Annotated in this window: 52 protein-coding genes and 2 tRNA genes (1 of these 54 running past the window's edge); 27 read left to right on the top strand and 27 right to left on the bottom strand. The window is 43.5% G+C overall.

Translation table 11 applies throughout. The annotated features are described in order from the left end of the window. The 6 genes from dnaJ to D0X99_RS08585 all read right to left on the bottom strand — a co-directional run. Positions 1-1,103: the 5' portion of a molecular chaperone DnaJ gene (dnaJ, locus tag D0X99_RS08610; protein WP_119477266.1), read on the bottom strand. Its footprint begins 7 nt before the window's first position; the window shows 1,103 of its 1,110 coding nt (coding positions 1-1,103); it begins with the start codon at positions 1,101-1,103; its stop codon lies off the left edge, out of view. A 6-nt stretch (positions 1,104-1,109) separates the two neighbouring features. Further along, positions 1,110-1,649 (bottom strand): nucleotide exchange factor GrpE, encoded by a 540-nt coding sequence (locus D0X99_RS08605; protein WP_119477265.1) that lies wholly within the window; start codon positions 1,647-1,649, stop codon positions 1,110-1,112. Positions 1,650-1,723: 74 nt separating this feature from the next. Continuing rightward, on the bottom strand, positions 1,724-2,719 hold the full coding sequence (gene obgE, locus D0X99_RS08600) for a GTPase ObgE (protein WP_119477264.1): 996 nt from the start codon (positions 2,717-2,719) through the stop codon (positions 1,724-1,726). A gap of 76 nt (positions 2,720-2,795) precedes the next feature. Continuing rightward, positions 2,796-3,368, bottom strand: a complete 573-nt coding sequence (locus tag D0X99_RS08595) for an adenylate kinase (protein WP_119477263.1) — start codon at positions 3,366-3,368, stop codon at positions 2,796-2,798. A 15-nt stretch (positions 3,369-3,383) separates the two neighbouring features. Continuing rightward, complete coding sequence (hpt, locus tag D0X99_RS08590; protein ID WP_119477262.1) at positions 3,384-3,923, bottom strand: hypoxanthine phosphoribosyltransferase; 540 nt, start codon at positions 3,921-3,923, stop codon at positions 3,384-3,386. Between the two features lie 8 nt (positions 3,924-3,931). Continuing rightward, positions 3,932-4,840 carry an aminopeptidase gene (locus D0X99_RS08585; RefSeq protein ID WP_119477261.1) on the bottom strand — a complete coding sequence of 303 codons (909 nt, stop codon included), beginning with the start codon at positions 4,838-4,840 and terminating at the stop codon, positions 3,932-3,934. 172 nt (positions 4,841-5,012) lie between these two features. Here D0X99_RS08585 and D0X99_RS08580 point away from each other — a divergent pair, with 172 nt between their 5' ends. The 3 genes from D0X99_RS08580 (at position 5,013) to upp (ending at position 8,412) form a co-directional block, all read left to right on the top strand. Next, positions 5,013-6,290 carry an OmpA family protein gene (locus D0X99_RS08580; protein WP_119477260.1) on the top strand — a complete coding sequence of 426 codons (1,278 nt, stop codon included), beginning with the start codon at positions 5,013-5,015 and terminating at the stop codon, positions 6,288-6,290. A gap of 129 nt (positions 6,291-6,419) precedes the next feature. Beyond that, positions 6,420-7,718 (top strand): OmpA family protein, encoded by a 1,299-nt coding sequence (locus tag D0X99_RS08575; RefSeq protein WP_119477259.1) that lies wholly within the window; start codon positions 6,420-6,422, stop codon positions 7,716-7,718. Positions 7,719-7,770: 52 nt separating this feature from the next. Continuing rightward, positions 7,771-8,412 carry a uracil phosphoribosyltransferase gene (gene upp, locus D0X99_RS08570; protein ID WP_119477258.1) on the top strand — a complete coding sequence of 214 codons (642 nt, stop codon included), beginning with the start codon at positions 7,771-7,773 and terminating at the stop codon, positions 8,410-8,412. Between the two features lie 570 nt (positions 8,413-8,982). On the opposite strand, the gene sdaAA is transcribed toward upp, so the two are convergent. Next, complete coding sequence (sdaAA, locus tag D0X99_RS08560) at positions 8,983-9,891, bottom strand: L-serine ammonia-lyase, iron-sulfur-dependent, subunit alpha (RefSeq protein WP_119477256.1); 909 nt, start codon at positions 9,889-9,891, stop codon at positions 8,983-8,985. Between the two features lie 151 nt (positions 9,892-10,042). Between sdaAA and D0X99_RS08555 the strand changes: the two genes are divergently transcribed. Next, on the top strand, positions 10,043-10,771 hold the full coding sequence (locus tag D0X99_RS08555; protein WP_119477255.1) for a hypothetical protein: 729 nt from the start codon (positions 10,043-10,045) through the stop codon (positions 10,769-10,771). Positions 10,772-10,826: 55 nt separating this feature from the next. Then, a complete protein-coding gene (gene lipA / locus D0X99_RS08550) occupies positions 10,827-11,705 on the top strand; it encodes a lipoyl synthase (protein WP_119477254.1) in 879 nt (292 codons plus the stop codon). A 51-nt stretch (positions 11,706-11,756) separates the two neighbouring features. Here lipA and gcvP read toward each other — a convergent pair whose 3' ends face one another. Then, the gene (gene gcvP / locus D0X99_RS08545; RefSeq protein ID WP_119477253.1) at positions 11,757-14,651 is read right to left on the bottom strand and encodes an aminomethyl-transferring glycine dehydrogenase; all 2,895 of its coding nucleotides are present in this window, start codon (positions 14,649-14,651) and stop codon (positions 11,757-11,759) included. 191 nt (positions 14,652-14,842) lie between these two features. Here gcvP and D0X99_RS08540 point away from each other — a divergent pair, with 191 nt between their 5' ends. Next, positions 14,843-16,339, top strand: coding sequence for a M28 family peptidase (locus D0X99_RS08540; RefSeq protein WP_119477252.1), 1,497 nt, complete (start codon positions 14,843-14,845; stop codon positions 16,337-16,339). Positions 16,340-16,387: 48 nt separating this feature from the next. Here D0X99_RS08540 and D0X99_RS08535 read toward each other — a convergent pair whose 3' ends face one another. Beyond that, positions 16,388-17,746: a DEAD/DEAH box helicase gene (locus D0X99_RS08535; RefSeq protein WP_119477251.1), complete on the bottom strand. Its 1,359-nt coding sequence runs from the start codon at positions 17,744-17,746 to the stop codon at positions 16,388-16,390. A gap of 47 nt (positions 17,747-17,793) precedes the next feature. On the opposite strand from D0X99_RS08535, the gene D0X99_RS08530 reads away from it, so the two are divergent. From D0X99_RS08530 to D0X99_RS08510, 5 genes are all read left to right on the top strand, one after another. After that, complete coding sequence (locus D0X99_RS08530; protein ID WP_119477250.1) at positions 17,794-19,137, top strand: dihydroorotase; 1,344 nt, start codon at positions 17,794-17,796, stop codon at positions 19,135-19,137. Between the two features lie 76 nt (positions 19,138-19,213). After that, positions 19,214-19,289: transfer RNA gene (locus D0X99_RS08525), tRNA-His, on the top strand. Between the two features lie 342 nt (positions 19,290-19,631). Then, positions 19,632-21,548 carry an amylo-alpha-1,6-glucosidase gene (locus D0X99_RS08520; protein ID WP_119477249.1) on the top strand — a complete coding sequence of 639 codons (1,917 nt, stop codon included), beginning with the start codon at positions 19,632-19,634 and terminating at the stop codon, positions 21,546-21,548. 11 nt (positions 21,549-21,559) lie between these two features. Next, positions 21,560-22,849, top strand: coding sequence for a glycosyltransferase family 4 protein (locus D0X99_RS08515; protein ID WP_119477248.1), 1,290 nt, complete (start codon positions 21,560-21,562; stop codon positions 22,847-22,849). Beyond that, positions 22,846-24,069 (top strand): glycoside hydrolase family 57 protein, encoded by a 1,224-nt coding sequence (locus D0X99_RS08510; RefSeq protein WP_119477247.1) that lies wholly within the window; start codon positions 22,846-22,848, stop codon positions 24,067-24,069. The genes D0X99_RS08515 and D0X99_RS08510 overlap by 4 nt, the downstream gene beginning before the upstream one ends. 64 nt (positions 24,070-24,133) lie before the next feature. Here D0X99_RS08510 and D0X99_RS08505 read toward each other — a convergent pair whose 3' ends face one another. The 5 genes from D0X99_RS08505 to D0X99_RS08485 all read right to left on the bottom strand — a co-directional run bounded on the left by D0X99_RS08505 (position 24,134) and on the right by D0X99_RS08485 (position 29,560). Further along, on the bottom strand, positions 24,134-26,017 hold the full coding sequence (locus tag D0X99_RS08505) for an outer membrane protein assembly factor BamB family protein (protein ID WP_147392209.1): 1,884 nt from the start codon (positions 26,015-26,017) through the stop codon (positions 24,134-24,136). A gap of 123 nt (positions 26,018-26,140) precedes the next feature. After that, on the bottom strand, positions 26,141-26,962 hold the full coding sequence (panB, locus tag D0X99_RS08500) for a 3-methyl-2-oxobutanoate hydroxymethyltransferase (protein ID WP_119477245.1): 822 nt from the start codon (positions 26,960-26,962) through the stop codon (positions 26,141-26,143). A 3-nt stretch (positions 26,963-26,965) separates the two neighbouring features. Then, on the bottom strand, positions 26,966-27,457 hold the full coding sequence (locus tag D0X99_RS08495; RefSeq protein WP_119477244.1) for a phosphoribosyltransferase family protein: 492 nt from the start codon (positions 27,455-27,457) through the stop codon (positions 26,966-26,968). Between the two features lie 52 nt (positions 27,458-27,509). After that, the gene (gene rsgA, locus D0X99_RS08490; protein WP_119477243.1) at positions 27,510-28,433 is read right to left on the bottom strand and encodes a ribosome small subunit-dependent GTPase A; all 924 of its coding nucleotides are present in this window, start codon (positions 28,431-28,433) and stop codon (positions 27,510-27,512) included. Next, entirely contained in the window at positions 28,430-29,560 is a 1,131-nt protein-coding gene (locus D0X99_RS08485; RefSeq protein ID WP_233553681.1) for a 3-deoxy-D-manno-octulosonic acid transferase, read from the bottom strand. The genes rsgA and D0X99_RS08485 overlap by 4 nt, the downstream gene beginning before the upstream one ends. Before the next feature lie 300 nt (positions 29,561-29,860). Between D0X99_RS08485 and D0X99_RS08480 the strand changes: the two genes are divergently transcribed. Genes D0X99_RS08480 through D0X99_RS08470 form a run of 3 tightly spaced genes read left to right on the top strand, consistent with a single transcriptional unit; the run spans position 29,861 to position 31,717 of the window. Further along, the gene (locus D0X99_RS08480; protein ID WP_119477241.1) at positions 29,861-30,346 is read left to right on the top strand and encodes a low molecular weight protein-tyrosine-phosphatase; all 486 of its coding nucleotides are present in this window, start codon (positions 29,861-29,863) and stop codon (positions 30,344-30,346) included. After that, positions 30,339-31,211, top strand: coding sequence for a fructosamine kinase family protein (locus D0X99_RS08475; protein WP_119477240.1), 873 nt, complete (start codon positions 30,339-30,341; stop codon positions 31,209-31,211). The genes D0X99_RS08480 and D0X99_RS08475 overlap by 8 nt, the downstream gene beginning before the upstream one ends. Further along, on the top strand, positions 31,211-31,717 hold the full coding sequence (locus D0X99_RS08470; protein WP_119477239.1) for a GNAT family N-acetyltransferase: 507 nt from the start codon (positions 31,211-31,213) through the stop codon (positions 31,715-31,717). Before D0X99_RS08475 ends, D0X99_RS08470 begins: the two co-directional genes overlap by 1 nt. Here the strand turns inward: D0X99_RS08470 and D0X99_RS08465 are convergent. Together D0X99_RS08465 and D0X99_RS08460 are read right to left on the bottom strand one after the other, a co-directional pair. After that, positions 31,714-32,817, bottom strand: coding sequence for a Gfo/Idh/MocA family protein (locus D0X99_RS08465; protein ID WP_119477342.1), 1,104 nt, complete (start codon positions 32,815-32,817; stop codon positions 31,714-31,716). The genes D0X99_RS08470 and D0X99_RS08465 overlap by 4 nt on opposite strands. A gap of 88 nt (positions 32,818-32,905) precedes the next feature. Then, positions 32,906-34,174, bottom strand: coding sequence for an aspartate kinase (locus tag D0X99_RS08460; RefSeq protein ID WP_119477238.1), 1,269 nt, complete (start codon positions 34,172-34,174; stop codon positions 32,906-32,908). A 56-nt stretch (positions 34,175-34,230) separates the two neighbouring features. On the opposite strand from D0X99_RS08460, the gene fbp reads away from it, so the two are divergent. The 3 genes from fbp (at position 34,231) to D0X99_RS08445 (ending at position 37,851) form a co-directional block, all read left to right on the top strand. Further along, entirely contained in the window at positions 34,231-35,277 is a 1,047-nt protein-coding gene (fbp, locus tag D0X99_RS08455; protein WP_119477237.1) for a class 1 fructose-bisphosphatase, read from the top strand. A 63-nt stretch (positions 35,278-35,340) separates the two neighbouring features. After that, complete coding sequence (locus D0X99_RS08450) at positions 35,341-36,501, top strand: PQQ-dependent sugar dehydrogenase (RefSeq protein ID WP_119477236.1); 1,161 nt, start codon at positions 35,341-35,343, stop codon at positions 36,499-36,501. Between the two features lie 186 nt (positions 36,502-36,687). Then, positions 36,688-37,851, top strand: a complete 1,164-nt coding sequence (locus D0X99_RS08445) for a PQQ-dependent sugar dehydrogenase (protein WP_233553680.1) — start codon at positions 36,688-36,690, stop codon at positions 37,849-37,851. A 59-nt stretch (positions 37,852-37,910) separates the two neighbouring features. Here the strand turns inward: D0X99_RS08445 and D0X99_RS08440 are convergent, their stop codons facing one another. The 3 genes from D0X99_RS08440 to D0X99_RS08430 all read right to left on the bottom strand — a co-directional run bounded on the left by D0X99_RS08440 (position 37,911) and on the right by D0X99_RS08430 (position 41,205). Continuing rightward, positions 37,911-38,969 carry an NAD(P)H-dependent glycerol-3-phosphate dehydrogenase gene (locus tag D0X99_RS08440; RefSeq protein ID WP_119477235.1) on the bottom strand — a complete coding sequence of 353 codons (1,059 nt, stop codon included), beginning with the start codon at positions 38,967-38,969 and terminating at the stop codon, positions 37,911-37,913. Then, the gene (locus tag D0X99_RS08435; protein WP_119477234.1) at positions 38,947-40,644 is read right to left on the bottom strand and encodes a 1-acyl-sn-glycerol-3-phosphate acyltransferase; all 1,698 of its coding nucleotides are present in this window, start codon (positions 40,642-40,644) and stop codon (positions 38,947-38,949) included. The genes D0X99_RS08440 and D0X99_RS08435 overlap by 23 nt, the downstream gene beginning before the upstream one ends. A gap of 81 nt (positions 40,645-40,725) precedes the next feature. Next, positions 40,726-41,205, bottom strand: a complete 480-nt coding sequence (locus D0X99_RS08430) for a DUF4199 domain-containing protein (protein ID WP_119477340.1) — start codon at positions 41,203-41,205, stop codon at positions 40,726-40,728. Positions 41,206-41,362: 157 nt separating this feature from the next. Here D0X99_RS08430 and D0X99_RS08425 point away from each other — a divergent pair, with 157 nt between their 5' ends. Continuing rightward, positions 41,363-42,337, top strand: a complete 975-nt coding sequence (locus D0X99_RS08425) for a polyprenyl synthetase family protein (RefSeq protein WP_119477233.1) — start codon at positions 41,363-41,365, stop codon at positions 42,335-42,337. A 110-nt stretch (positions 42,338-42,447) separates the two neighbouring features. On the opposite strand, the gene D0X99_RS08420 is transcribed toward D0X99_RS08425, so the two are convergent. After that, entirely contained in the window at positions 42,448-43,008 is a 561-nt protein-coding gene (locus tag D0X99_RS08420) for a C40 family peptidase (protein WP_147392208.1), read from the bottom strand. Between the two features lie 260 nt (positions 43,009-43,268). Here D0X99_RS08420 and D0X99_RS08415 point away from each other — a divergent pair, with 260 nt between their 5' ends. Then, positions 43,269-44,192 (top strand): SGNH/GDSL hydrolase family protein, encoded by a 924-nt coding sequence (locus tag D0X99_RS08415; RefSeq protein WP_199708041.1) that lies wholly within the window; start codon positions 43,269-43,271, stop codon positions 44,190-44,192. A 100-nt stretch (positions 44,193-44,292) separates the two neighbouring features. Here D0X99_RS08415 and thrC read toward each other — a convergent pair whose 3' ends face one another. The 3 genes from thrC to thrA are packed head-to-tail and all read right to left on the bottom strand — an operon-like array spanning position 44,293 to position 48,984. Next, the gene (gene thrC, locus D0X99_RS08410) at positions 44,293-45,594 is read right to left on the bottom strand and encodes a threonine synthase (RefSeq protein WP_119477230.1); all 1,302 of its coding nucleotides are present in this window, start codon (positions 45,592-45,594) and stop codon (positions 44,293-44,295) included. Between the two features lie 4 nt (positions 45,595-45,598). Then, positions 45,599-46,534 (bottom strand): homoserine kinase, encoded by a 936-nt coding sequence (locus tag D0X99_RS08405; RefSeq protein WP_119477229.1) that lies wholly within the window; start codon positions 46,532-46,534, stop codon positions 45,599-45,601. After that, positions 46,534-48,984: a bifunctional aspartate kinase/homoserine dehydrogenase I gene (gene thrA, locus D0X99_RS08400; protein WP_119477228.1), complete on the bottom strand. Its 2,451-nt coding sequence runs from the start codon at positions 48,982-48,984 to the stop codon at positions 46,534-46,536. Before thrA ends, D0X99_RS08405 begins: the two co-directional genes overlap by 1 nt. 504 nt (positions 48,985-49,488) lie before the next feature. Here thrA and D0X99_RS08395 point away from each other — a divergent pair. Continuing rightward, the gene (locus D0X99_RS08395; RefSeq protein ID WP_119477227.1) at positions 49,489-49,911 is read left to right on the top strand and encodes an META domain-containing protein; all 423 of its coding nucleotides are present in this window, start codon (positions 49,489-49,491) and stop codon (positions 49,909-49,911) included. Positions 49,912-49,918: 7 nt separating this feature from the next. On the opposite strand, the gene D0X99_RS08390 is transcribed toward D0X99_RS08395, so the two are convergent. From D0X99_RS08390 to D0X99_RS08380, 3 genes are read right to left on the bottom strand one after another with little or no spacing between them, the layout of a single operon-like run. Further along, positions 49,919-50,374 (bottom strand): hypothetical protein, encoded by a 456-nt coding sequence (locus D0X99_RS08390; protein WP_119477226.1) that lies wholly within the window; start codon positions 50,372-50,374, stop codon positions 49,919-49,921. A gap of 5 nt (positions 50,375-50,379) precedes the next feature. Next, the gene (locus D0X99_RS08385) at positions 50,380-50,841 is read right to left on the bottom strand and encodes a nuclear transport factor 2 family protein (RefSeq protein ID WP_119477339.1); all 462 of its coding nucleotides are present in this window, start codon (positions 50,839-50,841) and stop codon (positions 50,380-50,382) included. A 10-nt stretch (positions 50,842-50,851) separates the two neighbouring features. Further along, positions 50,852-51,529: an SDR family NAD(P)-dependent oxidoreductase gene (locus D0X99_RS08380; protein WP_119477225.1), complete on the bottom strand. Its 678-nt coding sequence runs from the start codon at positions 51,527-51,529 to the stop codon at positions 50,852-50,854. Between the two features lie 59 nt (positions 51,530-51,588). On the opposite strand from D0X99_RS08380, the gene D0X99_RS08375 reads away from it, so the two are divergent. Both D0X99_RS08375 and D0X99_RS08370 read left to right on the top strand, forming a co-directional pair. Continuing rightward, entirely contained in the window at positions 51,589-52,482 is an 894-nt protein-coding gene (locus tag D0X99_RS08375; RefSeq protein ID WP_119477224.1) for a mechanosensitive ion channel family protein, read from the top strand. Beyond that, a complete protein-coding gene (locus D0X99_RS08370; protein ID WP_119477223.1) occupies positions 52,463-52,801 on the top strand; it encodes an MGMT family protein in 339 nt (112 codons plus the stop codon). The genes D0X99_RS08375 and D0X99_RS08370 overlap by 20 nt, the downstream gene beginning before the upstream one ends. Here D0X99_RS08370 and D0X99_RS08365 read toward each other — a convergent pair. Further along, positions 52,798-54,243, bottom strand: coding sequence for a sodium:solute symporter (locus tag D0X99_RS08365; RefSeq protein ID WP_119477222.1), 1,446 nt, complete (start codon positions 54,241-54,243; stop codon positions 52,798-52,800). The two genes, D0X99_RS08370 and D0X99_RS08365, sit on opposite strands and share 4 nt — an antisense overlap. Before the next feature lie 52 nt (positions 54,244-54,295). Between D0X99_RS08365 and D0X99_RS08360 the strand changes: the two genes are divergently transcribed. From D0X99_RS08360 to D0X99_RS08340, 5 genes are all read left to right on the top strand, one after another. Then, a complete protein-coding gene (locus D0X99_RS08360; protein WP_119477221.1) occupies positions 54,296-54,589 on the top strand; it encodes an ATP-dependent Clp protease adaptor ClpS in 294 nt (97 codons plus the stop codon). 11 nt (positions 54,590-54,600) lie between these two features. Further along, a complete protein-coding gene (gene recR / locus D0X99_RS08355) occupies positions 54,601-55,209 on the top strand; it encodes a recombination mediator RecR (RefSeq protein WP_119477220.1) in 609 nt (202 codons plus the stop codon). A gap of 49 nt (positions 55,210-55,258) precedes the next feature. Further along, positions 55,259-55,332: transfer RNA gene (locus tag D0X99_RS08350), tRNA-Ala, on the top strand. Positions 55,333-55,386: 54 nt separating this feature from the next. Then, positions 55,387-55,485, top strand: coding sequence for a GIY-YIG nuclease family protein (locus tag D0X99_RS20755; protein WP_119477219.1), 99 nt, complete (start codon positions 55,387-55,389; stop codon positions 55,483-55,485). Between the two features lie 604 nt (positions 55,486-56,089). Further along, positions 56,090-57,607: a PKD domain-containing protein gene (locus D0X99_RS08340; RefSeq protein ID WP_158587691.1), complete on the top strand. Its 1,518-nt coding sequence runs from the start codon at positions 56,090-56,092 to the stop codon at positions 57,605-57,607. The last annotated feature ends 64 nt before the right edge of the window (positions 57,608-57,671 follow it).

The raw sequence follows: 57,671 nt of genomic DNA, 5'->3' as shown, positions 1-57,671 counted from the left end.
AACTCCTTCATTTTGTCGAAGAAAGATTTGTCCTGTTTTCCGGGATCAGGCTTGAAATTTTCTGAACTTCTCAAACCTTCAAGGACATTTCTTTCCTCTCTTGAAAGCTGCACAGGTGTCCAAACATTCACCATAATCAATTGGTCACCACGGGTATAACCGTTAATATCTTTGATCCCTTTTCCTTTAAGACGAAGCATTTTCCCGCTCTGGGTTCCAGGATCGATTTTAATTTTCACCTTTCCATCGATTGTAGGCACTTCCAAGGAAGCTCCCAAAGCCGCATCAATGAATGAAACATGTAAATCATAAATTACATTGTTTCCTTCTCGCTGGAGAACATTATCCTCAGCTTCCTCAATCACAATCAAAAGGTCTCCGGGGATACCACCGGGGATTTCGTTCCCTTTTCCGGACATACTCAACTGCATTCCTTCTCCCACACCTCCGGGAATATTGATGGAAATGACCTCCTCTTTGATGATCAATCCACGTGAATCTGCATCTGCAGGCTTTTTGTCAACGATCTGTCCACTTCCCCCGCACACTGCGCAGGTACTTGCTGAGACCATCTGGCCAAGCATAGTATTGACTACTTTTTTCACCTGACCGGAACCTTGGCAAGTGCCACAGGACTTAAATGTTACTCCTGCTGCGACAACGTGTCGCTTCACTTTGATTTTTTTCTCAACCCCGTTGGCAATTTCCTGGAGGTTCAGTTTGAGTTTAACCCGAAGATTGGTGCCTTTTTTGGTGCGACGGCCTCCGCCTCCTCCTCCAAAGAATGAACCAAATCCTCCGCCTCCGAAGATGTCGCCGAACTGGGAAAAAATATCCTCCATGTTCATCCCGGCACCTCCGCCGAATCCGCCATTTCCACCTAGTCCTTGATGACCGAATTGGTCATATCTGGCCTTTTTATCTGGATTGCTAAGTACCTCATAGGCTTCAGCAGCCTCTTTGAATTTTTCTTCGGCCTCGGGATTGTCCGGGTTTTTATCAGGGTGATACTGGATGGCGAGCTTTCGATACGCCTTTTTTATCTCATCTGCACTTGCAGACCGGGTTACCCCGAGTACCTCGTAATAGTCTCTTTTTGCCATAATTTTTTATGCTCCGGTAACCACCTTTGCGTATCTCACTACTTTTTCTCCCAAGGTGTATCCTTTTTCCACTACATCTATGACCATACCTTTCATTTCCTCACTTGGAGACGGAATCTGAGTGATCGCCTCTTGAGTATCAGGATTGAATGGCTTACCGGCCAAATCTTCCATCGCCTTAAGGCCTTTTGACTCCAGCACTCTGACCAGTTTGTGGAATATCAAGTGATTTCCTTCTCTGATTTTAACCGGATCAGTTTCTCCTTCGGATGCTTTGAATGCTCTTTCAAAATCATCCACTACAGGGATCAATTCCTTAAGCACATCTTCGGAAGCGGTTTTGATCAGATCGATCCGCTCTTTTGCTGTGCGCTTTCGGAAATTTTCAAAGTCAGAATAAAGTCTGAGGTATTTATCTTTCAAATCAGCAACTTCAGCCTCGAGCTTCAATCCCTGATTCTCTGATTCGTTTTGGGGAGTTTCTTCCACGAGTTGTTCTTCCGATTGTAGATTCAATTCTTGATCCTCTTGGTCTTTTTCTTTCATAGCAAATGGAAATAGTTGGTGGAATGAAGGTTATCAATGACTTTGCCAGAACATTTTTTCTGACAAAGTGACACTTATTCAGCATGAATAGCCTGCCAGATCAAATCTTTGAGCTTATCCAGATTGTATTGGCTTACCGATGAAATAAATACATGAGGAATATCTTTGGGAATTTCCAGCTCCATTTCTTTCATCAGTTGCTCATCGAGCATATCAGCTTTGGAAATGGCTAAAATTCGTTTTTTATCCAGGAGTTCCGGGTTGTATTTTTCAAGCTCTCCAAGCAAAATCCGATACTGTTCCTGGACGCTGGTAGCATCTGCGGGAATCATAAAAAGCAAAATGGAATTTCGTTCGATGTGCCTTAAAAATCGTATTCCAAGCCCTTTGCCTTCTGCAGCCCCCTCGATAATTCCAGGGATATCTGCCATGACAAATGACTTATCATCCCGATAGCCCACTACCCCAAGATTTGGCACCAGTGTGGTAAAAGGGTAATCACCTATTTCAGGCCTTGCAGCTGAAATAGAGGAGAGTAAAGTTGATTTTCCGGCATTTGGGAACCCAACTAATCCCACGTCCGCCAAAAGTTTTAACTCCAAAATAATCCACTCCTCAATACCGGGCTCCCCAGGCTGAGCAAAATGCGGCGCCTGATTGGTGGCGGTTTTGAAATGGTCATTTCCCAAACCACCCCGACCTCCACTGGTCAAAATAACTTCTTGCCCGTCTTCGGTAATTTCAAACCTTTTTTCTCCGGTTTCAGCATCCTTGGCTACTGTCCCGAGTGGAACTTCAAGGATGACATCCTTTCCATCAGCGCCAGTTCTTCTTCCTCCTTCTCCTCCTTTACCGGATTCGGCAATTACATGTTTTTTGTATTTAAGGTGTAAAAGTGTCCACAGCTGCGAGCTTCCCCTGAGGATGATATGGCCTCCACGTCCTCCATCCCCTCCGTCAGGTCCTCCCTTTGGAACATGTTTTTCCCGTCTGAAGTGAACAGAACCTGCTCCACCGGCACCGGATCGAGAACAGAATTTTACGTAATCAATGAAATTGGAATCTGCCATTTGTTTGGAAAGAAAAAGGCTAAGCCCGAAAGCTTAGCCAAGTCTTGGTTTTGCAAAATTAGGGATTTGCTGTGAATCAGTAGCTATCTATTACATCAGATATCTCCTGAAAGATCTCATCAATCTCACCTACCCCATTGATGTTCTTGAATTTACCTTGGTTTTCATAGTACTTTGCCACTGGCAAAGTTTCATCTAAATACACCTTGATCCGCGTATTGATTTTTTCTTCGTCCTGATCATCTGCTCGATTGGAAGTTTTTCCTCTTTCCTTGATTCTTTCCTTTAGGATGTCCTGAGGCACATCCAATGCAATCATTCCGGAAATTTTCATGCTGTTTTGAGAAAGCATAGTATCCAAAGCCTCGGCTTGAGCAGTCGTTCTTGGAAACCCGTCAAAAATAAATCCCTTACTTCCTGTCGTGGAATTTATCTTATCTTCTACCATGCTGATAACTACAGCGTCCGGTACCAGATGCCCCTCATCCATGTATTTTTTGGCAAGTCGACCTAAGTCAGTACCCTCTCCCAAATGCTTTCTGAAAAGGTCTCCCGTAGAAAGGTGAGTAAGTCCATATTTTTGAATAAGCTTTTCACTTTGGGTGCCTTTACCTGCACCCGGAGGACCAAATAACACTATGTTCAGCATTCTGAAAGTCGTTTTTTAAGTTGTACTGAGTTGATATAGATCTGGAAGATTTCTTCCAAATCCATCGTAATCCAAGCCAAAGCCAACGACAAATTTATTGGGAATTTCAAAACCCACATAATCCAATCGGTAATTAAACCTGAAGGCTTCCCTTTTAAAAAGCAAAGTTGCTATGGCTAATCGTTTAGGATTGTGCTTTGAAAGCTCAGAAATAAGGTAATTCATGCTGATTCCGGTGTCAACAATATCTTCCACAACAATTACATTTTTCCCTTTAAGGTCGGTTGAAAGCCCTAGAATTGATTTGACTTCTCCTGTGGTGGAGGTACCGGAATAAGAAGAAATCTTAAGAAATTCACAACTTAACTGCAAATCAATTTCCCTAGCTAAGTCCGCTAAAACAATGAAAGCTCCATTCAGAACACCCAACAAAACAAGTTCCTCTCCCTGAAAATCAAGGGATATTCTTTTTCCCAATTCTTTCAAACGGTTATTCAAGTCGGCTTGGGAAATGAATAACTCAAATGTGAGGTCTTTAATCTGAATCTTTTTCATACCCCAACTTACAGTTCATTCATCAGATATTGATACATCCTGAGCATCGAATCCAAATCAAAAAGGGAAACTTTTTCATTCGGGGTATGCACATTATCCTCTGCAGCTCCGATAAAACACCAATCAATGGCATAGGGAGAAAACTGAACCTCCCGACCATCACTTCCTCCATAAGATTCCACTTCCAGCTGAAAAGGTATTCCACTTTTTTCGGCAAGACTGATCAATCTATCCATGAATTTTTTTCTGGGAATAAATTTATCTCTAATTGAAATTACCACTCCTTCATGGTGATGAATTCCCTCAGTAATCCAAGTAATATCAGAAATTAAAGCCTGATTAACTGGAGAATTATTCTGAATAAACCTGAGTAAAAAAGGTATGCTGCCTCCTCCGTGTTCCTCATATGTTGAAAACACAACCCATCCATTATCAAGGGTTTCACATAATTTCAAGGCATTGTATATACCTAGTCTATTGTCTAGATAAGCTGCTTGAATGAACTTATCATCAACTCTGATATTTTGTTCAAAAGATAATCTAGTACCTCTATCTATTCCTCTTGGAAAATCGTGAAAGCATACTTCCTCTTCTTCCATGAGTTGACAAGATATCTCACCTTTACTGTCTTTTCCTACAAGGCGAGTACCGCTCAGGATTTCTGGACCGCCGACAGGAACAAGCTGGTTTTGATACCTAGTCATGAAACCGATTGTGTCGATGTGAGCGAAAACAGCAGTCCTGGGCTTGCCAAATTTGAAAAGGATGCAATCATGAAAATCTTCCCCAAAATATATTTCCGGTTGAACCTTCCAAGATTTCATTCGTTTCTTGGCATAATTGATAATTACTTGAGAAACCTCTGATTCATCACCGGACACGCTATGCTTGCCCAACAATTCAAACAATAATTTCATTTTGGCATTGATTATGTTATCTCTATATTCAACTCCAATTAAAAAGTCCTGACAAATTTTAAACTTGGAGTTGGGAATTAAATAAAAGGTCTAGATTTGCAGTAAATTAAAAGTTTATAAATTTGTAATCACATCTATCAATCACTTAAAATTTGAACAAAAATTTTTTGTCATGAAAAAATTTATACTCTCATCCCTTATGGCTGGAGCCTTAGCAATCACTGCTAACGCCCAGGAATTCAACAAGTGGTCGCTCGAAGCAACTGGTGGTTTCAATAAACCAATGGCTCCTTTGACAGGTGGCTACCTATCTCCAACCTTGAACTTAGGTCACGTAGATTTTGGCGTGAGATACATGTTCAATGAAAAATTTGGCGTAAAGCTAGATTATGGATTAGGTTCCTTCAAAGAAGTTGAAGGTGAAAGCCCATCTTTCAATACTAAGTACAACAGATTCAATCTTCAAGGTGTAGCCAACATTGGCCGTGTAATGAATTTTGAATCCTTCACAAGAACTTTTGGCCTGTTGCTTCACGGAGGTGCAGGTATTGGTTTAGTTAACCCTGAGGAGAACCTTTACAATGATTTCGATGACAATGTTTACACGTTGATTTTCGGAATCACTCCACAAGTTAAGCTAAGTGAAAAAATCGCCCTTGTTGGTGATATCTCTACCATTCTAAATGGTCGCCAGACTGTAACCTTTGATGGTGCAACTGCAATCCGTCCTGACATCAGTAACGGTTTCTACGGAGCTAATGGAACTTGGTGGACTGGTACTATTGGTTTGAATTTCTACCTTGGAAAATCTGAGCAGCATGCCGACTGGTATATCGCCGCAGATAAGTATGCGACTAAGGAAGAACTTGCATCTCAAATCAATGGTATCAAAGACATGTTGAAAGATTCTGACGGAGATGGAGTTCCTGATTATTTGGATAAAGAGCCAAACACTCCAGTTGGAGCAAGAGTAAATGCAGCTGGAACTACCCTTGATTCAGACGGAGACGGGTCACCTGATCACGTAGACAAGTGTCCATTCCAGCCAGGTCCATCTTCAACTAATGGCTGCCCTACTGAAGTTGTAAGAGACGAGGTTGACTATTTGAAGAAAGCTATCAATGATGGCTACGTTAATGTTTACTATGCCTTCGATAGCGACAAACCACTTGGTTATTCAGTAAGTGCAGCTCAGTACGTGTCAAATTTCTTGAAAAGAAATCCAGGCGTAAAAGTTGAAATCAAAGGATACGCTGACGAATTGGGTCCAGAAGACTACAACATCAAATTGTCTGAAGCTAGAGCAAAAGCTGTCTATGACTTAATCGTTGCTTCAGGAGTTGATTCTTCAAGATTGAGCTACAAAGGCTACGGTGAGGATACTTCAGTTGATAAGTCATCAGCAGACGCTCGCCAGATGGCAAGAAGAGCAAGTTTTGAAATCAAATAAAATTTAATAACAATTAGTTTTAAGCTCTGCCATTCATTTGGCAGAGCTTTTTTTTTAAATCCCTTTATTGTTTGGCATATTTTTTACTTTTGCCAAGTCATCCTCAAATCACCCTACTAAAACAATTCAATGAAAAAGTATTCCCTTCTCTTTTTGATTACGGGAGCCTTAAGCCTTAATGGTATGGCTCAAAAAGATTTCAACAAATGGTCATTGGAAGTTAATGGCGGATTTAACAAACCAATGGGCCCTTTGACGCCTGGTTATCTTTCTCCTACCTTAAATCTTGGCCACGCTGATTTAGGAGCCCGATACATGTTTAATGAATATTTCGGGTTTAAAGGAAATTTGGGAGTTGGAAGCTTTTCAGAAGTAAGTGGTGAGAGCCCCGAATTCAACACTGACTACATTTACATATCCGCCCAGGGAGTTGCAAATTTTGGCCGGATGTTAAATTTTGAATCATTTTCCAAAAAGATAACCCTTTTAGGCCATCTTGGAGCTGGGGGAGGTAGAATGAGATTTGATGAACCTGCATCATACAGCTTTGTGGAACCGGATTATTACTATCTCATTACTTCAGGAATTACTTCACTTTACAGCCTTACCGAAAGAATTGCTATATCCGGTGACATATCTGTAAATGTAAACGGAAGACAGACGTACACTTTTGACGGAAATGCATTTAATGCACCTGTTCAACCTGACCCTCCAACAAATCCGTTTGTTCATGCAACTGGAACTTGGTGGACTGGCACAATTGGATTGAATTTCTATCTTGGAAAAGCCGAGCAGCATGCTGATTGGTATATTGCCGCCGATAAATATGCTACCAAAGAAGAGCTCGCAGAAGCGATAAACGGAATTAAGGACATGTTAAAAGACTCCGACGGAGATTCAGTGTCCGATTATCTTGACAAAGAACCAAATACCCCTACAGGGGCAAGAGTTGGATTTAACGGAGTAACTCTTGATTCTGACAGCGATGGAACTCCGGATCATTTAGATAAATGTCCTTTCATTCCAGGGCCAAGCTCTACTGCCGGATGTCCAGTTGAAGAAATCAAAGAACAAGTTGACTACCTTCGAAAAGCGATCAACGATGGTTTTGTAAACGTTTACTTCGGATTTGACAGCTCCAAACCACTTGCCTACTCTGTCAGTGCTGCTTCTTATGTAGCAAATTTCCTTCAAAAAAATCCAGGAGTTAAGCTGGAAGTCAAAGGATATGCTGATGAGCTTGGAGGAGATAATTACAACATCAAACTTTCTGAAAAAAGAGCCAAAGCAGTTTACGATATTCTTGTAGCCGCCGGAATTGATCCTTCAAGGTTGACCTATAAAGGCTATGGTGAAGATACCAGCGTAGACAAATCCTCTGCTGATGCCCGCCAAATGGCACGAAGGACAAGTTTTGAGATTAAATAAATTTTAAATTTAAGCCCGGCTACAAACCGGGCTTTTATTTTAACCCAACGCTATGTTCGTTCTATCTGCATGCAACTCTGTCGGAAATCAATTCATGGCTGAACTCCGGGATGTTTCCATCCAAAGCGACCGAATGAGATTCCGTAAAAACCTGGAAAGAATTGGAGAAATCCTAGCTTATGAAATTTCAAAATCATTCCCATACATTTCCAAAGAGGTCCAAACACCTTTAGCCAAAACCAACATTTATCTCCCAGAGGTAAATCCGGTAGTTGTGTCAGTTCTTAGGGCTTCCCTTCCTTTTTATCAAGGTTTTTTGAATTTTTTCGACAAGGCCGAAAGTGGTTTTATTGGTGCTTTTAGGGAAGAGGGGGCTGGAGAAATAAGAATCAACCTAGGTTACCATGCAAGCCCAAGCCTAGAAGGGAAAACTCTGATTTTGGCTGATCCAATGCTAGCAACTGGAAAATCCTTTATCCGTTCGATTGATACCTTACTTTCCCATGGCACGCCTAAAATCATTCACATCGCTGCCGCATTCGCGTCACCCGAAGGGATTAGGTACATTGAAGAACAGATCAAAGTTCCTTACCAGTTTTGGATTGGAGCAGTTGATCAATCTCTTAACAGCCAGTCATACATTGTTCCCGGATTAGGGGATGCTGGAGATCTGGCTTTTGGTGAAAAATTGTAATGAGAAAACGTATTTTCTAAAAGACTTCAACTTTAAATTCCATTTGTGAAACCATTGACTAAGGAAAGCAGGTTATCCAAGTAAGCTGACTCGCTATAATCCCAAGAAAATGAAAGCCATAGTATGAATGAATCGTTGATTACTTTATTTGGCATCTATTTTCTTAGTCTTTTCAAATTTATTGCAGGACCTGTTTTAGGTTCGGCTGCCGGTTATAGTTTATGGAAAATCATTCTTGTGACTGTTTCGGGAATGATGACCAGTGTTTTCCTGTTCAGTCTTATTGGAAGTCAATTTAAAAAGAAGCTTGCATTAAGATTTAAGCGAAAAAGCCCTGTTTTCAGCAAAAAATCCAGAACCATCGTTAGTCTATGGAGGAAATATGGCGAAATAGGAATTGCCTTTATGACCCCTTTGTTTTTAACTCCGATTGGAGGAACACTGATTTTGGTTTCATTTGGTACAAAAAAGCGAAAAATCTACTTTCACATGCTTTGGAGCGCTCTTTTTTGGTCTATATTTTTCGGACTAACCATAGATCAAATTTTGCGGATTCCATTCTTCCACCACCTATTCGGGTAAATTTTCGTCAGGCAATATCTCAATATCCTGAATCAAAACACGGTTGGCAATCTCCTGGCCAGTCAATGTGGCAGCAAGTCCTCCCATAGCAGTCTCCTTATATCTGCTTTCCATGGAGGCCCCGATTTCACCCATCGCCTCAATGCACTCATCTACTGGAATAACTGCATTAACATTTGCCAAAGCAATCTGTGCGGAACTGAATGCTATTGCAGCGGCACTGGCATTTCTGACCACACAGGGGACTTCAACTAAACCAGCCACTGGATCACAAACCAATCCGAGCATGCATTGAATCGTAATTGCCACTGCATTGAAAACCTGATCCACCGTTCCTCCCAAGCAATAAACTATTGCTCCTGAAGCCATCGCTGCAGCTGAACCTGTCTCAGCTTGACAACCTCCAACAGCCCCAGCCAAACTTGCTTTTTCCTCAATAATCAAAGCAATTCCAGCTCCTACCAAAAGTCCCTCCAGAATTTTAGCATCTGATAATCCATGAATTTCCTGCAAAGTAACCATGGTTCCTGGTAGGATTCCCGAAGCCCCAGCAGTAGGAGCTGCCACTACTCTACCCATACAGGAGTTTACTTCTTTTGCAGCTAAAGCCCGGGAAATCAATTTTTGAAATTCAGGAGAAAGTACTGAAAGCGGATGATTGTAAACTTTCTTTGCCCCATTATTGATCATCCCCGACCGGGAGGTCATTTCCTCTTCCAATCCGGTTTTCACAGCCTCTTTCATCACAGTATAGGCGTGCTGGAGGCCATTCCAAATCTTTTCTTCAGTGGAATTCTTTTGCTCGATCTCATATTCAATCACGGATTGAACTAAAGTGACCTGATGGGTTTCGCAATATTGCTTCCACCCTTTGAAGCTTTCAAAAAGGTAACACATGAATACTTGGGTTTATAGAGTTAAAAGAGACTTTGCCAGACTATTCAAATTCAATAAACGCGAACTTTTTATAGTGGGCTTAAACTCTTACTTTTAAAATTCAGTTAAATACTTAAAACCAAAAATAGGGCAATATTTTCGACCAATTCGAATGAGTAAGCTGAAATTAATCCTACCCATATTTTTCTTTCTGATGAGTTGGAATGCTTTTTCACAGCGGGAGGACGTGGGCAATTACGAATATGACAAAGAGTATCTCTTTGGCTTAAATAAAAACACAAACGGTGGACTTATCGGCGGGATAGTTTTCAAATCCGGTACCCGACTCGATGATACAAATTTTGCGTTTTGGGGCATTGAACTTTCCAATGTAAAAAACCCAAAAGAGGTCAGATACAATACTGTCCTTGGTAACAGCTATATTTTTGGAAAGTCAAATTACCTCTATGCAATTAGACCCCACTATGGACGGGAAGTTATCCTTTTCAAAAAAGCTCCAAATCAAGGTGTGCAAGTTAGTGCCCTTGCAGCTGCCGGCCCCACAATAGGCTTAATTGCTCCATACTACATCGAATACGCCGTCAACCGAGTGGAAACCGTAACCGAGCAATATGATCCGGAAGTTCATCAAAGCCGATTCAATATTTTGGGAACTGGACAGCTTTTTGAAGGGCTGGGTCAATCCGATGTGGCCTTCGGAGCCACCTTAAAGGCAGCTTTGATGTTTGAGTTTGGGGTGTTTAGAAGCAGTGCAACCGGCTTGGAAGTCGGATATATGGTGGAAGGTTATACCAAAGAAATCCCATTGATCCCAACCACCGAAAATAACCAGCTTTTTCAATCAGCCTATTTTACATTTTTCTACGGATTCCGAAAGTAATCGGAATTGGGTTTTTGAGGCTGCCTAAGTTACCTTTGCTACAAATCTGAATGTGATGATTGAACTACCCGTAATATCTGAAGAAGCAACCCGTAGAAAAAAGCCAGATTGGCTTCGCGTGAAGCTTCCTGTAGGAAAAGAGTACGCTAAAGTCAGAAAACTCGTTGACGAACATAAACTGCACACCATCTGCGAAAGCGGTAATTGCCCAAACATGGGAGAGTGCTGGGGAGCCGGTACAGCTACTTTCATGATTCTTGGGAATGTCTGTACCCGTTCTTGTTCTTTCTGTGCAGTTGCAACCGGAAGGCCTCCTGAGTATGACACTGACGAACCCCGAAGAGTGGCAGAAGCAATCAAACTAATGGGGGTTAAGCACGCTGTAATCACCTCTGTAAATCGGGATGAATTACGTGATCGTGGGGCTGAAATCTGGTACCAGACGGTGGTTCAGACCAAAGAGCTTTCTCCGGAAACAACAATCGAGACACTTATCCCAGATGTCAAGTCAAACTGGGATGCTTTGTACAGAATGATCAGCGGGGGGCAGGAGGTTGTTTCACACAACATGGAAACGGTGGGAAGCCTATACAGAAGAGTTCGTCCCCAGGCTAAATACGAGCGATCATTGGAACAAATAAAATTGACCAAGGAGTATGGGAAAAGGACCAAAACCGGAATTATGCTGGGCTTGGGGGAAACCAAAGAAGAGGTCTATAAAGCAATGGACGACTTAGCTGCACATGGTTGCGACATCCTAACATTGGGGCAATACCTTCAGCCAACCAAAATGCACATTGAAGTGGCTGAATTTATCCATCCTGATCTGTTTGCTCATTATAAGGAGGAAGGACTAAAAAGAGGTCTCAAATATGTGGAATCAGGACCTTTAGTAAGGTCATCCTACCATGCCGAAAGACATGTAAATGTATAAAACAAAAATGGCTGCCAATTGGCAGCCATTTTTGTTTTAATTCTATTATTATCAGGCCAATTCAGCCTCTTTTGCATATTCTTCTACCGGAATACAGCTACAGACCAAGTTTCTGTCGCCATAGGCAGAATCAATTCTTCTCACGGAAGGCCAGAACTTACCCTCTTTCACATAAGCGATTGGGAACACAGCTTTTTCTCTGGAATATGGAAGATTCCACTCCCCTGTCAAGACCATGGTAGCAGTATGTGGTGCGTTTTTCAAAACGTTCTCTACCTTATCCGCTTTTCCTTCCTCAATTTCTTTGATTTCTGCACGAATTGAAATCATCGCATCACAGAATTTATCCAATTCCGCTTTGGTCTCTGATTCGGTAGGCTCGATCATCAGGGTACCCGCAACCGGGAAAGAAACAGTGGGAGCATGGTATCCATAGTCCATCAATCTCTTAGCGATGTCTTCAACCTCCACTCCTACTTCTTTGAATGCCCGGCAATCCAAGATCATCTCATGAGCAGCGCGACCTTTTGAACCGGTGTACAAGATGGAGTAATGCCCGTTGAGTCTCTCTTTGATGTAGTTAGCATTGAGTATTGCTATTTTGGTAGCGTTGGTCAAGCCATCACCCCCCATCATCGAGATGTATGCGTACGAAATCGGAAGAATACTGGCACTACCATATGGAGCAGAAGAAATGGAGGAAACAGCATGCTCACCGCCAGTTTTCACCAAGGGATTTCCAGGAAGGAAAGGAGCCAAATGACTTGCCACGCAGATTGGTCCCATGCCAGGTCCGCCACCACCGTGAGGAATACAGAATGTTTTGTGCAAATTCAAGTGACATACGTCCGCGCCGATTCTTCCAGGAGAAGTCAATCCCACTTGAGCATTCATATTAGCTCCATCCATGTATACCTGTCCGCCGTATTGGTGGATGGTGGCACAGATTTCCTGGATTGCTTCTTCGAACACACCATGAGTGGAGGGATAAGTCACCATCAAGCAAGACAGATCTTCTGCATGTTCAGCTGCCCTTGCTTTCAAATCCTCGATGTCGATGTTTCCTTTTTCGTCACATTTTACCAAAACGACCTTCATTCCGGCCATTACTGCTGATGCTGGATTGGTTCCGTGTGCGGAAGTTGGGATAAGGGCAACATTTCTGTGACCTTCACCGCGGTTCATATGATAGGCTCGGATTACCATCAGGCCAGCGTATTCACCTTGCGCACCTGAGTTAGGCTGCAAAGAAGTGTCTGCAAAACCGGTAATCTCGGTCAACCAAGTTCTCAGATTAGAGAAAAGCTCCTGATATCCTTCGGTTTGATCAATTGGTGCAAATGGGTGCAGTTGACCAAACTCAGGCCATGTCACAGGGATCATCTCTGCGGTTGCATTCAATTTCATGGTACAAGAGCCCAATGAAATCATGGAATGTACCAAGGAAAGATCTTTACTTTCCAAGCGCTTGATGTACCGAAGCATTTCGTGCTCGCTGTGATAATTGTTGAATACCGGATGAGTCAGGTATTCTGATTTTCTGATCAAAGAGTCTGGAAGTTCCAGAGAAAGTCCTTCGGCGAGATTGGCTACATCCGGTGTCGCTACCCCTTTTGCTTTTGCAAAAACAGCAATCACCTCAGCAGTATCTTCAATCGTCTTGGCTTCATCAAAGGCAATGAAAACTGCTCCTTCTTCATATCTGAAGTTAATCTCAGAAGCAACTGCCAGCTGATTCACTTTTTTCAGCGTGACCGGATCAACAGATACTTTCAAGGTATCAAAAAACTGTTTGTCGGAAACTTCAAATCCTAATTGCGCGAGCGCCTTTTGGGTCAATTTTGCCAAACCGTGAGTTCTCAATGCGATATTTTTCAATCCCTGAGGACCATGGTATACAGCATAGAAGCTGGACATCACCGCCAACAATACCTGAGCGGTACAGATGTTTGAGGTTGCTTTTTCTCTTTTGATGTGCTGCTCCCGGGTCTGAAGCGCCATTCGGTATGCCTTGTTTCCTGCACGATCAATCGAAACACCAATGATACGGCCTGGAATCTGACGTTTGAATTCCTCTTTAGTGGCGAAAAATGCAGAATGCGGTCCGCCGTAGCCCATTGGCACTCCGAATCGCTGCGCAGATCCAACTACCACATCGGCCCCCATTTCACCTGGAGAAGTCAATAATGTCAAGGCCAACAGATCTGAAGCAAAGGCAGTCAGCACCTTATTTTCTTTAGCTGCAGCGACAATAGCAGAATAATCAGAAACCTCCCCGTCAGCATTTGGATACTGGAACATCACGCCATAAAGTTCCGGATCAGTCAAATCCAAAGTCGAAATTGGTCCAAAAACCAAATCAATTCCAATCGGCTCAGCTCTCGTAACGAGGAGCGCCTTTGTTTGAGGAAATACTTTTTCGTCTACAAAATATTTATTGGCGTTCTTTTTTTCCTTTGGTTTTACCGCATGAAGCATAGTCATGGCTTCTGCTGCTGCAGTTCCTTCGTCAAGCAAAGAAGCGTTTGCCAATTCCATTCCTGTCAATTCCATCACCACAGTTTGAAAATTGATCAAAGCCTCCAAACGGCCCTGAGCGATTTCAGCCTGGTACGGAGTGTAGGCCGTATACCATCCCGGATTTTCCAAAACATTTCGCAACACTACCCCAGGAACCAAGGTATCGTAATAGCCCAAACCGATATAAGACTTGAACACTTTGTTCTTGGATGCCAGCTTTTTGAAGTTCTTGAGAAACTCAGACTCCAATTGAGCTGCAGGTAGATTCAAGGGACGTTCGAGCTGTATGGTTTGAGGTACTGTTTGGTTGATTAATTCCTCCAGGGAAGAGGCGCCGATTTTCTCCAACATTTCCGCGATTTCCGCCTCTGTCGGGCCATTGTGTCTGCTCTCAAATTTGACAGCATTAGAAAGATTGATCTGCATAAGAACGCTTTGGAAGTATGACTTATTTGGGTTTGTAAACAGCCTGATTTTACGAGCGCAAAGGTACTATTTCTTGAAAGAAAAGACTTTGGTCCCATCCATTTATTTACCCAATAACCCTGCTTCTTTATAAACGGTTTTTTCGTGGGGTAAAAAATTATCTAGCTTAGGGGCCTAAACTTAAAATATCTATGAATAAAGGATTAATACTTTGCGGAGCTATGGCTTTTGGGTTGGCTACTACAATCCTAGCTCAGACCCCCGCACAGCTGAAGTATGCAAATACGATCACAGTTGAAGATTTAACCAAACACCTGACCTATTTGGCTTCTGACGAAATGAAGGGCAGAGACACAGGTTCGGAAGAAGGAAAAATTGCCGCCAACTATCTGGCTGATTTCTATAAAAACCTAGGACTGTCAGCGCCGGTCAACGGCAGCTACTTCCAAAATGTGCCTTTGGTCAGCACCAATTTCAGCAAAGTCACCCTTCAAATCGGAAAAACCAAACTGGTCGAAAATCAAGATTTCGTTTTCACCGGCGATGGCAACATGGCCAAAGCGGCAAAATCAGAGTTGGTTTTCTTGGGTCTTGTTTCTGATGAAAACTTGGCAAAGGTTGACGTAAAAGGAAAACTCGTAGGCATTTGGGCCGCGGGGGTGAGAAGCAACGATCTGATCTCTACTGTAATGGACGCAGGTGCTGCCGGTGTGGTCATCGTGACCATGGAAGGCCAGGCTAATTTTGACCGAATTGCTAATCGATACAAGTCTTTAGCTGGAAAAGGAAGAATCGGCTTTGACAAAGCCACAGACCAAAGACCAGTATTTATGGTCAGTTCCGATAAAATGGGACAGCTTTTTGCCACCCCGGTGGAAACTTTAAAAGAAGCCGCCAAAACTTCTCCTGAAACCATCGCCGCTCAGAAAGCAACTTACCAAGTCGTAAAAACCAAAACTCCTGTTGAGGCAGTAAACGTGATGGGATTCCTCGAAGGAACCGACAAGAAAGAAGAAGTATTGGTGATCTCATCCCACTATGACCATGTGGGCGTAGCCAGTGACGGCGATGCGTTCAACGGTGCGGACGATGACGGCTCCGGAACAGTTTCTGTGATGGAGATCGCCGAGGCTTTCGCTTTGGCAGCCAAAGAAGGGCTCAAACCAAGAAGAAGCATTTTGTTCCTTAACGTAACCGGAGAGGAAAAAGGACTGTTGGGTTCTGAGTATTATTCTGAAAATCCAGTGTTCCCGTTGGCTAATACGGTGAACAACATCAACATTGATATGGTAGGCCGAATCGATTATGAATACCAGAAGGCTGAAAATAAGGATTATGTCTATGTGATTGGCTCTGAAATGCTTTCTTCCCATTTGAAGAAAATCAACGAGTACAACAACATCACATACACCAATCTGATTCTGGATTACAGATACGATGCAGCAGATGATCCAAACAGATTTTACTACCGATCAGACCACTACAACTTCGCTAAGCACAACATCCCGGTGATTTTCTTCTTCAACGGAGTGCATGACGACTACCACCAAGTGACTGACACGGTGGACAAGATCGAATTCCCGTTGATGGCTAAGCGTGCCCATCTGATCTTCCATACCGCTTGGGACCTTGCCAACCGAGAGCAACGGACTCCGGTGGATGGAACCAATACCCGCACTGAGCGCTGAGAATCTAAACTAAAAAAAGGCCTTGAAAATAAATTCAAGGCCTTTTTTTTACTTCCCCTTATTCTTTTGATTTTTCGTCTTTAGTTGATTTCGGTTTGGCTTCTTGACATGCTTTTTAGCTTTGACTTTTTCTCCTTTTCCGATGTTTTTCTTAGGTGGAGCTTTTTTCTCATGGAATGCTCCCTTGTATTCTGGATTGTCGCGCTGCTTGAGTCGGTCGAGTTCACGGGCGTATTCCTGCTTTTCTTCATATGGAGTCTGAGGAACTTCCACTACTCCGGGAATAGGCAATAATTCCACCTTCATCCGGATCAGATCCTCGATGCACTCAAAATGATACAGCTCCGCAGGATTGATGAAAGTGATTGCCTTTCCTTCATTTTCGGCTCTACCGGTGCGGCCGATGCGGTGCACGTAATCCTCATAAATCAACGGCACGTCAAAATTGATCACGTGAGATACCATAGTAACATCCAAACCTCTCGAAGCCACATCAGTCGCTACCAACAATCTGACTTCTCCGCCTTTGAAATCTTCCATGGAGTTGATTCGGGTGTTTTGTCCCTTATTGGCATGGATCACACGGATTTCCCCGAAATGCTTTCGTTCCAAAAAGCTGTATACGGACTCGGCATTTTTCCGACTTCTGGTAAAAATGATCGCTCGGTTGATCTCCTCATTTTCCAGCAAGTGAGCCAGCAAATTGATTTTGGTTTTGATATTGGGAACATGGTACTTGACCTGTGCGATCGTTTCGGCCGTGGTCGCGGAAGGTGTGACTTCGACTTTCTCCGGAAACTCGAGAAATTCCGCAGCAAGGTTTTCCACACGTGAACTGAAGGTGGCAGAGAACAGTAGATTTTGCCTTTTAACTGGAATGACTTCCAGAATCGCACGTATCTGAGGCATAAATCCCATATCCATGATTTTGTCTGCCTCATCCAGCACCATGGTTTTGATCTCCTTGGTCAGAATGTTTCCCTTTCGGTACAAATCCATAAATCTTCCCGGGGTGGAGATGATAATGTCTACCCCAGCAGCGATATTTTCAATCTGAGTTTTTGGCCCCAATCCACCATAAAGACTGACTATTCGGAGATCGGTATTTTGGGCCAGTTGCTTTGCCACTTCTTCGATCTGCATCACGAGTTCTCGGGTAGGGGCTAAAATCAATGCCCTTGGGTGAGCCCCTTGGGCATATTTCACCTTCATCAAAAGAGGAAGGATGTAGGCAGCAGTCTTTCCAGTACCGGTCTGAGCAATACCAAGCACATCATGTCCGGCAAGAGCAAGAGGAATAGCTTTCTGTTGAATCGGAGTGGGCTGAGTGTAGCCTGCGGAGGCCACTGCATCCAATAGTTGCTTATTTAGCTTAAATGCATCAAAACCTACGGCCTCATTGCTCATGATTGTTATTTTTGGAGAGAAATCTGAACTCAAAAAAGAAATTGAAGATGAAAAGTATACTGATCACCGGTGCAAATATAGTCAATGAAGGCCGGATTAGCCCGGGAGATGTTTTGGTCAAAGACGGCAAAATAGCCAAAATCGGAGCCGATTTGAGCTCAGAGCACGCTGATATTCATATTGATGGACGCGGAAAACACCTCTTCCCTGGGGTAATTGATGATCAAGTCCACTTTCGGGAACCAGGTTTAACCCATAAAGGTGAAATTTATACGGAAGCAAAAGCCGGTGTGGCAGGTGGCACCACCACTTACATGGAAATGCCAAATACAGTACCACAAGCGGTGACTATTGAACTCTTGGAAGAAAAATTTGCCCGAGCCAAAGAAGTATCTCTGGCAAATTATTCATTCTTTTTGGGCGGAACCAATAACAATCTGGAAGAAATCCTAAAGCTTGATTTGAAAAATGTCTGTGGATTGAAAGTGTTTCAAGGATCATCTACAGGTAATATGGTAGTGGATAATATTGAATCTCTCGAGGGAATTTTTAAAGAATACAAGGGACTTTTGGCAATCCATTCTGAAAACGACCACATCATCAAAGCCAATCTTGATGAATTCAAAACCCTTTACGGGGATGACATTCCAGTAAAATTTCACCCTAAAATCAGATCGGAGGAGGCTTGCTACGACGCTTCAAGCAGGGCTGTGGCCATGGCGAGGAAATACGGAACCAGGCTTCACGTCCTTCATATCAGCACCGCTAAAGAACTTGAGCTTTTCGACAATTCAATTCCGTTGGAACAAAAGCGGGTCACTGCTGAGGCTTGTATCCATCACATGTGGTTTTCCGAGGAAGATTATTCGACCAAGGGAAACCTGATCAAATGGAATCCAGCCGTCAAAACCGCAACAGACCGGGATAAAATCTTTCAAGCCATGCTGGATGATCGAATTGATGTCATCGCTACAGATCATGCACCACATACATTGGAAGAAAAAGCATTGTCTTACACCAAGGCTCCATCCGGTGGTCCATTGATTCAGCACAGCTTGGTAGCTATGTTGGACTTCTACCATCAAGGGAAAATAACCCTGGAGAAAATCGCACAAAAAATGGCTCATAACGTCGCCATTCTCTTCCAAATTGAAAAACGTGGATTTATCAGAGAGGGATATTTTGCAGATTTGGTCTTGGTGGATCTGGATTCCTCCTGGACTGTTTCCAAAGAAAACATCCTTGCAAAATGCGGATGGTCACCATTTGAGGGACATACCTTCAAATCCAAAGTCACCCATACGGTCGTATCCGGACATTTGGTGTATGAAGAAGGTACATTCCATGAGGAAAAGAAAGGCGAGCGAATCACTTTTTTGAGAAATAAGTAAACTGCTCCTTGCACTGATTCATCATTCTACTTACTTTTGCAGACCAATTGAGGAAAAGCACTCAAAAGGTCTAAATGGTGATTGTAGCTCAGCTGGTTAGAGCGCTGGTTTGTGGCACCAGAGGTCGCCGGTTCGAACCCGGTCTTTCACCCAAACCCCTCTTCTGGAGGGGTTTTGCTTTATAAAAGGGTGCGAGTTGGCACAGCATTTGACAAAATTAGACGAAACTAAACCACACTCAGATGTTTACTTTATTCAAATCCTCTCCAAAATTCCCGGTTGTGAAGCCCGTGAATATCCGACTGGTTCACAATTACTTTGTGAAATTCGAAGAATCTTTAAGGAACTTCGAGGAAATTCAAAAGGAAGCAATTCATTCCTGATTATTTAATCAGTTAGTCTCAAGGTTATGGAAACATAACCTTTTATTTTTTCTCGATAATTTTTCTTATCAAATCAAAACTCTATTTTTAAATTCTTACAATTTTTCCCCTATGAGTTATATCCACTTCGATAAAACCCAATTAATCAACCTGAATTACTCCCTTGATAGGGAGATAATTCGGACGAATCGATCCGGTACCTATACAAGTACTACTATTATTGGATGTAACACACGTAAGTATCATGGCTTACTGGTGGTTCCACAGCCTCAGATCGATTCTCAAAACCATGTGTTGCTGTCCACAGTTCATGAAACCGTAACTCAGCGAGGAGCTAGCTTCAATCTTGGAATCAGCAAATTCCCTGGAAATTATTCCCCCAGAGGACATAAGTACCTCGAGGACTTCGATTCAGAACCCATTCCGAAATTGACTTATCGAGTGGGTGGTGTAGTTCTTCAAAAGGAACTGATTTTGGACACCAATCGGGATCGAGTAATGATCCGATACACATTGGTGGAGGCTCACTCTCCTACAAAAATCAAAATTCAACCCTTTTTAGCTTTCCGGGGATATCACAACCTCATGAAAGCTAATGATCAGATCAACAAGGAATTTGAAACCGTACCGAATGGAGTAAAATTTCAACTTTACCCACAATACGATCCGCTTTTCATGCAACTTTCCAAAGAGGGGGAATTCGTATCCAACCCGGATTGGTTTTACAACATCGAATACATTCAAGAAAGAGAGCGCGGCTATGAATATCAAGAGGACTTGTTTGTCCCTGGATACTTCGAATTTGACATGGTAAAAGGTGAGCAGGTGATTTTTTCTGCAGGACTGACCGAAGCAGATCCATCCACACGACAAAACGCTTTTGAAAAGGAGATTGCCCGCCGAATCCCTAGAAACAACTTTGAAAATTGTCTCAAAAATTCAGCAGTCCAATTCATCAGAAGAAGAGATGGCGACACTCGAATCATCGCAGGATATCCATGGTTTGGATGGTGGGGTAGAGATACCTTCATTGCTGCACCAGGTCTGACTTTGTCCAGTGGAGATACCGAAACATTTCTGGAGATCATGGACACTATGGCCAGGGATCTTAAAGGACCACTATTCCCAAATATCGGAAGCGGTAATTTTACCAATATGACCTCGATGGATGCTCCATTATGGTTCTTTTGGACGCTTCAGCAATACATTGTCTACACCGGAGATAAAAAAATAATTCAAGATCGATACCTAGATAAGCTTCGTGGAATCATAGAAGGATACAAGCATGGCACAGAATACAACATCCACATGTTGGAAAATGGCCTAATTTGGGGAGGACAAGAAGGAGTTGCTCTGACTTGGATGGATGCGATCACCCCTGATGGTCCAGTGACACCAAGAATCGGTTGCCCAGTGGAAATTCAGGCACTTTGGTATAATGCCTTGTCGTTTTTTCACGAATTGACCGGGGAAGAAGAATATGCTGTACTTGCCGCCAAGGTGAGGGATTCTTTTGATCGGGAATTTTGGTCATGGGACTATGGATACCTAGCCGATGTGGTCAATGGAGAAGAAAAAGACTGGTCTATCAGACTAAATATGGTATTCGCTACTTCCCTCCCCTATACCATGCTCAGTGAGGAAAAAAATGACAAGATCCTTGAGGTAGTAAAATCCAAGCTGTTGACTAATCGAGGGCTTCGATCTCTTTCACCGGATGATCCGGGATACAAAGGTTATTATTTTGGCAATCAAATCAGCCGAGATCATGCCTATCACAATGGAACAGTTTGGGCTTGGCCTTTGGGACATTTTGCGGAGGGATATCTAAAACTTCACGGCAAAGCCGCTAAAGTTTTTATACAAAAGATAATTAAGGGTTTCGATGGCGTGATGACACAATATGGAATAGGAACAGTGGCTGAAATCTATGATGGAGACCCTCCACACCGACCGAAAGGCTCTGTCTCCCAGGCGTGGAGCGTGGCAGAATTGCTTAGAATGATGGACTTAGTCAAAAGGATATAAATGACTTTTTTATGAAAGTGTTAATGTTTGGGTGGGAATTCCCACCTCATATTTCCGGAGGATTAGGCACTGCCTGTTATGGCTTAGTTAAAGGGCTAAACCATCATAATCAGGAGGTCATCTTTGTTGTGCCCAAACTTTGGGGAGATGAAGAACCTTTGGCTGATTTTGTCAACGCAAGTGATGTAAGGATTGATTATCGAGAAAAACGGTTCAAAAAATTCTGGAAAAACCTCACCTATCTGGAAGTAAGCAGCTTTCTGGTGCCTTACTTAGGCCCGGAGGAATTTAAAAAATTCACTGACTACGCCGTCCATGACCGAACAGACGTGGATGAAAGTATATTTTCAAACAAATTTGAATTTAGCGGAAAGTACGGGAAAAATCTGATGGAGGAAGTCTCCCGGTATGCACTGGTCGCCGCCCAAATTGCCCGGGATAAAAATAATTTTGACATTATTCACGCCCATGATTGGCTCGCTTTCCCAGCAGGAATCGCTGCCAAAGAGATCAGCGGAAAGCCATTGGTAGTGCATGTTCACGCCACCGAGTATGACCGTTCGGGCGAAAGCGTCAACCAGCCAGTCTATGACATAGAGCGGGCAGGTATGCACGCCGCGGATCACATCGTGGCGGTAAGCCAATTAACCAAAAACATTCTGGTAAGAAAATATGGAGTTCCTGCCAGCAAAGTGACAGTACTTCACAACGCAGTATTGGATGCCAGCATCATCAAGTCCGAGTATGAAAAGAAAGTCCCTGAAAAAATCGTTACGTTTCTCGGAAGAATAACTTTTCAGAAAGGACCCGAATACTTTGTGGAAGCTGCCAAAAAAGTTATCGATCGAGATCCAAATGTCCGCTTTGTGATGGCAGGATCAGGAGATCTACTCAACAGAATGATAGACCGGGTTGCCGAACTTCGAATGGCTACCCGATTCCATTTTACCGGATTTTTGAAAGGGGATGATGTAGATCACATGTACGCGATTTCAGATGTATATGTAATGCCTTCTGTTTCCGAACCATTTGGAATTGCACCACTGGAAGCGGTCCGTCATAATACGCCGGTGATTATTTCCAAACAATCCGGTGTAGCAGAAGTCCTTCGCAATGCTATCAAGGTGGATTTTTGGGATGTAGATGCCATGGCAGACGCCATTTTTGCTTTGTTGCATTATGAGGGGATTTCCAGAATGTTCAAGGAACTGGGAAGCGAGGAATTGAAAAAATTAAAATGGGAGCATGTCGCTGCCAAACTTGTAACTGTTTACGAAAAAACTTTAGCCGAACGATCATGAGAACCATCTGCTTTTACTTTCAGGTGCATCAGCCTTTTCGATTGAAACCGTACCGATTTTTTGATATTGGAGAAGACCACCATTATTGGGATGATTTCCTCAACAGAAACGTGATTCGTAAAGTAGCTCAGAAATGCTATTTACCAATGAATTCATTGCTCTTGGACTTGATTCACCAATACAAGGGAAAATTCAAAGTTGCATTTTCACTTTCCGGTACTTTCCTCGACCAAATGGAAGCCTACGCTCCGGATGTACTTGAGAGCTTTCAAAAACTCGTAGCCACTGGACATGTCGAGCTGTTAAATGAAACCTATACTCACTCCTTGGCTTCTCTGAAAAGCAAGGAGGAATTCCATGGTTTGGTTAAAAAACATCAGGATCGAATCAAAGAGCTTTTCAACGGATACACTCCAAAAGTATTCCGGAACACTGAATTAATCTATTCTGATCAAATTGGAGCCATGGTATCCGAGTTGGGCTATGAGGCTGTTTTGACAGAAGGAGCCAAACACGTATTGGGATGGAAAAGCCCCAACTACGTCTATTCCAACGCCATCGAACCGAAGCTAAAGGTTCTTTTGAAAAACTTCCTCCTGTCGGATGACATTGCGTTCCGATTCAGTAACAAGACTTGGGCTGATTATCCGCTCACCACCGAAAAATTTGTCAAATGGATCAACGCCATTCCAAAAGAGGAGCAGGTGCTGAACCTGTTTATGGACTATGAAACTTTCGGGGAACACCAGTGGGCCGAAACCGGGATATTCGAATTCATGCGTCACCTTCCTGAGGCTGTACTGAAGCATTCCAATTTCTCATTTTCCACTCCTTCCGAAGTAGCCTCTGCTGTGCCTGCCGTGAGTAAAATTCACGTCCCCATACCAATATCATGGGCTGACGAGGAGCGTGATTTGACAGCATGGTTGGGCAACGACATGCAGGATGAGGCCTTTGACAGGTTGTATGAGTTGGAAAAAGCAGTTAAAAAAATCGATGATCCTGAAATTAAACGCGATTGGGGATATCTTCAGACTTCTGATCACTTCTATTACATGTGTACCAAATTCTTTTCCGATGGTTCGGTTCACGAGTATTTCAGTCCTTATGATACACCTTACGATGCATTCATCAATTACATGAATGTTCTGAGTGATTTCATTTTAAGAGTGAAGCAAAAAACCGCCGAAATGCAGGATCAAGCCGAAGCAATCAAATGATGTTTCGAAAGTCCTTAAAACAAAAAATCCCGGTCACACCCGGGATTTTTTGTTAGTTGCCTGTTCAGAATAAGTATCCGTAAACTTCCTTCCTCGTTGGTTTGTAGAAGATCATTCCGTTTTCTGGATCAGAATCATAGATGGGCTCTTTGTCATTCAAGACTATCTTTCCCTCCTCTTTTCCGCTTACTTTATCCACTTTGACCAAGCCTACTCCCTCACCCACATCGGTCAGAATAAAAGAATACAAGCCTTTATTTAAAGATGCTTTAAACCGCTGATTGGCAACATCTCCAAAAGCGCCTGACATATCTTCAAAGAATTCCCTCTGATATCCATACTGTTTTCCAAGAGAAGTTAGATTTCCTGCAGCACCTTGCTGATAGGCAGCAGCCGAAGCCATTGCCACCATGGCTACCTGCATAGTTCTCATTGCGATTCTTCCTGCTAAGCTGATTTTCGGAGAGGCCCAATGGTCTTTGTAAAGAATTGTTCCATTTTCATCAAATCCTAGCATGTTTTGGCTAGAAGAAAGAACAAAGTTTGAACCGGTAAATTCCAAATTGTCAGGGACTTCCTTTTCTTCGAATTCCACTTTGTCGATAATTACTTCCTTTTCTCCGGTGACCAGATTCACATGGTAAACTTTTTCATCGGCATAGAAAATCTCCTGATCCAATGACGGCTTAGCCCGCAATACTCCTGGACCTTTGATCATGTCTTTTTCACCCCAAACCGGTTTCCCGTCAAATCCAAACAAGCCCACACTTCCTTCTTCATTGACATACATAATCCCTGCACCGGTCAATTGGTCGATTTTGATTCCTTTCACTTTTTGTGACCATTTTTCCTCCCCGGTATTCTTATCCAAGACCGTCAAATACTTGTCCTTTTCACCCACTGCAATCCCCCAATCCTTCCCTAAGTCCACTACAATACCCGAAAGCTTTTTAGCGGTCCACTTGATATTTCCGGTTTCAGCTTCAAAAAGTGTAAAGTCTTTCTCATCCGCTACGATTACTCCAAAGTTCTCAGCAGTCAAAACAGGAGCATCTTTTGTTGACAAAGGTTTCTCCCAAAGTGATTTTCCGGTCTTTAGATCCACTGCCGTTACTACACCTTGATTACCCTTTTTCTGATAAAAATAGCCCTCCGTCAATCTGATGTTGGCATCGAAAGCTTCAAAATTGTTCTTTTTCTCAGCTACTTCGAATGACCAAATAGGCTTACCGGTCTTTGCATCGATTTTGGCTGCCGTCTTTTCCCCAATGAAAATCAGATTTTTGTCGTCGGTTACGACTGGAAGAAACTTAGAGGATATCTGATCGTTTTCCCAAGACACCTTTCCTGATTCCAAATCGATAAACTTGGTCATCTGCATGTAAGGCTTGCCTGGTGTTGCAAGATCTTCCCAGCTAGCGGTAATGATGATCCCTTTCAGATCAGGAAGGTAGTCTGATCCATCATAGTGGAAGGTCGCCACTTCAGGGCCAATCACCTTTACTACGGGCATGCCGGCCATTTTGGGATTCATGACCAGTTCTCCGGTTCGGATGTTGATGACCACAAAGTTTTTGACCATGATATTGTCAGTGTATTTGACAATGGCATAGTCCGAAACCAGCGGATCACTTGGATCCTGTAATACCCGGATCAAGTCGGGTGTATATCCCAGTTTTTTCCCATCCGGACCTTTGAGTGCCTTAGCTGAATTGTAAAGGTCATCATTTGACCAAAGTAATTTTCCGGAATTGGCATCTACTCCATGCAATCCCCAGTCTGTCGTCCCGACGAGCAGAATCTTGTTGTGGGTATGGAGTGTCCATTCGATTTCCTTTTCCAGCACTAGCTTCCAGGCTGGCTCCTGTGCAAATCCATTAGTTCCAAAGCTCCATGCTGCAAGGAGGGTAAGGAACATCATTCGGGTGGTTGTGTATGGCTTCTTCATAATAAAAAGATTTTGGTCAAAGCTATCGACCTGAAGCTCCGGGGGAAATACGCCATTTGTCGTATTTATATGGGCAAAAAAAAGCACCTTCGAGAGGTGCAGATATGATTTGGATTGAAATCGTCAGTAACTCTCCGATTCATTCGGGAAGTCTCGACTTTTCACATCTGAAATATATTGCTTGAAAGCTCCTGTCATGATGGTTTGCAAGTCGGCATATTGACGAAGAAATCGCGGTTTGAATTCCTGGGTAATTCCCAGCATATCGTGCATTACCAAGACTTGTCCATCCACATCAGGTCCAGCCCCAATACCGATCACGGGAATGCTTACCGATTCGGCGACTTTTTTGGCCAAGGAAGCCGGGATTTTTTCCAGGACTATGGCAAAGCACCCACATTCCTCCAGCATTTTTGCATCCTCGAGCAGCTTGTTAGCTTCCGCCTCTTCCTTTGCCCTAACCGTGTAAGTTCCAAACTTATAAATGGATTGAGGAGTCAAGCCCAAATGACCCATTACGGGCACACCAGCACTTAAAATCCGGACCACTGACTCTTTGATTTCAGAACCTCCCTCAACTTTCACTGAATGAGCTCCCGATTCTTTCATGATTCGAATCGCTGAGCGAAGGGCCTCAGAACTATTTCCCTGATAGCTTCCAAAGGGAATATCCACCACGATAAATGCCCGCTTGACAGCTCTTACTACAGCCGAAGCATGATAAATCATCTGATCCATGGTAATTGGAAGGGTCGTCTCATGACCAGCCATTACATTGGATGCAGAGTCTCCGACCAGAATGATGTCAATACCAGCTGCATCCACGATTTTGGCCATGGAATAGTCATATGCAGTCAACATGGAGATTTTCTCTCCCCGGAGTTTCATCTCCTGAAGAGTGTGAGTGGTAATGCGCTTGATATTAGCTGAGGAATGTACTGACATGATTTAGTGGAGATAGACCGAATACTTATTTTCGGAAAAATCCACGCGGATATGTTCGCTCAGCGTGGTTGCCAATTCAAAACCGGTGTAATCCGGCCTGACAGGGAATAGACCATGGCTTCGGTTGACAAGCACGGCAATTTCCATTTTATGGATTTCCTGATCTAGAAAAGGTTTCATAGCGTACACCAAAGTCTTTCCGGTATTCAGGACGTCATCTACGAGAATGATGGTTTTTTTGCTTAGTTCGAGACTTTGGGAGAGCTCAACTTCTGATTTGGAAACCGCTTTCTTGTCCAAAATAACTTCGACCACCTCAACTTTCATTGGCGAAATCTTTTTGAGTTCGGCGGCAAGTAAATTCGCCAAAGTCATACCCATTCCGGTAATTCCAGCGAAAACCACTCCGGCCGAATTCAGGTTTCGTTCATAAATCTCGAATGTCATTCGGGTGACTTTTTGCCCGACCTGCTTATGATTGAGTACTTCGCTCATAGGATGTTTTAAAGATGAAAATTAGGCCAATTTGGATTGGATTCAAAGCCAATCAGCGATGACTGTCCTCTTCATGTAGGATATTGAGATAGCTTTGGTATCGGTAAGGATGAATATAACCTTCTTCTAGTTTTTTTCGAACCACACATCCCGGCTCATTGACATGGGTGCAATTGTTGTATTTGCATTGCCCAAGGTATTTACGCATTTCCGGGAAATAGTGGGAAAGTTCATTTTCCTCCACATCCAATATCCCAAATTCCTTGATCCCCGGAGTATCAATCAGATCTCCACCTTCAGGTAATGGGAAAAGCTCAGCAAAAGTCGTAGTATGAACCCCTTTGGCGCTGTAGAAGGAAATTTCCTTAGTATCCTGTCTAGCTTCGGGTACCAAGGCATTGAGCAAAGTAGACTTCCCTACCCCGGAATGTCCAGAAATCAAACTAGATTTCCCCTGAATAAAAGGCAAAAACTTCTCTTTAAGCCCCATGTCCGTCAAGGCTGAAACTTCCAAAACCGGATACCCAAGTGGTTCATAGATCTCATGGATAACCCGAAGCCACTCTACTTCATCCTCTCCTTCGAGTTGATCCATTTTGTTTACAACCAGCATCGCAGGAATTCGAAAACTCTCCGTACTGACCAAAAATCGATCAATGAATCCAAGTGAAGTTCTTGGCTTTTTCATGGTAATGACCAAAATCGCTTGATCAAGATTGCTGGCTATGATGTGGGAAAAGTGCTGCTTGCGGGTTGACTTTCGGATCACATAATTTTCTCTGGGAAGAATTTCCAAAATAACAGCAGTCTCTTGTCCGGGTTCTTTTTCCAACTCCACCAAGTCACCTACCGCAATCGGATTGGTCAGCTTGAGCTCGTCTTGCTTAAATTTACCCTTGAGCCGGGCAGAAACGATTCCTCCGTCCGTTTGAACGACATACCAACTTCCGGTGGATTTGATGACTCTTCCTTTCATTTTACGAGGCCTAACTCGGAGACCTTTTCCAGAATTCGATCTGCAGCTCCAAGATTCGATTTTACCCATTTTTGAGCAGAATCGACTGATTTTTCATAAAAATCGGGGGTTTCCAATTTTTCAAAGATCTCAAAAAGTGACTTTTCATCTTCCACTGAAAACCCACAGCCTTCCTGTATACTCTGTGCTGCCTCAGGAAATTTGACCTCCCTTTTTACCTTTCCAAAAATCACGGGAACACCAAACCCAAGTGGCTCCAAAATATTGTGAAGCCCCTTCCCAAAAGCTCCACCGACATACGCAACTTTCGCAAACTGATACAAAGAAGAAAGCATTCCGATATTATCTATGAACAACACGGAATTGGAGTCGGATGGATCCCAGTCGGAATATTTCTTGGTTTCTACCCGGAGTTGGGAGGCCCATCGGTCCATAGGTTCGGAGTTCAAATCATGGGGAGCAATAATCCAGCGATAAACTGGATAGGCATTGATTAAAGGAATCAACAGCTTCATATCTTCCTCCCATGCCGAACCTACAACAATCACCGGCTGATGATCGATCCATTGCTTGATCTCAGGAAGAGCTTTTGGAGCTGCAGCGGTCGCGGCCACCCTGTCAAATCGGGTGTCTCCGGCAATGCTACACTGATGAAATCCAATTCCCCGCAACAGGTCAATACTCCTTTGGTTCTGAGTGAAAATCCAATCCATCGAAAATAAATTCTGCCTGAAAAATCCGCCAAATACCCCAAAAAAACTTTGATTCTCCCTCAAACTCGCCGAAATCAAAAAAACAGGTATCCTATTTTTTTTCAAGGCTTGAATATGATGAAACCAAAGATCGTACTTCACAAAAAAGGCCAATTCTGGATTTAGTGCTTTCACAAATTGATCTGCCCAACTTTTTCGATCCAAGGGCAAATAGGTGATGAAATCCACATGGATCTGTGGCTTTTTGATCACATGATCATAGCCGGATGGACTGAAAAAGCTAATTACCAAAGTCAACTCAGGCCATTTGGTTTTAAGACCTGCAATTACCGGACGCGCCTGCTCATATTCTCCAAGGGAGGCAACATGAAACCAAACCAAATGGCCTGGATTAGAATTCCGGAAATTCTTCAAGTCTTCAATTATTGAACCTCTTCCATCCAAAAAATGCCTCAGCTTTGAAGAAAAGGGCTTTATTAAATTCAAAAAACCCGGGACTAAGAGGAAAAACAGACGGTAAAGCAAATTCATCCTTCAAAAGTAGCCATTCAATCTTAAATGCGCATTTTTTCAATCAAATAGGGCCAGAATAAAAACCTTGAAAAAAAATGTTTCAAAATTGAAATCCCAGGAATGCAAATCCCCTGAAAAATAATTACTTTCAAAGCTCTCCTTTTTAAAAACTTCCTGTCCAGCATAAGTTTATCAGTTAGTATGATTACAGTTCTATTCGTTTGTTTGGGAAATATTTGTCGTTCACCGCTCGCTGAGGCCATTTTTAACCATAAAATTCAGGCCTTGGGATTGTCTGGCCAATTCAAATCAGACAGTGCCGGTACTTCTGACTTTCACATCGGAGAACTTCCGGATGAACGAACCATTCGGTGTGCCCAAAGGAACGGACTTAAAATCAATCACCGAGGAAGACAGGTAAACCGGACAGACTTTAGGGATTTCGACTATATCATTGCCATGGATGACAACAATCTGCGCAATTTGAATAACCTAAAAGTTCGATTCAGTTTTCCGGATAAAGAAATATTCCTGATGCGGGATTTTGTGCCGGGTTGGGAAGGACTCCCGGTGCCAGATCCTTATTACGGGGGAGAAGAAGGCTTTGAGGAAATTTTCCGAATCCTCGATGAATCAATCCACAGCTTTGTGACGAAAATAAAGGAGACACACCAATTGTATGCTTGATCAGCACCAGATCTACGAGCAGGTACTTTTTGAAACTTTGGGCCCTCTGGCCCAGCTAAAATCTGCAAGTTTGATCGCTGCTGGAAATCACAATCAGGGAATCCGTCTGGACACCTCAGAAGGTGTTTTCTTTTTAAAGCTAAACTTTGACCATGAGCGAAACATCCTCGCCAAAGAATCCGAAGGGCTTCAAAAACTCCGGAAATCCACTTTTCTAAAAATCCCCCAGACCTTTGGACATGGCAGGATCGAGGATTACAATTACCTCCTTTCCGAATATATTCATAGCTCCCGGCAGCAATTGGAATATTGGGAAGATTTGGGCTTGGGTTTGGCACATCTTCATCTGAACAATGCCAAGGAGTTTGGCTTGGATTCCGACAATTACATAGCGTCTTTACATCAGAAAAATCATCCCACTGAAAATTGGCTGGATTTTTTCATCGAACAGCGACTTGAACCCATGTTGGGAAAAGCCTACTTCGACCGATTGATTCCACTGGATTTTTTAAAAAAATTCCAGGCTATTTATTCTCAATTGGAATCCCTTTTCCCCAAAGAAAAACCAGCTCTTCTTCACGGAGATCTCTGGTCAGGAAATGTCATTTGTGATCAGGAGGGAAAGCCTTGCTTGATTGATCCGGCAATTTATTATGGCCATCGGGAGATGGATTTGGCCTTTTCCAGACTTTTTGGAGGATTTGATTCGAGATTTTATGAGGCTTATGAATCCATTGTTCCACTGGAACCGGAGTTTGAATCCCGGATGGGAATCTACAATCTCTACCCCTTGTTAGTCCACCTCAATCTCTTTGGTACGGCCTATCTACCTGGGATTGAAAAAATCGTAAAACGGTTTCAGTGATGAGCTATTTAATCAGAACCTATCAGGAGAGTGATGCAGAAGCGCTTCAGGCGATCATTAATGATTCCATCTTGAACACTTCCCACAATTACGATTATTACCCCAAATCACTGGAGGAGGTACAGACGCTTTTTAATGAAAAAATACGCGATGGTTATCCAATTTTAGTCGGGGAAATAAATGGAGAAACTTGCGGCTATGCCACTTTTGGAAAGTTTCGGGCCAAGCCGGGTTACAATAAGACTATCGAACACTCCATTTACCTGAATGAAAAAGCCCAAGGCAAAGGCTTGGGCTCTGAGATGATGCGTCAGCTGATCGAAAAGGCCAAAGAACAAGGCTACCATGTGATGATTGCCGGGATGGATTCCGAAAATTCAGGAAGTTACCGGTTTCACCAAAGACTTGGCTTCAAGGAAACCGCCCGGATGCCGGAGATTTCTTTCAAGTTTGGAAAATGGCTAACCTTGGTGTTGATGCAGTTGAATTTGGAAGAAAGGGATTAGCCAATCATCACCTTTTTCCCAGTTTTTACAGCTTCATAAATCGCATCCACAATTACTAAATCCTTCAGTCCTTCTTCTCCATCTACCGGGATCACAGGCTTTTTCCCATCCAGAATAATGGCTGCCATTTCATCCATCTGAACGGTCTGATGCGTGATGTGTTCCCGCTCAATCGGACCATTGTTGGTGCGAGCTTGAATCGGACCATAGCCAGTGGAAGGCTGCATCTCGGCAAATCCTTTGGTCCCGTCCAGGTAAAATTTATCCAGGTTATTCAAGGCATACGTAGAAAGACAGGAAGCCACGGCACCTGAAGGAAATCCCATCTGAAAGGTGATTGTCTCATCGACTCCTTCCTTAAATTTTACCGGATCGGTCTTCACTTCTTGGGCAGTCACCCAAATCGGCTCCTCTCCCAGCATGTATCTGGATCCGTTGATGGAATAAATCCCGATGTCCATCATGGCGCCCCCACCGGCAAGCTCCCGATTGAGCCTCCACTGCGTGGGATCACCGATGATAAATCCGCTTAATCCTTGGAAAAACAAGGTTTTTCCAAATTCTCCGGCCCGCTGCATGCGAACTACCTCCAGCGTTTTGGCTTCAAAGTGCATCCGATATCCCACCAGTAAATGAACCCCTGCAGCTTTGCATGCTGCGATCATTTCCCTGCCCTCGGCAGCATTGAGTGCCATGGGTTTTTCGCAGATTACATGCTTTCCTGCTTTGGCTACGCGAATGCCATACGGCTTGTGAAGGGAATTGGGCGTGATCACATAGACTGCATCGATATCCGGGTTTTCCTTGATCTGGTCAAAATTCTCATAGTTGTAACAGTTTTTGTCGGGAATCCCGTATTTCTGCCTCCAGGTCTCAACTTTGGAAGGAGTACCACTGATGACACCTACGAGCTTGGCCCGTTTGCTTTCTTTCATCGCCTCCGCCACCCGGGTTCCATAGCTGCCAAGTCCCATTATAGCTACTCGGAGAACTTTATCCTCCTTTGAAAAAACTGAAGCTGCAAGCGTGTCTGCCAAAGGAAGACTTAAGGCAAGGGTAGAAAGTCCGGCTATCTGGAGAAAATCTCTTCGGGTGCTCATGGTTTGGAGGTTTTGGGTTTGATTTCCTGAATTTAGAAAAATCTCTTTGGGAATTCCCTCCCAGCCTAAATACAATAGGTTTATCCGATTAATTTTTGCGCCTCACTACCTGAAAGGTATTCCGGGAAGCTTGCTCCAAAAGCACTTCATAGCCCTCCAGCAATGAAGGAATTTCCTCCTCTTGTTGGTGCAAAATCGTCAATAATTCCAGCCCCTCGTTGTACCGGATTTCAAACTCGTCCCTGAGTTTTGAGATCAACTGATCCAGCTTAAACAATTGAGTATCGATAACGATGGAAATACTGATTGCAGAAAGCTGAAGCATATTTACCCGGAGTTTCAGACTTTGAAGCTTTTCATAAACGCTGTGAATGTGCTTTTCTTCGATAAAGGTGAAATCAGTTACCTTGAAACTGACCAGAATCTGATCCTTTTTAAGCACAATCGTGGGAACGTGATGAACTGAGGCATGCTCATGAATTTTTGTACCCGGTGCCTCAGGGTCCAAAAAAGACTTGACAAAAAGGGGAATACCAGCATTGGCCAAAGGCTTGATCGTCTTGGGATGGATGACGGATGCCCCGAAATAGGTCATCTCTGCTGCTTCACGATAGCCCAATTCATCAAACTTTCGGGTATTTGGAAAAAGCTTGGGATCGGCATTGAGCACCCCCGGCACATCCTTCCAAATGGTGACCGAGGCGGCATCCAAGCTTGTGGCCAAAATCGCCGCCGTAAAATCCGAACCTTCGCGGCCAAGAGTAGTCGTCCTTCCCTTCGGATCCGAACCAATAAATCCCTGAGTCAAAATTGGAAAATTCGCCAACAAGGGCTTCCAGCTTGACTGACAGGATTTACGGGTCTTCTCCCAATCGATCTTTGCAAATCGAAAATCCGAATCGGTATGAATCACCTCTCGCGCATCTTGCCAAAGGATAATCAACTCTTGGTAACACAGGTATTCAGCCACAATTCTGGAGGAAATTACTTCTCCATAGCTCACGATTCGGTCATAAAACTCGTCGTAATTGTCCCGGCTGAGTTTCTTTTCCAGATCATTATTGAGCTGAAGAAAGAGATTGTCCAAGTGGGCAAACACCGGATGTCCTGCAGGAAATAACTCCTGACATATGTCTTGGTGAAACTCCTTTAAAATGGTACAATTCAAAGAAAAATCTTCCCCGCTCAGCTTCTTTGCAAGAATGGATTCCAGTGCATTGGTGGTTTTTCCCATGGCAGAAACCACGATTACCATATTTTTTCGCAATCGATTACGGAGAATTTCAGCCAAGTTTCTTACTGCAGAGCCATCTTTGACTGAGGCCCCTCCAAATTTATAAACTGAGGTTTTTGCCATAAAGAATATTTCCTAATTTTCGAGAGTATAAACCCAAATATTGCACTTTTCCAATAATGAAAATTTTACCTTACCAGCCGGATCAAAGCAATCTGGCTTACTCGGTCGGGGTTACCCTGGACCGTTTTATCAAACTCAAGCAAAGTGATTTCCCATTTGCTTCCGGTGAACTTTCTCAACTGCTCCGGGACATCGCCTTGGCTGCGAAGATAGTCAATCGGGAGACCAACCGCGCCGGCTTAGCCAATATCGGAGGCGCTTTTGGACAAACCAACATTCAAGGCGAAGAACAACAAAAGTTGGATGTGATCGCAAATATCAGGTTCATGCGGGCACTGAGCAAAGGAGGCGAAGTCTGCGCCATCGTCTCAGAAGAAGAGGATGCTGTAATCGACCTCCAAAACAATTCAGGAAAATATGTAGTTGCCATCGATCCCCTGGACGGCAGTTCCAACATTGATGTGAATATCAGCATCGGGACTATCTTTTCCATTTACAGAAGAAAAACTCCAATCGGCAGTCCTATTACGGCCGAGGACATCATGCAACCAGGTAATCAGCAAGTAGCAGCGGGATATGTACTTTATGGCTCCTCCACAATGCTGGTCTACACCACTGGGTTTGGGGTAAATGGATTTACCTATGAAAACAGCTTAGGCGAATTTTTTCTTTCACACCCCGATATTCAAGCGCCTAAAAACGGAACAATCTATTCCATCAATGAAGGATTGGAAATGGAGTGGAGCTCAGGGATCAAATCCTATGTTTTTTCCTGCAAGGAAAAACGGTTCCAGTCCCGTTACATCGGTAGCTTGGTGGCTGACTTTCATCGAAATCTGCTCAAGGGAGGGATTTACCTGTATCCTGCCACCTCAAAAAACCCAAGCGGAAAACTTCGCCTACTGTACGAGGCCAATGCTTTGGCCTTCCTGATCGAGCAGGCTGGAGGAAAAGCAAGCGATGGAAAGCAACGGATTCTGGACATCCAGCCGGAAAGTCTTCATCAAAGGACTCCGTTGTTCATCGGCTCACAAAACATGGTGGACGATGCCGAACAAATGATCCAATGTTTCGAATCGGAAATCACCGCTATTTCCCATTAAACAAGATTTTATTCTGAATACGAATCTTTAGCTGTAACTTACAACCTGAAAAAACCTGAATCTATGTCTTCAAACAAACATTATTTACCTCTTGTGATTTTGGCCGGTGCTGTTTCCCTTTGGACTGCTTGCGGACCAAAAGAGCCCGCAGTTGAGCCAATTGACGAGACCTTTGCCACTCAAACTGAAAAGTTGCTGATCAAAGTGGATACACTTTATGATAAGCTTGAAAATCCTTGGGGAATGACCTGGCTTCCTGACGGAAGAATGTTGGTCACTGAGCGAAAAGGAGAAATCCTGATTTTCAAAGACGACAAATTTACCGGAGAAAAGATCCAAGGACTCCCTGCTGTTCACAACGTAAATCAAGCCGGATTGCTTGATATTACAGTGCATCCAAAGTATGCTGAGAACGGTTGGATTTACATTTCCTACGCAAAGAATTTCGAGGATAGCACCGCTGCAACCACAATCATGCGATTCAAGCTGGAAGGTAACACTGCCGTTCAGCAGGAGGATTTGATCACTGCAGGTCCAGCTTGGAAAGGTGGCCGTCACTTTGGCAGCAGAATCATTTTCGACAACGAAGGCTACATGTATTTCTCCAATGGAGACAAAGGAAACATTCCAATGAATGCCCAAAATCTGAACAATGCGCATGGAAAAATCCACCGTGTAAAGGATGACGGAACCATCCCATCAGACAATCCATTCACCGATTCTTTGGGCAATGTAAGTTCGATTTGGACCTATGGAAACAGGAATCCACAGGGCTTGATCTATGACAAAGCAAACAACAGAATCTGGGAAGTGGAGCACGGTCCAATGGGCGGTGACGAACTGAACCTGATCGAAAAAGGCAAAAACTACGGTTGGCCGGTGATCACTTACGGTCAAAATTATGACGGCACGCCTATCACCGACATCACTGAAAAAGAAGGAATGGAGCAGCCTAAGCACTATTGGGTTCCTTCCATTGCAACTTGTGGTTTGACTTTCGTAACCTCTGACAAGTATCCTACTTGGAAGGGGAATATCCTTATTGGTGCTTTGGCAAAACAACACATCGCAAGAGTAGAAATGGATGGCACCACGTTCAAATCTGAAGAAAAATTACTTCAGGACATCGGACGGGTACGTCAAGTAGCTGAAAGTCCGGATGGATACATTTATGCCATTACTGAAGCGACTGGCTTATTAATCAAGCTTTTGCCAATCAGATAATAATAATCTTTAAGAAAAAGACCTCCAGAAATATTTGGGGGTCTTTTTTTTGCCCAATCCGACTTCCGTGAAACATTCGTATTTATAAAAGTAATGTCATTAGAAAATTTCCCTGATAATATTGCCAGTCAAAAACCAAGTTGGGGATTCAGGCGTTTAGGAAAAGACAATCTTAAACTTTTGATTATGAATACTCTTCTACGATTTTCCCTAATTGGCCTTTTCTTAGGAATGTCCACCATTGGAATGTCCTGTACGCCTGAGGAAGATGAAGCATCACCTGATTCCCTATCCGAATTGCAGTTCAGTACTGAGACCCAAAAAATGACCATCAAAGTGGATACACTTTTCAGGGAATTTCAAAATCCTTGGGGAATGACTTGGCTGGATGGAGGAAGGATGCTGGTCACTGAGCGAAAAGGAGAAATTCTGATTTTCAAGGATGATAAGTACACCGGCCAGAAGATACAGGGATTGCCTGCAGTATATGCAAATGGTCAGGCTGGCTTATTGGACATTGCTGCGCATCCGAATTATTCTCAAAACGGATGGATCTACATTTCATACGCAAAGCCAGTTCCTGGAGGAGGGGCCACTACGATTGCCCGGTTCAAGCTTAATGGAAATTCGGTAGTTGAATTTCAGGATCTGATCGTCACCACTCCTGCCTGGAACGGAGGCACGCACTATGGCAGCAGGATTGTTTTTGACAATCAAAACTTTCTCTTCTTCACCAACGGCGAGCGCGGAAGTCAAAATAACGCCCAAGATTTGAAAAACTCCCATGGAAAAATTCATCGGATTCATGACGATGGGAGAATTCCTTCAGACAATCCATTTGTCAACACCACAAATGCCATCCCATCCATCTGGACTTATGGGAATCGCAATCCTCAGGGAATGATTTACGACAAATCTGCCAACCGAATCTGGTCTGTCGAACACGGTCCGATGGGAGGAGATGAACTGAATCTGATCGAAAAAGGAAAAAACTACGGATGGCCAGTGATCACCTATGGCAAAAACTACAACGGCACGCCAATCACTAGTATCACTGAAAAAGAGGGAATGGAACAGCCAGTAAAGTATTGGACACCCTCTATTGCAACTTGCGGGATGACCTTGGTCACATCGGATAAATACCCAGCTTGGAAAGGAAATTTTCTGGTTGCTGCTTTGGCAGGAACGCACATAGCTCGGGTGGAAATGAACGGCACCAAGGCTACAGGGGAAGAAAAACTACTTCCCGGAATCGGCCGTGTGAGACAAGTTTCGCAAAGCCCCGACGGCTACATTTATGCGATTACGGAAGGCACAGGATTATTGGTTAAACTACTCCCAGCCAAGTAAATCAAAAAGCCCTCAGACTAATCTGAAGGCTTTTTGATTTTTTAAAGATTTTAGAAAAATCAAACAAAATCCACATCCACACTAAAGGGGTATTTCATAAGGAAATGTAAGGCTTCTGCAATCGGCAGATCTTCGAACAGAACCCGATGGAGATTTTCGGTAATGGGTGCACGGATTCCGGCGGTTTTGATAAACGCATCTATGATTCTCACGGTGTTGACACCCTCTGCTACCTCATCCATCGTGGAAAGGATTTGGTCTAGAGTTTCACCTTTTGCCAGTCTGAACCCAACGGTAAAGTTTCGGGAATCCACCGAATTGCAGGTAGTGACCAAATCACCCACTCCAGCTAATCCAATAACAGATTGCACGCTACCTCCCAAGGCCTTACTTAGGTGGACCATTTCCACCATTCCTCTGGAAATCAACAGGCCTTTTGCATTTTCACCCAACCCCAATCCGGCAATAGCTCCTGCAGCAATGGCAATAATGTTTTTGAGCACTCCGCTCAGTTCCACTCCAATAATGTCCGAATTGCCATATACCTGAAATTTTTCTGATCGCAATAGTCGTTGCCCTTCCAGGATTACCTCGTTGTATTTGCTGGCAATGACAGTAGCCGCAGGTTGGCCAAGGCTTAGTTCCTTTGAAATATTCGGTCCAGCCAGACATCCTACCCTCACAGAAACAGTCTCCTGAAGGATAACTTCGCTCATTGTCAGAATCTGGCTTCTCCTTAATTTTTGAACTGTCTCCAGACTTTCACCTGGACCTAGATTAAGCGCCAAGCCTTTTGTACCATGAATGATCAGGTGAAACGGATAAAGATGCGGTGCAAACCTCCTCACCACATCAACAAATGCAGCAGAAGGAACCATAAAAAAAAGAATATTGCATGACCTGCACAGTTCCTCCGGATCAAATGTTGCCTGGATGGATGGGTTAATTTCTCTCCCGGAAGCAGTATGGACAGAATTGATTTCCTCCACAATTTCTTCCTTTCGGGCATAGACCATTACCTCATTTTTCTCAGCAAGCATATTGGCAATGGCAGCACCGAAACTTCCCACGCCTACTACCCCGATTTTCTTGGGCTTAGAAGAGTTTTTCAAGGCCATATCCGTGTAGTCTGTTGTGGTAAAAATAAAGCAAACTCATATCCTCCGTGACAATGTTCCCATCCTTATCACGAATCAAGGGACGCTTGGCATGATACATCCCTACGTTGTCCATCCCATGAGCGATGATTTCATCCATGGTTCTTTTCAAGTGCGGAGCTGTATCGATTTTTCCTTGAGCTTTCAATTCAAAAACCCTGTCCAAAACCATCTGACAGACTGATTTAAACTCTTCGTACGGAATGAAAATATCCTCCTCCGGAAGTCGGATCAAGTCAAAAAGATCGAGCTTGTTAGTCTTGGCCTTGATCAGCTCAAAAGCAACAAACGCCACCAAATGGGAGCTAAACACCCGGTTGATTTTATGAAACTCCTCCACAATCCGCTTCCCAAGCATGTTGGTATATTCTTCCTCACGCTGCTGGTCGATGGTGATTTTTCCGTCTGAAACAAAATAATCTCGGGTATCGATCTTCCTTCCTCTTTTATCCAAGCTATTTCCATCCTGATCCACATAATTTCCGAGGACATCCATTGCCTTCCCGATAGACACTGAGATATCAGAGCCTTTTGTGAAAAATTTCACAAGGAATTTTGAAATCTTATACGAGGTGGAAAATTCGTCGCTTTCCTTGTAATAGCGCTCCTGACCGGTCTGACTCAAGTGCTCCTGAATCAATCCCGGAGCCTCGAGGACAAAGTGATAATTGATCGTCACCGGAACGATAAATACCTTTCCGGAAATGTCATTTAAGCCGTTTTGATAATTGGCGCGCTGAGCCTCTATGGCAGTGCTCAAAAGTCCCAACTTAAGTTTGGACTCAATCATACCACTTCGTGATCGGGTTCCTCCAGGAAAAAACAAACTGTGGCAACCAAACTGAATAGCCTCTTTGGAATAGGTCTTCAGCGTCTCGAGATACATCAGGTTTTTCTTTCTTCGATCCACCTTGTAGGCCCCGAGCGCATTCATGAAATAGGCAAAAATTGAAATATTGAAGAGGTTCAGCCCTGCACCGTAGATAAAAGGTGGCATTCCCAATACAGAAATGATCCAACCAATCAAGATACTGTCCAAGTTGGAAAAGTGCGTCGGCACCATCACTATGGTCCCTTTGGTGGCTAGATCCCGGATTTGATCTGTCTGACCGGTAATCTGGATTTTATCCTGTAGGGTGTATTGATTACTGAAAATCGACTTAAAACCTTTCACTCTTGCCGCATTCAGCAATCGGGAAAAACCATAAGTCACTACACTTCTGGTAAACTTGTAATGGGAAGCTTTGAAGTTGGAAGCGATTTCTTCCGAATATCTGGAAGTGATCCGGTGAAGAACTCCCTGGTAAGCCTGGAATCTTTTGGCTTTGTCCAGCGAAGAATCTGTGTTGATTTGGAGCAACGAAGATCTTACTTCGTTCCAAAAAACACTTTCGTCATCCGGATCTACTGCCCACGGATTTTGTTTGATCCGGAGTTTTTCCCGGTAAAGAGTAGTCTCCAACTCCTCCTTCAGAATTTCAGGATTTTTCCCCGTGAGGCCCAAAATCCTGGACTCGGCCAGATCAGCAACCTTTTTTACAAATTCTTTACGCTCCCGAGCCAATTTTACAACCGGCCATTCTTCCTTGCTGGGAATAATAGGATCGTACCGATGCTTGATGTAGTTCTCGTCCAAGGTGGAAGGCTGGTTAGGAAAGGGTCACAAAGATAGAAAAATTGAACTTTCCAATGGAAATTGATTGGAAAGGGAAATTGATCAGGACTTTGATCGAACGAAAAGAGACACAACTGCCGAAGTGATCAATCCCATAAATGCAGCAAACATCAGCGATTGGTGAATGTAATTCATCAAAGTAAAATGCCCCTCTGCTTCCTCCTGGGACATCATTCCCTTTTCCACTGAAAGCCGGATGATGTTGGGAAAATACTCAGGGGATATATATTCATGGGAAATATACTGACTCAGCGGTGTCAAAATGATGACTATTAAGGTGATCAGCAGCCCGGAAATAAATCCCTGTAGGTAGTTCATCTTTCCTACATAGAAATTTCGCTTTTTGTCCATCAGAGCAAGTACATAAATCGCTATGGCGATAGGCGCATAAAACATGGTATAAGTGGCATGTTGTTCCAAATGGACATCATGCCAACCCATGGTCTTTTCGAAAACCATCCAAATAAGACCTGACAGTATAAACAGGACTCCCCACTTGATTTCAATTTTGAGGTTTTTCATAGTGCTAAGGTTGATTTTGGGTTGGAGTGACAAGTAATTCATACAAATTACAAAAAAGCTCAAAACGATCCGCCATTTGAAGTGTTAGAAGAGGAGTAGGTCGTAGAATCACTTGCCCATGAGCTAAAGGGTATTATTTTTACGACATCATTCCCTAATGAAAGCAGACCTCAAACAAATACAAGTCCCTATTGAGGCCGAGATGGCCCAGTTCGAGCATAAGTTCCGGGACTTTATGAAAAGTAAGGTCAAACTCCTCGACCACATCACCAATTACATTGTCAAGCGTAAAGGCAAGCAAATGCGGCCGATGTTTGTTTTTTTGACTGCAGGAGTATGTGGCTCAATCAACGAATCCACTCACCGTGGTGCTGCGCTGATAGAATTACTCCATACAGCCACGCTGGTTCATGACGATGTGGTAGACGACGCCAATTATCGCCGGGGATTTTTCTCGGTCAATGCACTTTGGAAAAACAAAATCGCCGTTTTGGTCGGTGACTACCTTCTTTCCAGAGGATTGTTACTGAGTGTAGATAACGGTGATTTCAACCTGCTTAGAATTGTTTCCAATGCAGTCAAGGAAATGTCCGAAGGAGAATTGCTACAAAGCTACAAAGCTCGAAAGCTTGATGTAGACGAGGAAGTATATTACGAGATCATCCGCCAAAAAACAGCGAGTTTGATTGCTTCCTGCTGCTCAGTTGGCGCTTCCAGTGTGGGAAGTGATGAGGCTGTTATCGAAAAAATGAGACTCTTTGGAGAAAAAGTCGGAATGGCATTCCAGATCAAAGATGACCTTTTTGATTTTGGAGACGATGAAATCGGTAAACCAGTAGGCATAGACATTAAGGAAAAGAAAATGACCTTACCGCTGATCTATGCCTTGAGAAATACGGATTGGCTGACAAAACGGAAAATTATTTACCTGATCCGCAACCGCTCAGAGGACAAAAAAGCCGTCAATGAAGTCATTGATTTTGTCAAAAAAAGCGGTGGGCTGGACTACGCTAAAGAAAAAATGGATGGATTCTATCAGGAAGCCTTGGCAATTCTCAAGGAATTTCCGGATTCGACTTATAATACCTCATTAAGGGATTTGGTGAGCTACACCATTGAGCGTAGAAAATAACCAAGGCTGTTTTTTCTCTTTCAAAAGCCTACTTACAGATTAAAAAACTAGATCCTTTGCCTTTACTAAAAAAGGAATCTCAGTGGTTGTAAACTGAAAAACACAGCAATTTAATTCTCCAAAACACTGATCGCTTTTACAAACCTCTTGCTGTAACCCGGTTGTTTGAGGCTTGAAATCGTTACCTGCATCTCTTTGCTGGATGAAGCGTGAATGAATTCAGTTTCCATCCCGTTTGGAGTGGTTACAATTCCAATGTGACCGATGGCATTTCGGGTCGGGCTCAAAAAGACGAGAATGTCTCCTTTTTTTACGCTGTCAATGGATATCTCTTTTCCAAAATTGTCAAATTGGGAAGAGCTTCTCGGCACCTCAATGTCAAAATTTTTGAAGACATAGTAGACAAATCCTGAGCAATCAAAACCCTCCCTACTTGTACCCGCATACACATAAGGTACCCCCAATAAATCCATCCCAAAGTCCTCCAAGCTGTCTCTTAATGCTCCATGGTTTTCGGTAGAATCCATTGGTTGGGTCGAGATCGCAATTTCCGAGCTTACCGGAACGCTTTCAATTTCTCCCGAAAAACCGAAAGCGAGAATAATTCCGGCACAGGTCAATACCCCAATTGCAGCTGTTATTTTAAGAATTCTCCTTTTTTTGAATTTCATTTTCCGGTTTTCCAACTTTCCACCAACAAAAACCTGCCGGCCCGGCCTCAAATCACCAATGGGCAATTCATCTTTCAGCTGTTTTACAAACTGCTCATTGGTTTGATTCGTTCCCTTTTCACAGATTTGCTTTCTCAGGCAATTATTATCACTGTAATTACTACGATTAAAGCAGTTTTACTCACCTTGGCCTCATTGCCAATCAATGGCACTTTAGCCTTAACTTGATGTCAAAAAGTCCAAAATTAACTGTACTTCAAATGGCAAAGATCCTCTGGTCTTTTCTGATATTCTTTGGTATCCACCATAGTATTTTTTCCCAAGTTTACTCGATCCCGAAAGACACCAAACGAATTGTCTTCCTTGGAAACAGCATTACATACAACGGAAAATTTGTCACCTACATTGATGCCTACTTGACCCTTCGCTATCCGGAAAAGAATCTGGAAATCATCAATGTGGGCCTGCCCAGCGAAACTGTCTCAGGCCTATCAGAACAGGGCCATGCCGATGGAAAATTTCCAAGGCCTGACCTGAGAGAGCGTCTTGATCGGGTATTGAAGCAACTCGAGCCCGATTTAGTGATCGCCAACTATGGAATGAACGACGGAATTTATCTTCCCTTTGACGAAGAGCGATTTGAGGCTTTCAAGAAAGGAATGTCTTGGATGCATCAGACCGTAGAATTCTCTGGTGCAGAAATTATCCACGTCACTCCTCCGGTCTATGATGAAAGGAAAGGTGCCGCCTACTCCAATGTCTTGGATATGTATTCAGATTGGTTGGTCAGCCGTCGCTATACCCAAAATTGGAAGGTGATCGATCTGCACTGGCCCATGAGAAAAGGATTGGAGGATCGTCGAAGCCTAAATCCTGAGTTTGCTTTTGCCAAAGACGGCATCCATCCCGATGAGTCAGGGCACTTTTTGATGGCAAAAATCCTCCTGCTTGGACTTGGTGAGGAAGTAAAAGAAGCATATTCCATCGAGGAACTGTTGGCTCCTTTCCCAATGGGAATGCAGGTGCTCCCCCTGATCGAGCAGCGACAGGAAATCCAAAAACTGGCTTGGCTGAGTGCAACCGGGCACATTCGCCCGGGAATCCCGGAGGGGCTTTCCATCAAACTAGCTCAAGAAAAAGTAGCAGCAATCAATCTGGAGATTCGGACAGTTTTGGGTAATTGATTTGAATGGGAATGCAAAAATGTTTGCAAAAGGAACAGCAACTTTTTGGACCGAGATGCTAACCGGTGATAGCATCAAATGATACTATCACCGGTTACCTTTAGGAAACTAAACCTTCCAAAAACCCTTTAAACTCCCCAAAGCTATTTCCAATAGGGAACACCTTTTTTTCGCCTTTTAGAAAAGCTGCCAATCGTTCCGGCAACACCAATTTTTCTCCTAAAGCCTCTTCGACTACATCCCGGAATTTTCCCGGATGGGCGGTCTCCAAAAAGACGCCTACATAACCGTAATTCGACTCCATAAAATCCTTCAAGCCCAAGTACCCCACTGCCCCATGCGGATCAAGGGTATAGCCCTTTGGTTTCACAGCCCGAATGGCTTCGACCGTTTGAGAATCGGTGTAAAAATATCCTTTAACTTTCTCTCTAAATAGCCGCTCATCTCCACTATATAAGGCCTGAAGCCTTGGGAAATTACTTGGATTGCCCACATCCATGGAGTTGGACACGGTGGGAACTGATGGCTTGGCTTGGAAAGGAAAGCCATTCAAATACTCGGGTACGACCTTGTTCACATTGGTCGCTGCCACAAAATGATCAATCAGCAAGCCCATCCTTTGTGCCAAAATACCCGCTCCGATATTTCCAAAATTCCCGCTTGGAACGGCAAAAACGACCTTTTTGCCATTTTTAGGCAATCGGGAATAGGCATAGAAATAGTACAAACACTGGGGAATCCAGCGGGCGATATTGATCGAATTGGCAGAGGTAAGGAGCAGCTTCTGGTTTAACTCCTGATCCAAAAAGGCCTGCTTCACCAGCGTCTGACAGTCGTCAAACACCCCATCCACTTCCAAAGCAGTGATGTTTTGCCCCAAGGTGGTAAACTGCATCTCCTGAAGCGGACTGACTTTTCCCTTTGGAAAAAGGATTATCACCTCAACCCCATCCACTCCCAAAAACCCATTTGCCACAGCGCTTCCGGTATCTCCGGAAGTTGCTACTAATACTCTGACTTTCTGGCTTCGCTCACTTACCAACATGCTCATCAGCTTGGAGCAAAACCGTGCACCAAAGTCTTTGAAAGCCAAAGTTGGTCCGTGAAACAGCTCCAAACTGTACACATCTTCCTCCACCTTCACCAGCGGTGCATCAAAAGTCAGGGTGTGATCCACGAGTTCATGAATCTGCTTTTCACTCAAATCCTCCGAAAACAATGCTCCGATCACTGCATAGCCTATTTCACGAAAAGTCATTTCTGACATCTTTTCAATCAACTCCACCGGTAATACAGGAATCCGTTCGGGCATGTAAAGACCATTGTCCGGAGCAAGTCCTTTTATGACCGCCTCGGCGAGGGAAACTTTATGTGCAGGATTGTTGGTGCTGAAATACTTCATAATCTTACTTTTCTTCAAGGATATAGGCTCCGCGGATGTTGATGGCGGAGTGGTAGGCATCGACTCCCAACCCAATGGAGTCGTAGACTTGCTGAGCTGCTTTGATGATGGATTCGGATACTTCCGCCCCTTTGGATAAGGCAAAAAGTGTCGGCCCCGAACCGGAAATCCCCATTCCCAAAGCTCCTGCGGCTTTTACTGCCTCTTTCACTTCGTAAAATCCCGGTATCAAAGTCGCCCGATAGGGTTCGGCAATGACGTCCCGAAGTGATCTTCCGATCAGATCGAAGTCCTCCTGAAAAAGACCCGCGATTAATCCAGCTACATTTCCCGATTGAATCGTAGAATGCTTCAAAGAAACATTGTCCCGTAAAACTGACCGGGAATCCGATGTTTTCAATTCAAAATGCGGGTGCAAAAGCGTGCAATGCAAACCATCCGGCACGTGAAGTTTGATTACGTCTAGCGGGTGGTAATCCCGAATCAGGACAAACCCACCAAGTAAACTCGGCGCAACATTGTCTGCATGGCCAGCACCACAGGCTGCCTTTTCAGCTGCGATTGCAAAAGGAAGAAGGCTTTTCTTTTCAAAAGGTTCACCAAGCAGATGATTTGCAGCAACCAAAGCTGCTACAGCACTTGCTGCACTGGAGCCCATCCCCGAACCTAAAGGCAGACCTTTTTTCAAATAAATATCCATCCCTACCTGCTTATCCATTTCATCCAACATGGCCTGAATGGCAACCGCACAGGTATTTTTCTCCACTTCGTAAGGAAGCCTTCCCTCATCCCCCTCGATAGAAACCACTTGGAGTCCAGGTTCGTCCCGTAAGCTGATTTCCACTACATCGCCCATAGCATCAATGGCAAATCCTAGGATATCAAATCCGCAGGACACATTGGCGACAGTGGCCGGCGCAAAAGCTTTGACCGATCTCATTATTCCCGGGTGTAATTACCGATGCGGATCACATCTGCAAACACTCCGGCAGCAGTCACATCTGCCCCGGCACCTGGACCACGGATAATCATCGGTCGGTCATGGTATCGGTCGGTTGTCAACAAGATCATATTGTCCGACCCTTTTAAACTTGAAAACGGATGCGATTCAGGCAGAGACTTCAAGCCCACTTTGGCCTTGCCGTCTTCGAGAGTAGCCATAAAGCGGAGCTTTTCTCCTCTAGCCTTGGCGTCTGCTAACAGCTTACCGAAGTCTGCGTCGTGTGCTTTGAGCTTTTCAAAAAACTCATCCACTGAAGCAGTCACCCGACAATCTGCAGGAACCATGCTTTGGATGGTGATGTCATCAAATTCCAGCTCCTGTTCAGCTTCACGGCCAAGAATCAAAATCTTTCGGGCCACATCCATTCCACTCAAATCGTCTCTTGGATCAGGTTCGGTATACCCTTTTTCCTTGGCAATTTTCACTACTTCGGAGAATGGCGCTCCATTCTCAAGTTCGGAGAAAATAAAGTTCATTGAACCACTGAGCACCGCTTCAATTCGGATCACTTTGTCACCGGAAAGCATCAAATCCTGAAGGGTATTGATGACCGGAAGGCCCGCTGCCACGTTGGTTTCGTATAGAAATTTCACTCCGCGACGCTTGGCAATCCGCTTCAATGCGCGATACTGATCCATTGAGCTGGAATTCGCTTTTTTGTTGGGAGTTACGATAGCCACTTTGGCCTCCAAAATTCTGGAATACGCATCGGCCACATCCTGGCTAGCCGTGCAGTCCACAAAAACGGAGTTGGAGAAGTTCATTTCTTCCATGGTTTGGATGAATTTCTCAAGATCCATCTTTTGATCCCCTTCGCTAAGCTGGTGTGGATGCTTCAGGTCAAAACCGTCTTCGTGGAAAGCCATGTATCGACTGTTGGCCAGACCATGGATTTGCACATCGAGCTCGTTGTCCTTGAGCAGCTTATTTTGTTGGGAAGCAATCATCTTCATGAGGGCCTGACCGATCAGACCGGTCCCTACCAAAAAGACGTGCAATACTTTATTTTCTGATAGGAAAAATGCCTCGTGGAGGGCATTAAGTGCTTTTTGGAGATCAGGCTGAGGAATCACCGCAGAGATATTCAACTCGGAACTCCCTTGGGCAATCGCTGCAACGTTGATGTTGTTTTGACCCAAAGCACGGAACATGCGTCCGGAAGCTCCCGGGTTTTGCTTCATGTTTTCACCAACTACAGCGACAGTGGCCAAGCCGTGAAGCAAGGAAACGTGATCCATTTCCCCGGATTTGATCTCGTAGAAAAATTCCTTTTCGATTGACTCTTTTGCCAAATAGGACTCCTGAGTCTTGATCGCCAAACAGATACTATGCTCGGAAGAAGCTTGAGAAATCAGGACAATGTTGACTTTTGCTTCTGCCAATGCCTTGAACACACGACTGACTGTGGCTCCACCCTCCATCAATCCCGCACCCTGTACAGTCACAATGGAAATATTGGACATGGAGCTAATCCCCTTGATGAGGGCACCATGGCTGACCTCACCGTTGATGAGTGTACCTGGATTTTCAGGTTCAAAAGTGTTTTTGATATAAATCGGGATGTTTTTCTTCATCGCCGGCTGCATGGTGGCAGGAAAAATCACTTTTGCTCCGAAGTGGGAAAGCTCCATCGCTTCGTTGTAACTCAGCTGAGGAATAGTGAAGGCAGTATAAACCAACTTGGGATCCGAGGTCAACACCCCCGAAACATCTGTCCAAATCTCCAAATCCTTCGCCTCCAAAGCCCCTGCAAAAATCGCAGCGGTGTAATCCGAGCCAGAACGACCCAAGGTTGTGGTCTCGCCTTTCGCTGTGGATGCAATGAATCCGGTGATGACTTTTACTCCAGCATGTTTTGAAAAGTATTCTTTAATCTGTGCATTGGTCACTTCATAGTCCACCCTTGCCTGACCAAATCGGTCGTTGGTACGGATGACTTCCCTCGCGTCGACAAACTGTGTCTTGATGCCCTTTCCGGCCATTGCTTCTGCCAAAATGAAAGCAGAAAGTCGCTCACCAAAGCTGGCTACATAGTCAAGTGTCCGTGCGGAATTTTCCTTGATCAGAAAAATCCCATGAAAAAGGTCTTCCAATTCCTTGAAACGAACCTTGACATAGGTCATGACTGTAGACTGATTTTGCACAGCAATCAGCTGTCGAACGATGTCCAAGTGCTTTTCCTCCAAAGTCTGCAGAAGGTCTCTGTAGGCTTGATCACCCTCACGTGCCAATCGGGCAATGGTCAAAAGGCTCTCCGTGACTCCGCCAAAAGCTGAAAAAACTACGGCAATTTCGTGCTGCTTGAGCTTGTCCTGTAGAATGGAAAATACCTTACGGATGTTTTCTGGGTTCGCAACGGATGAACCTCCAAACTTGATAATTTTCATGTGTTTATCTATTTTTTTCAAAAGCCACATGAATTCGAACATGATTAACAATCATCAGGCTGTGTGAAGTCATCGTCATGCTCGATTTCATAAAATGCTAGGAAATGAATGCGGGAAACTTAAACTGGCCTTAATCAGGCCTCAGGGGCGAGTACTCAAAGATGACGACGGGTCACCCCGTAATCATGGTGGTCATACCTGTGGTCACAGTAAAAAAAACAGCAGCGTACGTTCCTACCCGAGGAAGGATATTGTTATTAAAAATTGAATTAGCTGCAAGTACCATGACTGGATGATTGACCGGACAATCTTACAGCGAAAAAACGGATTAGCCAAACAAAATCATAGACTTTCTCTGTTTTTTTAGAATTTTTATAGTGTACAACCAGAAATATTAACCTTTTGATAATGGAATTTAATCGACATACCCCTTTTTAAAAAGGATAGAAAATATTTAGATCCACTGGATTTGGTTAACTTAAGAAACCTTTTAATTCAAGTTTTATGAACCAGTTACGTTTTTTTCCTGTGGGTCTTATGATCCTTTTTTTGGGTGGTTGCAGCAGTTCTGCAAGCCTCAATCCACTTAGTCTACTCACCGGAAACACTTGGGAGCTTTCGTCACTGATTAACAGCGGAATTGACACGAACAAGTTCAGTTCAGGCATCCCCACGCTAAATTTTCTTGAAGGTGGCAAACTGGCTGGATATGCCGGGTGCAACAATTTTTCCGGCGGATTTTCCTTGGAGGGCACAGGCATCAAACTCGATCCTGGGGCAATGACTAAAAAAGCTTGTCCGGGAACAGGAGAGGACGAGTTCATCTCCGCTTTCAGTAAAGTCAAGAATTTTACGGTTGGAAAGGAAAAGCTCACCCTGATGGAAGGAACCACCGAACTGATGAGCTTTGTCCCCAAAAAAGACTAATTCCCGATCAAACCAATTCTTCGATCAGGTGCATTTTCCCACGGAAATTCACCTGATCTTTCTTTTTCTTTCCAATGAGCAATTCGCCCAGTGGGGAATTTTTACTAAGCAGGAAAACCTTGGTATCATCCACTTTTACCTGACCAATGCTGATGGCAATCAAAAACCAATCATTTCCCAATTTGATCAAAGCTCCCTCCTGCACTGACGGTGGGGTTTCTTTGATGGTTTGCAGACGGTAAAGTTCTTCAATATCCAACTTTCCTTGCTTCAGCTGGCCTTCAATGTTGACCAAATCCTGAGTCATGGTTTCACGACCTGTTTCGTACTTATCCCCAGCACTATTCTTCTCTTCCTCAAGGATACTTTCGATAATATTTTTGCGCTCCTCAGTCAATAAAGCTTCTTTTTGCTTCAGTTGAGTCAGGGCAGTTTGATAGACTTTCGCTTTGAATTCGTTCATAATTTTTACTCTTCACAAGGTTCTTTTCTGCGTGTATCGATGATGTAGACAATTTTCCAGCCTTCTGCCATTTTCACGAGCTGGAAAGAATTGACTCCACAGTGGCTGAAATTGCCATTGAGGTAAAATCGATATGGGGTCCAGGCAGATGCCATAGTCCCGTCAATTTTGATTTGATAGTCCAAAATTCGCTCGTCGAGATTGGTCTCGGCAGGTGTTGTCGCAATTCTTTTTACAAAATCAGCCACTGCATTGCTCCCGACTTGACTTCCTTCCGGCTTGTTAATGACGGTTTGCATCATTGCCTCCGGAGCAAAAGCTGCTGCTACCTGATCGGCATTTTTTGCTCGCATTCCATCAAACATGCTTCGGATCACGGCTTCCACTTGCTCCTCATCTGACTGGGAAAAAGCCTGAAAACCAAAAAACAATCCCAAAAAGACAGTCAGCAAAACTGATTTTTTCATCCGAGTCATGTTATACACCTCCATAAAGTTTGAATGTCATATTTCGAAGCGCAGGGGTATTGACAGCATAGTGCATGGCCTCTGCAATATCATTTGGATTGACCCATTGACTAAAATCAGCATCCGGCATGGCTGCTCGGTTGCCTGCCGTGTCTATAATACTTGGCACAAAAACATGGGTTCTAATCTGGGTATCTTTTACTTCCTCGGCTAGAATTTCTGAAAGGGAAATCACCAATTTTTTACTTAACGAATACGCGACGGTTCCCTTGGCACTTGAAAGCTCGAGCGCGGGTCTAGCTCCAACGAAGAGGAAAGTTCCTTTTTGCTGTTTTTTCATAATGGGAAGAAAACCCTGAACCAAATGAAATGCGCTGAAGAAATTGAGCTGAAACATCGACAGCAACTCTTTTTGGGAAGTAGACTCAATAGTTCCCATCGAAAAGCCTCCCACAATCATTGCGATCGCATCAAGGTCATTGTATTGCATCTGAAACTCTCTTACGAATTCAAGGACAGCGTTTTCGTCAGTGACATCCACTTCATAAGAATCATCCGCTTCTTCCGAAATCTCATCATGGCCGGGTCTAAGTAGTGCAATAACATGGTAACCCTCCCGCTTGAATTTCTCCACTACGGCTGTTCCAAGAGCTCCCGCTGCACCTGTTATAATTATATTTCTACTCATCTCTGGTCTGATATCATTTCGATAATTGCTAAAATTAGGCTTTATTTTTCGATTGAAGCATGAATCACATCAAAAGCACCATACAAGTCAAAGAGAATGTCCGCAGAAGAAACTTTGCCATAAAACTGCTGGCATTGATTGTTTTGGAGATTTTTTATGAAGGCGACACCTTTTTGACACCCATTTTGGAGAAATATGAAATTTTGAATCATGTGATTCGATCGCTGATTTTCCTGGTTAGTGCCAACCTGATCATTTCTCTAGGAAGAATAATTACCCTTAGAATCTACCTTCAACAGCGGGAGGAAGCTAAAGTGCAGCCAAACTTTGTGATTGGGATTGACCGAATTTCCTTTTTGCTTAACAGTATCGCAGTCCTTATTTCTCTGATGTTAGCCTTTGGAATTCGGCCTTTGGAATTTTTGACCAGTATTACCATTGTCGCAGCGGCCATTGCTTTGCTGACAAAAGATTACATCACGAGTATCGTCAACGGATTGATTATGATGTTTTCGGACCAGCTGGAAATCGGAGACAAAATCCAGGTTGGAAGGCACACCGGTTTCATAAGGGACATTACCTTGATTAACCTAGTTTTGAAAAATGACTCCGGAGAAATCATCCTGATTCCAAACACCATGGCTTTGACCATGGATGTCGTCAACTTTTCCAAAAACAACACTCACCAGGTAATATTTGACTCGGAAATCTCCGCGAAAAGCGAAATCCTACTCTATCAATTGGAGGAGAATCTCACGGAACTTTTGAAAAGGTATCCCGAGATTGTTTTTGCAGAGGGAGCACAACTCAATGTCATTGAGCGAAAGGCTGAGACAGTACTGATAAGGTTTCAATTCCCGATTAAAACCGGGGAGAAACCCACCGAGATTTTAGTCAAAAAAGTTATCAATCAAGCCTTGATCGACTGGATCCATGAACAGCGAAAAGCCTAATTACTTTGACTTGGTCTACCAGGTAGTCCGGGAAATCCCAAAAGGCCGAGTTACGAGCTACGGGACGATTGCTCATTATCTTGGACTGAAAAGTGGGGCCCGGATGGTCGGTTATGCCATGAATGCTGCCCATGCTATGCCTGATATTCCGGCTCAACGCGTGGTGAACAGGCAAGGGCTATTGACGGGTAAAAATCATTTCGGCACTCCTACACGCATGCAGGAATTGCTGGAAGCGGACGGAGTAAAAGTGGAAAATGACCGGGTGATTGATTTTGAGAAAATCTTCTGGGATCCCGATAAAGAACTTGGCCTTTAGGATTTCTTTCGGAAAAGGTACAATCCCAAAAACATCAACAACCCATTCAAAATCAAGGCTTCAAATCCAAACTTGTAGCCCCAAAGCAATCGCTCCGAATTCTGGCTAATCAGGTAAGTAAGGAGTGGTGAGACAACAGCAAGGAAAGGAACAACCCGATCCTTAACTTTCAATTGGGTAAAAAGGCCGAAAGAATAAAGTCCCAACAATGGACCATAGGTGTATCCGGCGATGACAAACACCGAATTGATTACGCTTTGGTCATTTAGCCAGTAAAACGACAGGATCAACAAGTAAAACAAGCCTGTGAAGGCAACGTGGACTTTCTGGCGGATTTTCACACGCTGTTCCGGCCCGTATTTTTTTTCGACTTCCAAGAAATCAATGCAAAACGAGGTGGTCAAGGCTGTCAAGGTGGAATCCGCACTGGAATAGGCTGCGGCTATTATTCCAAGCACAAATACGATTCCTGCAAATGCAGAAAAATGCTGCGTCGCAAGCAGTGGAAAAAGTTCGTCCGATTTCCCCGGAAGAGCAATTCCCTTAGACTCGGCATAGAGGTACAACATCACTCCCAGTGAAAGGAAAAGCAAATTCACAATCACCAGGATGATTGTAAACCAAAACATGTTTTTCTGGGCATCACCGAGATTTTTGCATGTGAGGTTTTTTTGCATCATATCCTGGTCAAGTCCTGTCATCACGATGGTGATAAATGCTCCCGAGACAAACTGCTTGAAGAAATTGGTTCCTGCTTTCCAGTCCCAATTGAAGATTTCAGACCGGCTATCCTGCGCTACAGTAGAGATGTATTCTCCCAAACTTTTTATCCCTAAATCCTGACCGATCAGCACGATTGTAATGATCACAGCGCCCAGCATAAATGCAGTCTGAAGCGTATCGGTCCATACCACTGTTTTGATTCCACCTTTATACGTGTATAGCCAAATCAAGCCTACCGTAATCAATACCGAAACCCAAAAAGGTATCCCCAGCGAATCAAACAGAATCAGTTGGAGGACGCTGGCTACAAGGTAAAGTCTTAATGAAGAGCCAAGTGCGCGGGAAAGAATAAAGAAAAATGCACCGGTCTTGTAGGACCAAAAGCCAAACCGATCCTCCAGGTAGGAATAAATTGAGATCAGATTTAACCGATAATACAGCGGCAAAAGGACTTTTGCTATCGTGAAATACCCGAGGATATATCCCAAAACAACCTGGAAGTAATAGAAGTTAGTATTTCCGACTTCCCCAGGCACCGAGATAAAGGTCACGCCGGAAAGTGAAGCTCCAATCATTCCAAAAGCGACAAGGAACCAGGGAGACTGCCGATCACCGGTGAAAAATGTTTCTGAGGTGACTTTACGGGAAGTAAAGTAAGAAATTAAAAAAAGTACAAGAAAATAGACCGAAATGATCAGCAGGACTACTTGGGAATTCATAAAGCAAGGATCTGTTGGTCGCTAAGTTGTCCATTATTCTTAATTTTGCAAAATGAACCAACTAAGCATCACCCTTCCCTACATTGAGGAATCCGAAATCCTTCTGGAGGATTTGCTGGATCAGGAAGCGCTGGATCTTGTCGTTTACAATGATGATTTCAATACCTTTGAACACGTCATCCAAGTGCTGATGAAAGTGTGCAAGCACAGCCACGAACAGGCTGAACAATGCACCTTGATCATTCATTACAAAGGAAAATGTGCAGTAAAAAAAGGCTCTCGAGAGGAATTGAAGCCGATGTGTGAGGCCATTCTTGATGCAGGCATCCAAGCCGCAATACTTTAACCAAAAGCTCATTGAATTTCCCATCCAAATTGATTGAAGATGCAGTCACCGAAATTTCCCGACTCCCGGGAATCGGAAAAAAAACTGCCTTGAGATTGGCATTGCATCTCCTGAAACAAAACGAAGCTGTAACAGAGGCTTTGGCCCTTTCGATCACTCGGATGCGGGAAGAAATCCGATACTGCAAGAATTGCCATACTATTTCCGATCAGGAATTGTGCAGCATTTGTCAAAGCCATCGGCGTGATCACTCTATCATCTGCGTCGTCGAGGATATCCGCGATGTCTTAGCCATCGAGAATACCAACCAATATACTGGGCTGTATCATGTCCTGGGAGGAGTAATCTCCCCGATTCAGGGAATTGGGCCGGAAGAGTTAAAAATCGAATCCCTTCTGGATAGAGTTTCAAAGGGTGAAGTACGGGAGATTATTTTGGCACTTTCTGCAACCATGGAAGGAGATACGACTTCATTCTACCTTAGCAAAAAACTGAAAGAATCCGGGGTGAAAGTAAGCACGATTGCAAGGGGCATTCCAGTCGGCGGTGAGTTGGAATTTACCGATGAAGTCACCCTAGGGCGAAGTATCCTGACACGAATTAATTACTCCCAAGAGTAAAGATTTATTTGCGTGGAAATATTCCCGTTCTATATTTGCACTCCGTTATGGGGGATTAGCTCAGTTGGCTAGAGCGCTACACTGGCAGTGTAGAGGTCATCGGTTCGAATCCGTTATCCTCCACGTTTAAAGACAGTTTTCGGACTGTCTTTTTTTTAACCATTTTTTCTATCTACCATGTACTTTGTCAACATCCTTTTTTTTACAGAGACCAACAAATACTACGTCGGTTCCACAGACAAGGTAGAGGCTCGACTCAGGCATCATAATTCCTGATCCACACCATCCACTAAATCCGGAGCTCCATATTAGAAAATAAGGTTTGTTGAAACACTTCCTGTTAAATCCACAGAGCTAAAAAGAGAATTCGAAATCAAACGCAAAAAAAAGCAGCCAATACATCGAATGGCTTATCTCTTCAACCCCACCAATTGCCTAGAGCGTCCCGCTAGCTAGTGGGAAGATCATCGGTTCGAATCCATTATCTTCCACCTAAGCTTTTCAGAAATGAGGAGCCTCCTCTTTTTCTAAATGTCGATTTTTTTAAGTACACATTAATTGGCTAAAAACCCAGTTACGGTTTCAAGACTTTAGCATCCTGCAAATCATCTGAGGCATTCCAGTCCTTCTGGAAATTATTTCTAAAATTTATTAGAAATCAGAGAAGGACTTCGCTAAAACGCCTATTCCCTCAATCATAAAATCTCCATTCATTTATAAAAAAATACAATTTATTTAACCCATTATTTAATCGCCTTTTTTACAAAAACATTAAACATGATTTAACTCCATTTACAATTTTCTATTTTAGGAATATTCCACAATAAAAATGGAGAGCACTGTAAAACAAAGGAGAATTTTTATAATTGCTTTATTTATAATGGCAATTACAAATTCTTATATACTTTTTGCACAATGCCCACAAAACAATTTCACGGTAACTGGTTTTCAATTAAGAAACCAAGCAGGTCAACTTTTCAGCGTAACTGATAATTATGAATTGGGTCAACCTGTTACCGGAGAACTTTGGGTGAATTTTGGTGGATCCACCACCAATGGCTACAATATGCTTATGTTTTATGATGTATTTAGAAATGGAATCAGAACTTCGGATGATCAATACGATTGCCTTTTCTCAGGAATCCAAGTAGTCCAAAATACCTGGGTGAAGGTGAGAAACTTTAATTGGAACTGGGGTGATTTGATCGAAATCAGGGACATTTTTATGTATTGGGAAACAGGAACTGTAAAACCAAATACCACATGCATAATTAGCAACAAGAACAATATAAACTCGCAGTGTTATGGAAACCCATCAGGGTTTACAGCAGCAGTGCCCTTGTTTCCAAAGTTTGATTTTGCCAGCAATGGAATATGTAACACAACCATACAGTTTACAAGTCAAACCATTGGAGGAACACCTCCATTTAACTATACATTCCAATGGAATTTTGATGGATTAGGAACTGCAGTTGGACCTAATCCCGTGTTCAACTTTCCTGGTTCGGGAACCTACACCATAGGCTTAACAGCAAATGATGGAACCACAATTACAACTATTCAAAAGGACATTTTTATAGACCCAAATTTTGGAATTCAGGTTGACATATTCCCTACCAAAATTGATGACAGTTCTGGAATCATTTATGTGCAAAGCGTCACAGGAGGAACTCCCCCCTATACATATTCCTGGACTGGACCTAACGGATTTACGAGCACTTCTGAAGATATTTTTAATTTAAGTAATGGAACATATATCCTGACTGTAACTGATAGCAACGGCTGCCATCAAACCGTGGAATACACCCTAGACATTGCTTCCATTCTGGGATTTAGCTGGAAAAATTTTGAAGTGGCAGCCGAAAAATCCCAAATCCGAATTAATTGGGAAGTAAACAACGAACAAGAAGATTGTATTTATGAAGTCGAGAGAAGCAACGGTGATGTAAATAACTTTACTTCAATAGGATCTTTAAAAGGCCTTGGGAACATTAATTCAGTTTCTAATTATTCATTTACTGACAAATCTTATGCTGCTTACGAGGATACTTTTTACTATCGGATTGTCCAAAAAACCAAGTCAAGTGCAAATTATAGTCCCATCAAAATGGTTCAAAAAGAAATCCTGCTGAAAAGCCAGGGCTCATGGCATGCATTTCCAAATCCCTCCACAGACGGAAGAATTCTACTGAAAAATATGGATGAAGTAGGGGCAGTAAAAGTCACACTCGAATTGTTCAATTCAACCCAACTTGCACAACCCAGAGAGTTTGTATTGGATAGTTCTGGCATCATTGATTTGGCATCCCTTTTTGGTCCTATTCCTAGAGGCCTTTCAATTTTAAAAATTCAATGGGGAGCAAAAATTGAAACCCTCAAGTTGATCGGAGCAAAATAGATTTAATACTATTGAAAGATCCGATTTAGCGTATAAATCCTGCTTGAAGTAAACTTCCCCTTTT

Origin of the sequence: Algoriphagus lacus (assembly GCF_003583985.1) — a bacterium.
In the GTDB taxonomy this organism is placed as follows: Bacteria; Bacteroidota; Bacteroidia; order Cytophagales; family Cyclobacteriaceae; genus Algoriphagus; species Algoriphagus lacus.
The sequence above is the reverse complement of the archived record's forward strand: the minus strand, read 5'-3'. Positions and strand labels throughout refer to the sequence as shown.

Bases quoted from the DNA above. Each gene is read 5' to 3' on its own strand.
- D0X99_RS08605 (WP_119477265.1), bottom strand. From the start codon at position 1,649: ATGAAAGAAAAAGACCAAGAGGATCAAGAATTGAATCTACAATCGGAA.
- obgE (WP_119477264.1), bottom strand. From the start codon at position 2,719: ATGGCAGATTCCAATTTCATTGATTACGTAAAATTCTGTTCTCGATCC.
- D0X99_RS08595 (WP_119477263.1), bottom strand. From the start codon at position 3,368: ATGCTGAACATAGTGTTATTTGGTCCTCCGGGTGCAGGTAAAGGCACC.
- hpt (WP_119477262.1), bottom strand. From the start codon at position 3,923: ATGAAAAAGATTCAGATTAAAGACCTCACATTTGAGTTATTCATTTCC.
- D0X99_RS08585 (WP_119477261.1), bottom strand. From the start codon at position 4,840: ATGAAATTATTGTTTGAATTGTTGGGCAAGCATAGCGTGTCCGGTGAT.
- D0X99_RS08580 (WP_119477260.1), top strand. From the start codon at position 5,013: ATGAAAAAATTTATACTCTCATCCCTTATGGCTGGAGCCTTAGCAATC.
- D0X99_RS08575 (WP_119477259.1), top strand. From the start codon at position 6,420: ATGAAAAAGTATTCCCTTCTCTTTTTGATTACGGGAGCCTTAAGCCTT.
- upp (WP_119477258.1), top strand. From the start codon at position 7,771: ATGTTCGTTCTATCTGCATGCAACTCTGTCGGAAATCAATTCATGGCT.
- sdaAA (WP_119477256.1), bottom strand. From the start codon at position 9,891: ATGTGTTACCTTTTTGAAAGCTTCAAAGGGTGGAAGCAATATTGCGAA.
- D0X99_RS08555 (WP_119477255.1), top strand. From the start codon at position 10,043: ATGAGTAAGCTGAAATTAATCCTACCCATATTTTTCTTTCTGATGAGT.
- lipA (WP_119477254.1), top strand. From the start codon at position 10,827: ATGATTGAACTACCCGTAATATCTGAAGAAGCAACCCGTAGAAAAAAG.
- gcvP (WP_119477253.1), bottom strand. From the start codon at position 14,651: ATGCAGATCAATCTTTCTAATGCTGTCAAATTTGAGAGCAGACACAAT.
- D0X99_RS08540 (WP_119477252.1), top strand. From the start codon at position 14,843: ATGAATAAAGGATTAATACTTTGCGGAGCTATGGCTTTTGGGTTGGCT.
- D0X99_RS08535 (WP_119477251.1), bottom strand. From the start codon at position 17,746: ATGAGCAATGAGGCCGTAGGTTTTGATGCATTTAAGCTAAATAAGCAA.
- D0X99_RS08530 (WP_119477250.1), top strand. From the start codon at position 17,794: ATGAAAAGTATACTGATCACCGGTGCAAATATAGTCAATGAAGGCCGG.
- D0X99_RS08520 (WP_119477249.1), top strand. From the start codon at position 19,632: ATGAGTTATATCCACTTCGATAAAACCCAATTAATCAACCTGAATTAC.
- D0X99_RS08515 (WP_119477248.1), top strand. From the start codon at position 21,560: ATGAAAGTGTTAATGTTTGGGTGGGAATTCCCACCTCATATTTCCGGA.
- D0X99_RS08510 (WP_119477247.1), top strand. From the start codon at position 22,846: ATGAGAACCATCTGCTTTTACTTTCAGGTGCATCAGCCTTTTCGATTG.
- D0X99_RS08505 (WP_147392209.1), bottom strand. From the start codon at position 26,017: ATGAAGAAGCCATACACAACCACCCGAATGATGTTCCTTACCCTCCTT.
- panB (WP_119477245.1), bottom strand. From the start codon at position 26,962: ATGTCAGTACATTCCTCAGCTAATATCAAGCGCATTACCACTCACACT.
- D0X99_RS08495 (WP_119477244.1), bottom strand. From the start codon at position 27,457: ATGAGCGAAGTACTCAATCATAAGCAGGTCGGGCAAAAAGTCACCCGA.
- rsgA (WP_119477243.1), bottom strand. From the start codon at position 28,433: ATGAAAGGAAGAGTCATCAAATCCACCGGAAGTTGGTATGTCGTTCAA.
- D0X99_RS08480 (WP_119477241.1), top strand. From the start codon at position 29,861: ATGATTACAGTTCTATTCGTTTGTTTGGGAAATATTTGTCGTTCACCG.
- D0X99_RS08475 (WP_119477240.1), top strand. From the start codon at position 30,339: ATGCTTGATCAGCACCAGATCTACGAGCAGGTACTTTTTGAAACTTTG.
- D0X99_RS08470 (WP_119477239.1), top strand. From the start codon at position 31,211: ATGAGCTATTTAATCAGAACCTATCAGGAGAGTGATGCAGAAGCGCTT.
- D0X99_RS08465 (WP_119477342.1), bottom strand. From the start codon at position 32,817: ATGAGCACCCGAAGAGATTTTCTCCAGATAGCCGGACTTTCTACCCTT.
- D0X99_RS08460 (WP_119477238.1), bottom strand. From the start codon at position 34,174: ATGGCAAAAACCTCAGTTTATAAATTTGGAGGGGCCTCAGTCAAAGAT.
- fbp (WP_119477237.1), top strand. From the start codon at position 34,231: ATGAAAATTTTACCTTACCAGCCGGATCAAAGCAATCTGGCTTACTCG.
- D0X99_RS08450 (WP_119477236.1), top strand. From the start codon at position 35,341: ATGTCTTCAAACAAACATTATTTACCTCTTGTGATTTTGGCCGGTGCT.
- D0X99_RS08445 (WP_233553680.1), top strand. From the start codon at position 36,688: ATGAATACTCTTCTACGATTTTCCCTAATTGGCCTTTTCTTAGGAATG.
- D0X99_RS08440 (WP_119477235.1), bottom strand. From the start codon at position 38,969: ATGGCCTTGAAAAACTCTTCTAAGCCCAAGAAAATCGGGGTAGTAGGC.
- D0X99_RS08430 (WP_119477340.1), bottom strand. From the start codon at position 41,205: ATGAAAAACCTCAAAATTGAAATCAAGTGGGGAGTCCTGTTTATACTG.
- D0X99_RS08425 (WP_119477233.1), top strand. From the start codon at position 41,363: ATGAAAGCAGACCTCAAACAAATACAAGTCCCTATTGAGGCCGAGATG.
- D0X99_RS08420 (WP_147392208.1), bottom strand. From the start codon at position 43,008: ATGAAATTCAAAAAAAGGAGAATTCTTAAAATAACAGCTGCAATTGGG.
- D0X99_RS08415 (WP_199708041.1), top strand. From the start codon at position 43,269: ATGGCAAAGATCCTCTGGTCTTTTCTGATATTCTTTGGTATCCACCAT.
- thrC (WP_119477230.1), bottom strand. From the start codon at position 45,594: ATGAAGTATTTCAGCACCAACAATCCTGCACATAAAGTTTCCCTCGCC.
- D0X99_RS08405 (WP_119477229.1), bottom strand. From the start codon at position 46,534: ATGAGATCGGTCAAAGCTTTTGCGCCGGCCACTGTCGCCAATGTGTCC.
- thrA (WP_119477228.1), bottom strand. From the start codon at position 48,984: ATGAAAATTATCAAGTTTGGAGGTTCATCCGTTGCGAACCCAGAAAAC.
- D0X99_RS08395 (WP_119477227.1), top strand. From the start codon at position 49,489: ATGAACCAGTTACGTTTTTTTCCTGTGGGTCTTATGATCCTTTTTTTG.
- D0X99_RS08390 (WP_119477226.1), bottom strand. From the start codon at position 50,374: ATGAACGAATTCAAAGCGAAAGTCTATCAAACTGCCCTGACTCAACTG.
- D0X99_RS08385 (WP_119477339.1), bottom strand. From the start codon at position 50,841: ATGAAAAAATCAGTTTTGCTGACTGTCTTTTTGGGATTGTTTTTTGGT.
- D0X99_RS08380 (WP_119477225.1), bottom strand. From the start codon at position 51,529: ATGAGTAGAAATATAATTATAACAGGTGCAGCGGGAGCTCTTGGAACA.
- D0X99_RS08375 (WP_119477224.1), top strand. From the start codon at position 51,589: ATGAATCACATCAAAAGCACCATACAAGTCAAAGAGAATGTCCGCAGA.
- D0X99_RS08370 (WP_119477223.1), top strand. From the start codon at position 52,463: ATGAACAGCGAAAAGCCTAATTACTTTGACTTGGTCTACCAGGTAGTC.
- D0X99_RS08365 (WP_119477222.1), bottom strand. From the start codon at position 54,243: ATGAATTCCCAAGTAGTCCTGCTGATCATTTCGGTCTATTTTCTTGTA.
- D0X99_RS08360 (WP_119477221.1), top strand. From the start codon at position 54,296: ATGAACCAACTAAGCATCACCCTTCCCTACATTGAGGAATCCGAAATC.
- D0X99_RS20755 (WP_119477219.1), top strand. From the start codon at position 55,387: ATGTACTTTGTCAACATCCTTTTTTTTACAGAGACCAACAAATACTAC.
- D0X99_RS08340 (WP_158587691.1), top strand. From the start codon at position 56,090: ATGGCAATTACAAATTCTTATATACTTTTTGCACAATGCCCACAAAAC.